We start from the raw sequence: 57,671 nt of genomic DNA on the forward strand, positions 1-57,671 counted from the left end.
GACCCATCAATAGAACATGATGGGTTGGGGGTTCTGGTACGTCAGCCCAGTCACCCCATAATTCTATTGCGGCCTACGTACGGCCTTTGCCGATGCCCAGCTTTGTAGCCTTTCTTTTTCTTGCAATAGACGCTTTAGGTTTGGTGGACTTTACATTGCCGAAGTCTACAAACACGTAGCGGCACATTAATTTAGAAGATTCAAAAACCTTTTGAGCTAAGCATTTTTTGATACTTTTATTACCATTAAAAGACGGGTATTTGCAATTGCACAATTCCGACCCAAAAGGGGATACACATATAAGTTCGTTAGCGGTCAGCTTTTAAAAAAAAAACACAAACAGCAGATAAATGAGAAAGTACAGATTAATAATAACGACATTAATTTTTTTCCTGCTAGTGAATACGAGCTACTATTGGGAAGGAAAACTTGGACTATTTGCATTTCCTTTTTTTATACTTTTGATTCTCATCTACCTTGGACTTGCGTTATCATTAATCAGACAACTTTACCTGACAATAAAAGAAAAGTTCGATAACAAATTAAGACTTCTCACTATCGGACTTTTGGTTTTTGTATTGACAATTACGCTTTTAAGACCAAACGGACTTATAAATTTTGACAAACTTGAAGGTTGTGACATTCTTGTTGCTGAAAGAGAAGGGGTAGCAAACTGTATGACAACTTTAAAATTAAAAGACGACTTCACTTTTAGAGAGAGAAATGTGTGCTTCGGTGTGACAGAAACCAAGGGAAAATATCATGTAACAAACGATACGATATATTTTGACAATGTAAATATTGGCAGACACTTAGACGAATATTATAGCTTTGGAGTTGTCAAATCTTCTAAGTACAATAAAGACGGAAAGCACTTTGATTTTGTGAGGTATAAAAGTTTAGCGGACACTCTTGGACATGAACTTTGGATAACAAAAAATGAATTGAATAAATTGAAAGATAAAAAGCCGAACCACTAATCGAGTAGCCCGACCCATAAATAGAACATGATGGGTTGGGGGTTCTGGTACGTCAGCCCAGTCACACCATAATTCTATTGCGGCCTACGTACGGCTTTTGCCGACGCCCGCTTTGTAGCCTTTTTTTCTTGTAATAGACGCTTTAGCTGTTCTTGAAATTCACTGCAGAAGTCTACACCCACGTAGCAGCACATAAATTTCAGAGATTCAAAAAAACTTTTGGGCTAGGTATTTTTACTACATTTATTATCAGTAAATGGCAGTATGTGTATTTCACACTTCCGACCAAAAAAGGGATGCAGATATAAGCTCGCTATGTGTAATTTTAAAAACGACATCGAACTATTAATTCAGTCAAAGTGAATATATTCTCTTATCATTTAGTAGAACTTCCTTTTTTTGATGCAATCAAGAGAATATTCTCGAATCCAATTTCCAATAACATTAAAGGATTGATTCACTCAGAATCCATGACAGCGATGACCTTAGGTTCTCCAATCTTTTCTCCCTCTAGAGTTCTAATAGGTCAAATAGCAATTTTTATACAATGGGAAAATGAAAATGCACTGGAAAATTATTTGGAACATGACAATTTTGGAAGAATTCTAGCAAAAGGATGGCACGTGCGTTTGTCTTTTATTAGAGAATGGGGAAAGTTTAGTGGTTTCAAAATACCCGATTATAAAGACAAATTGGAAAGTCCAAATTCTCCAGTAGTTGCTGTAACAATAGCAAGAATGAAACCTTTTGCAGTACCTAGATTTATACATTGGGGAAGACCTGTAGAAAAACTAGTAAGAGACCATCCAGGAACTACACTTTCATTGGCATCAGTAAAGTTTCCGAATACAGTCTCAACTTTTTCAATTTGGAAAACGGAAAAAGAAATGACAGATATGGTTCATGGTCATAGTGCGGTTGAAAAGCCTAAAAGGCATTCCGCTGCAATGAAAGAAAGAGAAAGAAAAGACTTTCATTTTGAGTTCACTACTTTAAGATTTAAACCTTTGGCCGAGTTTGGTCAGTGGAAAGGAGAATCAAATTTCATTCCCAACACTTAAGGGGTTTAGTAAAATGGGAATAGCACATAAAAAACAAAGCAAACAAGATTGGATTACTCAGCAATGGGTTATTGTTTTTGGGAAGAAAATTGATAGAACAAATCATAAATGGCTTTTAGGCCCTTTTGGAGGCACAAATGGTATTGGTCATAAATTCATCAAGCAATTAGCAGAAAAAGAACATTTAGTAATTGATAATAAAAAAAAAGACAAGGGATTAATTAAATCAATCGACCAGTTAAATCTGTCCACAGATGAACTAAATGCTTTATCTCAAGATGTGATTGACTTTTATGAGAATACCTCTAATTATGACCTTAGATTAAAAGCAAAATGGAATCCATTATTTAAAGGTTTCGGCATTTTGGTAAGAATAATTTTTAGTAAAAGAATAGAACAATTAAATGTTCCAATTCAAAACGTAGAGGACTCATCAGGATTGACAAGTGAAATAATTCAACTACACGATTCTAAAACAAATGAAGTTAAAAGAACGATTTGGCTTCGAGCATTTAAATCGACGGGGCAAGTAGTTTATTCAGGTGTTTATGAAACGTGTACCATACCATCAGGTAAGACATGTATCAAAGCAATTTTCCCATTACCAAATGGAAATGCAACAGTCATTTTAACTCCTAAAGTTGGAAAAAACGGGGAACTCATACTAGATTCCGCAGGACAAGAAATTGGAGATAGCGGGTTTTACTTTTTGCTAAAAGACTCCAAAGGACAGCTTTGGACTAAGTTCATTAAATCATTTAAAGACGAGTTAGTGGTAAGAAGTGTAAATGATAGAATTACTGCCACGCAAACTTTAACTTTATGGAATTTAAGAGTTCTGAAATTTGAATATGAAATAAAGAAAACTACGCATAAAAAGGTGTATGGTGCACTGCACCCTGCGGGACACGCACCATCTACAAATCGTTAAGCGTAATTTGAAACGTATCATTACCGTATATTTTCGTATCCCAACGTATCATTATCTTCAAATTCATATCGTATCATTATCGTATATTTATTGAAAGTATGCTAACGAACTTTGTTATAATATGAACCAAGTACACCCATGTAGCAGTGAATACTTTTTCGGTAATTTAAAATCTCCTAGATTAGATAAAATATTTGCGATATATCAGACATATGTCCTGATATATCGCTGTTGGCGGTAATTAAAATGAGACTCTCAAGACCAGACATATTATCAAGACCACTGTTCATTTTGGCTTTGGGGTTGTTGCTTTTAAATGACTTTTATCTGAAATATGAGTTCTCGAACTTTTTGACAGGTAAACTCTCTGACATAGCAGGGCTTTTCCTTTTTCCATATTTCTTATCCAGTCTTCGAATTAAATGGACTAAAACAATCTATATCGGAACAGCTGCTCTATTCGTGTTTTGGAAATCACCATTTTCACAAGAAGTAATCAATTTGGCTCAGAACATTGGAATTGGATTTAACCGAGTAGTTGACTACACTGACTTATTCGCTTTATTCATTCTTCCACTGTCATTTGGTTACTTTCAAAGGCAGATTTCAACAGAGCAAAAAATTAGCAAGTATTTGAAAATACCGATAGGAATTCTTACTCTGTTTGCAATTTGGGCAACAACATTACCGAGAGAAAAAGTCGATTTGAACTTAACTGTGAATGAGGAATACGAGCTGCAAATAAGCAAGGCAGACCTTTTCAATTTAATTCGGCCAGGACATGCGTACAGTGATACTTTAGAGAAAAATCTATCGGACAGCCTTTTTTACTTGCACTTTGACATTTCTAAGGGTAGAATTGATGTGACAGCCGTGGCGACCATTACTGCCATTGATTCGAAAACAACCAGAGTCAATCTAGATAAAATTGAGCATGGATATATTACAGGTAGCCTTTTCGGTGGAGTAGATAAAGATGATATTGAGGATTTCAAATCCATTTCGGTGGAAGAGTTCGAATCTCGATTCAAATACGGTTTTATAAAACCAATAGAAAACAGAACTCCTGAACATATTTACTATGACAACAAAGAAATTCATGACGCAAATCAAAACGAATAAATAAAAACTACCGCCAACAAGATATAAGAATGCATAGCTTCCTATCGTCAGCTACGGCATCTTATACTGAGCGTTGTGTGCCATTAAAAAAAGACTACATGAGTTTCTTAAAAAAACTATTCGGTGGCGGTCAGACAAAACAAAAACCGACACAGACGACTAAAGAGTCGAAACCAATAAAGGCAACTCCTGCCAAACCACAACCGACCCCAACGACCAAGACATATGGAGTACCTGAGATAGTCGCTCGCTACCGAGAGGCATACAAAGGACAATCATTGAGAAAACTGAACGACTTGTACTTTGACCTAATGGACAAATTAAAGGCAGCCGATAAAAAAGGAGACATTAGCGATCTTCTAATGCATTCCCAAGGAAGTTTAGGTTTACTTGAATCAATTATCAAGTACAACAAAGAAGAGTATGGTAGCTTTGACATCAAGACAATTCCTGCCCTTGACAAAGCACTTATTTACTTCGCAATCAACGGCAACACTGGACAACTCAAGAATATTCAAGACATCGTTGACTACTTTAAAGAGTTACACCCCTATAAAGACAAAGTAGACATTGCATTTACAAGGAGACATCTTGCAGCCAAAATATACCAATACGTAAAAGCAAATCCCAATTGTCCACAGATCGACTTAAAGAAGAACCTTGATTGTGACGATGGACGCCTCATCTCCACAACTGCACAATACATGGAGAAATCCGGTAAGTTGACAAGGACAAAACAAGGTAGCAAGACATTATTGACAATAAAATAAAAATAATAAAAAACGCACCAAAGTCGAGTAGATAAGGGGAGTTTCACCCCTTACCTCTCACAGAACTGTACCGGGACGCGTAGTCGTGAACCTCTCAATTCATACGACTCTTGTCGTACGGTCTTGGATTTAAGTTCTTACAAACTTGTATCCCAACTGCCAATGGTAGAATTGAAGCACTCCCCATTCTTTAGACATTGACCAAAAAAAACGACTACAGACAAATGTCCGTAGCCGTTCCTAAACCTATTCAACTATTGTATTCTTTTATAACCAACCAGGATTTCGAACCATTTAGTATCCTGAATTTTGTCTTAAACTAGGATTTAAACCCGTTTGAGAAGTAGGCAATGGAAATAAATAATCATCTTTACTAAAGTTACGAATTCCAGAAGGCTGTACGATAAGACACCTTCTTTGACCAACTCCAGTCATAGTAGTTTCTTCGCCGTAACCATATTTAGTTGGGTCATATAAAGCTGTATTTCCTTCATAAACCGTACCTTCAATAACAGCACCATATATAGTTTCGCCTAACTCTTGCTCCGCAATACCCCAACGTTTAAGGTCATTAAACCTTGTTCCACTTTCTGCGTAAAGCTCAATAGTACGCTCTCTTCTAATTTCAGTTTTTATATCCATGTTATTAGCAGATATAAAGGCGTTTGTTATTCCAGGTAAACCTGCTCTGGCTTTCACCAAATTAATAGACTCAGCCATTTGAGCATCCGTTAAACTACCGTTTAACTCATAAATAGCTTCGGCATACATCAAATATACTTCTGCCAAACGTATTAAAGGCATGTCATAAGCTTCCGTCGTTGTTGCTCTATAGGCCTCATCGGTTCCCCATTTCCAACTCATGAACTTCGAATTGAAGTAACCGAAATTATTTGTCCCACTTAAACGCACATCACCGTTTTCCGGAATCTCACCAAGGTTCTTATGATATGTAAAATAAGCCCTCATTCTATAGTCTCTGTTTTGGAACTCATCAGGTGTATTTGCATAACCTTGAAACTTTGGAGATTGAGCTATAGGCAAACCATCATCACATAAAAACATATCAATCATTTTTCTGCTTGGTTTCATACGCCCTTCATAAACGTGACTTACTAAAGTACCGGCCTGTCTGAAAGTAAAATCGTACTTATTATAAAGAATAAATTCCTTATTTGTCGCCTTATCTAATCCACCTGGGTTAGACCCACCATCTTCTAGATTAAATAAGAAGTTTGAACTTAAATTATCAAGTTCGGCATTATGATTCCAAAGTTCAAAACCACCGTTATCCATTACCGTCTTAGTTAAGGTAACTGCTTCCTGAAGGTAAGTGTTAATATTAGATTCAGAAAAACCTGCACTACCAGCTCCTGTTGAAGTGCCATCTCCATCAGTACTTTTGCCTACATATTTCATCCAAGTAGCCTCATGCAATAGCACGTTTGCTTTAAATGCCATGGCTGCCCATTTACTTATTTTCCCTTTATCTCCACCTGGAATATCCTGTTCTGTTGGTAAACCCGCTATAGCATCATCTAGGTCAGCTAAAATTTGAGCAACCACTTCGTATCTACTATTACGTGCTCCAAAAAGTGCTTCTGAATCAACATCTAAAGGTTCTGTCACTAAGGTAACACCTCCAAATCGCTGCACTAAAAAGAAATATTGCCAAGCTCTATGAAATTTAGTGGCTGCAACATACGCACCGATATCATTTCCTTCATAGGCCTCCGCTCTTGCCAGTAAAAGATTCATATCTCTAATAGCACTGTAAGGGCCTGAATAATAGGCATCTTCTGCAGGTGCTTGCGTATCTCCTCTACTATATTCTTGCATGCCACCGTCTTCGGTATAGCCAACTAAATCAGAACCATGACCTGAATATACGCCTTGGTCATTCCATCTTATGAGGTTTGTATAAAAGCGATTAGAACCTGTTAAGAAATGCTCCGCTTTGGTATAGTAAACATCGTCTGTTATAGAAGCAGGAGGTGTCAAGTCTATAAACCTATCTTCACAAGATGTAAAGAGCATCAATACGCACGGTATAATTATATGTATTATTTTTTTCATTATTCTATAATTTTTTTGTTGAAATTTAGCTTAAAGAGATATTTTCAAGCCCGCTGCCCAGGTACGCATAAATGGATAAACACTTTCATTTGTACTTGCTCTAAATTCTGGGTCATAACCGTCTTTTACACTGGTAAACTCGAACAAATCATTTCCTGACAAATAAATTCGTATGTTATCAATCGGTGTTTTACCTAATTTTACGCTTCTGATATTATAACCTACAATTAGAGATTTCAATCTCAAATATCTGTTGTTTTGTAATATATGATCTTTACTTCTGTAGTTCCAGGCAGACAATCCACGTTGAGTTGTTAATCTAGGAAACTCTGCGTCTTGGTTATTTTCTGTCCATGTTCTACCTAACCAAGTGTTAGATTGGTTCTGCCATTCTGCCTGAAAAGGTTGAGCAAAATAACCCGTTCTATAGATTTGCTGATTAAGAACTCCTTGGAAAAAACCACTTAAATCAAAGTTCTTATACTTTAAATCAAAATTTAAACCATATACATAATGGGTAGCATTATCGCCCATGTATGTTAAATCATCCGTGTTTAAGGTGCCGTCTCCATTAGAGTCTACAACTCGCATGTCTCCAGGACGTAAAGCATCATTAGAGGTTTGTGAAGGTAATATCCCTCCAGCATTAAGACTGGAATAATAGGCATTCACTTCTTCCTGAGAGCCAAAATATCCATCCGTTTCCCATAAATAAAATGAGTTAATTGGTTTTCCCAAAATGTTTCGACCGGCTGATGCAGCATTTAAGTTCTCTACAATAGATTGGGCTCCATCATATTTAGTGATTTCGTTTCTGCTATCACTCATATTGGCACTTATAGCCAAGTCTAAATCATTACCAATTTTATTTCTCCAGCCTAACATAGCTTCCCATCCTTTGGTCTCTAAAGTCCCTATGTTAGTGAATGGAGCCGATGTTCCTAGTGTTTGAGGCAAAATCCCTCTAACTAGCATTCCTATATTATTCTTTTTATATAGGTCAAATGAACCAAACATTTTATCCCTAAACAATCCGAAATCTACACCAAATTCTGTAGTGGCAATACGCTCCCAAGTTGTAGTACTACTAAATAAACTACTGGCCCTTGAAGTCGCCTGTTGTGAAGCATTGGTTTGACCAAAAACAGTAGTACCAAAACCAACTGTTGATAAATATCCGAAATCACCAATACCCGAGGTACTTCCTAATTCACCATAGCCACCTCTTATTTTTAAGAAGGATAACAGATCATTGTCTGCTAAGAAACCTTCTTTAGTTAAGACCCAACCAGCAGATATACTACCATAGTTAGACCATTTGCTTCCTTCTGCAAATCTTGAAGACCCATCACGTCTACCTTGTAATTCTAGTAAATACTTTCCTTTGTAATCATAGTTTAAACGTCCAATATAACCGAAAGCACCCCAAGTACTACCTCCACCTGAGGTTGAAACAAGTTGATCAGTCGCTCCAATATTTATGTCGTATACGCCATAATCAACAAAACCATTTCTTCTCAAATAATACTCATCAATTATATTTTTCTCCGCTTCTATACCTACTAATCCAGACACATTATGGTCTCCAAAACTATTAGTATAGTTTAAAACTGCTTTATAATTATTATAGCTTATGTTACCATCTTTCGAATCTGGTCCTGTTCCTTCTTCAATAAAAGTTGTATTATTTATATTATTAGAGAAACCTCCTTGCCAACTATATAGCGGCACTGAGACTGCATACCTTTGCCAAACGCTATTTTGCTTACTAAGAGCATAGGAGCCAGTAAGGTTTAAATGGTCCGTTAGTTTATAAGTAGCCTGTGCTGATATTTTAAACTGCTCTCTAGTGAAATTTTCACGACCAGCATCTTTAACTTGGGCTATGGCATTTCTATCACCAGTAATATTGACTCCCCCAAAATTGGCATAGTATTGCCCGTCTGCATTATAAGTCGGAAATAAAGGTGCATCCCAAGTAGCAGCTTCTCTAGCTAAACCCGCTGCAGGCCCAGAAAATTTATTATTAAAATAAGTAATGTTAGTGTTTAGACTTAATCTATCAGAAATGTCAATACCATAATTTGCTGAGAAATTATATTTATCAGCAGTATCATCAGCAACTTTTAAACCGCCAACATTTTTATCATAGCCAGCAGATATACGATAATTACTTTTAGCAGTACCACCAGATACACTAAGGTTAGTTTGATTAGAGGCAGAATTACCAAACATCTCATCAAATTTGGCTGAATTTCCTAACCATATGTTTCCATTAATCGGTAAATCATAATATCCTTCTTCACCAGAAGCAATTCTTTCTACCGTTGAACGATCATTCCAAAAGAAATAACGAGGAGGCTTATTAGATGCTAAATCTTCATCAACTGCCGCTAAATAAAGCTGTCCATATTCAGACATTGTTGGTGATGGTGGACGAATACCCACGGTACCCATACGAAAAACTGAACTTAGTTCAACTTTAACATCGCCTTTTCCTTTTTTAGTAGTCACCAAAATAACACCACCAGCAGCACGAGAACCATATACGGATGCAGACCCTCCTTTTAAAACGCTCACACTTTCAATGTCATTTGGGTTCATATCATTAAAAGAAGATGCATTTATTGAAGGTATGCCATCTATTACAATAAGAGGAGCTATTCCGTTAATAGAGGAGGCTCCTCTAATAAGGAAATTAACACCTTCATCACCCGGTCTAGAAGAACTACGGCTAACAACTAATCCAGGAGTTCTACCTTGAAGAGCTAGGGCAGGGCTTCCTACTGCTAAATCTTCAAATGCTTCTGATGTAATTTGTTCTACAGCTCCTGTTAAGGTTTCCTTTTTTGCCGTTCCATAACCTACCACGACAACCTCATCAAGTAATCGGTCATCTTCCTGTAAAGTAATATTAATTACGGTTTGACTGTTAACAGTCACCTCTTGACTTTTGAAACCAATAAAGCTAAAAACCAATATTGCATTGGCATCTACATTATCTATAGTATAGTTTCCTTCGCCATCAGTAAAAGTACCTTTTTGGGTTCCTTTTACTAAAACATTCACGCCGGGCATTCCTTGCTTGTCACTAGAAGCCACAACTTTCCCAGTTACCCTTGCATTAATCTCTGATATTTTCTCAGCAGCAAATACTGGTGCAATGGCTCCTGAGGTAAGAATGCCTATTATCCAAAATAGACTCAAAAAGTGATACAGGTTTCTTAGATTATGTTTAAATTTTGTCATAAAAATTTGCCGTTAGGGTTAAAAAATAAATTTTGATTTTGACTCAATAAATTGATAGAACAATATTAGAGACTATCGGCAAGAGAGCTTGTAAATTATAATCCAAAAGCTATAAAACATCGTCCATTTTAGCCTATTTTTTATCAATATTCACCTACCACAATGCACTATTCCACGTTTTACGACATATTCTTTACTTTTTTTGAGATTTTATTGGACTCCTTATCTTACGACAATCACACCCTTGAATTATAAAAATAATACCACAGAATATTAGGCAGATCATATCCATCAAACCATCCGAAAACCTAAACTCGTTTTGAGATATTGAAAATCCTTCTATAAATCTATCCGATTAAGAATTGGCTAAAGTGAACTAAAAGACCCTGCAGTAGGAATGGTATCAAATAGATTTCAAAATCCTTAATAAACTATAATGAAAACTATTACGAATTAAATTAGACCCTAAACTCACCGATATTCAATGACCATATTGAAGCGGCTAAATGATATCCAACTAAATTCTGTATCTCATGGTATTCATTATATCATCAAGCCCACCTTCCTTTAATTTCAATAAATCGACTTGCCGAGTAGTCTACTCCCCAAAAAGTGGATTCCATTTCTATAAGTAGCGGGTGATTAGAATACAAATCCTGCCCATACGCTCTATAAAGAGTAATATGTTATAGCTTTTGGTTCATAATTTATCCTGAGTGCATCCCATAATCTCTAAAATTGTATTTCAAGTAAATGCTACTTTTTTATAATTATTTATAACTTAATTTTAATTAAATGAATATTCTAAAAGCCATCTCCTGGCTAGCTATATTTTCACTTCTAGCATGTAATGCCACAATAGAAGAGGCACAATCGGACCACTCGGCTGTAGAAATAGAAAGAAATAAAGTATTGGATGACTTAGTACAAAAAACAAAAATCACTGCCAGTGCCTTAGTTAAAGTGGATAGCTTCCCTAGAAATATAAAAGCAGGAAAAACAAATTGGGATCTTGTAGACGTTAAAGACTGGTGCAGTGGCTTTTGGCCTGGTGTTCTGTGGTATGCATACGAAGCTTCTGGCGACGAAGAAATAAAAAAAGATGCCGAGCGGTTTACCCTACCTCTTAAAGAAATAGCTTATAACAAAGCAGAAAATCATGACGTAGGATTTATGGTAAACAGCAGTTACGGTAATGCATATAGGTTAACAGGCAACGAGGACTATAAAAAAGTTTTACTTGCCGCAGCTAATAATCTGGCAACCCTATACGACCCTAAAGTAGGTACAATTCTGTCTTGGCCGAGCCAAATGGACAAATTCCAATACAATACCATTGTTGACAATATGATGAACTTGGAATTGCTTTTTTGGGCGTCAAAAAACGGTGGCGGACAAAACCTATATGATATTGCTAAAAGTCACGCGGAAAAAACAATGGATCACCTGGTTCGTGCTGATAGTGCCCTTTACCATGTGGGTTCTTTTGACCAAAAAACAGGGAAATTTTTAAGAGGGTATACACATCAAGGTTATGCCACAGAGTCTATGTGGGCAAGAGGGCAAACTTGGGGTATTTATGGATTCTCTGTGGCTTACAGAGAAACGGGAGATGAAGCGTTTTTAAACACAGCCATAAAATTAACAGAACACTATATGAAGCGTCTTCCAGAAGATGGCATTCCTTTCTGGGATTTTGACGATCCTGCTATACCTAATGCCCCAAAAGATGCCTCAGCAGCAGCCGTGGCAGCATGCGGTATGTTGGAGCTATCTGGACTCGTGAAAGATCCATTACTTAAAGAAAAGTATTATAAGGCTGCGGTGAGCTACATAGACAAGTTATCCACTAAGGCTTATCTAAGTGGAGACACAAACCAAGCTTTACTGCTACACTCCACCGGTCATTATCCCCACAACTCTGAAATAGATATGCCGATCATTTATGCAGACTATTATTTTATGGAAGCTTTGTTAAGACTAAAGAAATTCAAGAAATCATAACAAAGAGCTTTTTCTACTCACCAAACTGTTTAAACGCAAGCCGTTTGGAATAAAAAGGCAAAAAAAACAACCCTATTATTTAGAATTTAATGAGCAGCCAGAAAAAAGTATTACAAATACATGAAAAAGATAATGTATTAGTGGCCTTAACTGATTTAAGCCAAGGAACGGAGCTTGTATTTGATACCAAAACGTATAAACTGCAAAGTAATATACCCGCAAAGCACAAGTTTGTTACAGCATCCTTAAAAATAGGTGATCCTGTATATATGTATGGGGTATTAGTGGGCAAGGCAAAAGAAGCCATCAAAAAAGGAGATTTGATTAGCACATCAAACCTTATACACGATACAGAGAAGTATGAGGTTCAGGATTTAGAGGAAAATAAAAAATGGATCGCTCCATATGCTTCTAAATTCACACATAAAACATTCCATGGCTATCATAGGGCGGACGGTAAAGTAGGTACAGAAAACAATTGGCTGATTATTCCGCTGGTGTTTTGTCAGAATAGAAACGTAGAAGTACTGAAGCAGGCCTTAATTGAGCAACTCGGTTACGGCAAAAAACAACACCTCGGTTTTGATGTTGCGGCTTTAATTAACGCTTACACGTCTGGAGCAACGGCCGAAAGCATTTTAAATACCGATATCATCATTGAAGCAAACGACCATGCCAAAAATCCAACATTCCCGAATGTGGATGGCATAAAGTTTTTAACGCATGACGGTGGCTGTGGAGGAGCTACCTCAGATGCTGTTACCCTTTGTCACCTTTTAGCGGGCTATATCAATAACCCCAACGTAGCCGGAGCCACCGTTTTAAGTTTAGGATGCCAGCATGCCCAATCTAGTATTTTACAAGAGGCTTTGACAAAGTTTGATTGTAAAAAACCTGTTTACGTTTTAGAGCAACAGCAAAGTACATCAGAAAAAGAGCTATTGGCGGAAGCCGTCAAAAAAACGTTTGTGGGTTTAATGCAAGCCAATACCTTCACCAGAAAACCTGCTCCCCTATCTAAATTAGTCATAGGCTTAGAATGTGGAGGCTCAGATGGTTTTTCTGGTATTTCTGCAAACCCTACTTTAGGTTATGTATCTGATTTAATTGTAGGCCTTGGTGGTGCCACAGTTTTATCCGAATTTCCAGAATTAAACGGCGTAGAACAAGAGCTAATAAACAGGTGCTCTAGCAAAGAAAAAGCGAAGAAGTTTTCCAGCATCATGACCACCTATAATACCAAAGCGGATGCCCTTGGTTCAGGATTCTATGCTAATCCCTCTCCTGGAAACATAAAAGATGGTTTAATAACAGATGCCATTAAGTCGGCAGGTGCTGCTAAAAAAGGTGGTTCCTCTCCCGTGCAAGATGTTTTGGATTATACCGAACAAGTTGTTACTTCTGGCCTTAACCTGTTATGTACGCCAGGCAATGACGTAGAATCTACCACAGGTTTGGCAGGCTCTGGATGTAATATCATCTTGTTTACGACGGGTTTAGGTACACCTACAGGAAACCCGATAACACCAGTAGTTAAGGTATCTTCAAATACCAAATTGTTCCAAAAGATGAATGATATCATTGATTTTAACACAGGGGCTATCATAGATGGAACGGCCAATATTGCTGAAACCGGCGAGGCATTACTAGATTATATGATAGCGGTAGCCAGCGGAAAACAAACCAAAGCAAGACAACTAAAACAAGATGACTTCATTCCGTGGAAACGTGGAATGTCTTTGTAAAAGATCGTGAAGTAAACCAGAAAAAGGTTAAAAATAAAATGACAAAATTTAGTTTAAAAAACAAAGTAGCCATAGTAACGGGCGGAGGAAGTGGCATAGGTAAAGCGATATCCTCCACTTTTGCCATGCAAGGTGCTGAAGTACATATATTGGATTTCAATTTAGATTCTGCTTTAGAAACCGTAAAAGAAATAGAAGGTTTTGGTGAAAAAGCAAAGGCACACCAATGTGATGTATCAGACCAAACAAACGTAGAAAGTATCATTCAGTCTATAGCCCAAAATAGCGGAATTGATATCTTGGTGAATAATGCTGGAATAGCTCATATAGGAAATATAGAGGCTGTGGAAACAGCGGATTTAGACAGACTTTATAATGTCAATATCAAGGGGGTTTATAATTGCGTGAAGGCATGTATACCCACATTCAAAACAAATCAAAGCGGGGTAATTTTAAACATCGCGTCCATTGCCTCATCGGTCGGTATTAACAACCGATTCGCCTATTCTATGACCAAGGGGGCGGTTTTGACCATGACGTATTCCATAGCTAAAGACTATATCGCTGATGGCATCCGTTGTAATTGCATTTCACCTGCCAGAGTGCATACCGCTTTTGTAGACGGATTTATAAGTAAAAACTATCCGGGAAAAGAGGCCGAAATGTTTGAGAAACTATCTAAAACCCAACCAATAGGAAGAATGGGAAAACCACAGGAGATAGCAGACTTAGCACTGTTTATATGCTCAGACGAGGCTCAGTTTATTACAGGCACCGACTATGCTATAGACGGTGGGTTCATAAAATTAAATGGCAATTAAAAAACAGAGAAGATGAAATTAATAAGATTTGGAGAAATAGGAAAAGAGCAACCTGGCGTACAATTAGAAAGCGGGAAAAGAATAGATGTATCTGCTTTTGGTTCCGATTATAACGAAGATTTTTTTGGAAATGAAGGTATAGAAAAGTTAACAACTTGGTTGGCCAAAAACCAGGACAGTTGTCCTGAAATCGAGGACAATGTAAGATTAGGTGTACCCTTAACAAGACCCTCCAAAATAGTATGTGTAGGTCTAAACTACGCTCAACATGCCGCAGAAGCAGGTATGGACATTCCAAAAGAGCCTGTGCTATTCTTTAAATCTACCACCGCTTTAGTGGGACCAAATGACACCGTGACTATTCCAAAAGGAAGCACAAAGACAGATTGGGAGGTTGAGTTAGCCATCGTTATTGGTAAAAAAGCTTCTTATGTAAAAGAAGCTGACGCATTCGATCACATTGCAGGTTATGTATTGCATAATGATGTAAGCGAGCGAGCTTTTCAAATAGAGCGTTCTGGCCAATGGTGCAAAGGTAAAGGCTGTGACACTTTCGCTCCTGTAGGTCCATTTATAGCTACTAAAGATGAAATTAAAGACCCTAATAATTTAAATCTATGGTTAAAATTAAATGGAGAGATGATGCAAAACAGCTCTACTTCTGATTTCATTTTTAATGTGCAACATGTGGTGAGTCACATCAGCCAATTCATGACTTTATTACCTGGAGACATCATCTCCACTGGAACACCCTTTGGCGTAGGTTTAGGCCTCAACCCACCACTATATTTAAAAGAAGGAGATGTGATGGAACTGGGCATAGATGGCCTAGGCGTTTCTAGTCAGGTGTGCAAAAACTACCAAGAATAAAACCCTTATTATCCCATTGCTCTCTTGAAAAAGAAAGCAATGGGAAATTCAAAAACCTCCATCATGGATTTAAAACTAAAGGATAAAGTAATCATAGTAACAGGTGGCTCCAAGGGCATCGGACTTGGCATTGTAGCATCATTGTTGAGAGAAAAAGCCATACCAGTTATAGTAACCAGAAATAAAGCAAGCGTTGAAAGCCTCTTAGAGGATTTCAAATCTCAAGGCCATGAAGTTTTCTACACCATAGCTGAACTATCCGACCCAAAACAATGTAAAAGTGCCGTGGATGCCGTTTTAGAAAAATATGACCGCATAGATGGCCTGGTAAATAACGCGGGAGTAAATGATGGCGTAGGACTAGAAAGTGGCACTTACGAGGGATTTATAAATTCGCTAAAAAGCAACTTGGTGCATTATTACCTTATGGCACAATATGCTCTGCCTGCCCTTAAAAAAAGTAAAGGTGCTATCCTTAACATAGGCTCAAAAACGGCAGATACAGGCCAAGGAGGCACCTCTGGCTATGCCGCATCAAACGGAGGACGCAATGCTTTGACCAGAGAATGGGCGGTAGAATTATTACCATTTGGCATAAGAGTGAACGCTTTAATTGTGGCGGAATGTTACACGCCCTTATATGAAAAATGGATTAATACTTTTCCAGATAAAGAGGAAAAACTAGCGGCCATAACTAAAAACATACCCTTTGAGAATAGAATGACCACCGCAGAAGAAATTGGGGACACCGTGGCATTTCTATTATCGAGCAAGTCTAGCCATACCACTGGCCAGTTGATTTATGTCGATGGCGGTTACGTGCATTTAGATAGATCCTTATAAACCCTATAAAAACCCTATGAACAAGCTAAAAAACATACCTGTAGTCCGTAAAGAATTATTGTTTTCATTTATAATTATTACGTCTTTATTCGCACTCTGGGGAATCGCCAATGATTTAACCAACCCCATGGTTTCAGCATTTAAAAAGGTAATGCCGGAGTTAAGCAACGTGCAGGCTTCGCTGGTACAGTTTGCCTTTTATTTTGGTTATTTTTTCATGGCACTTCCTGCCGCTATGTTCATCAGAAAGTACTCCTATAAATCTGGAATTATAGTCGGTCTAAGTTTATATGCTATTGGTGCATTTCTATTTTACCCTGCTGCTGCCAAAGAAGAATTTAGCTATTTCCTTATTTCTCTTTGGGTCATCACTTGTGGCTTAGCTTTCTTAGAAACGACTTCTAATCCTCTCATATTAGCCTTTGGTGATAAAGAAACCGCTACACAGCGACTTAATTTGGCCCAGGCTTTTAATCCCGTGGGTTCACTCACTGGGATGATTATTGCACAAGTTTTTGTCATCAACGCTCTTCGCTCCGACGATTACACCAAAGAAGCTTATAATGCTTTAAGCTCTGATGAATTGGCCGCAATTAGAGAAAACGACCTAGGAATAATCAGTATTCCATATATCGGTTTAGGAATTTTAGTATTAGTCATTATGGCCATTATTATCTTTACCAAAATGCCAAAAACCGACGAGGAGGATAAGATAAACCTGTCGGATTCCTTTAAAAAGCTATTCGCAAATAAAAACTATTTATTTGGAGTGCTTACCCAAGCATTTTATGTAGGGGCTCAAATCATGTGCTGGACCTACATCTTTCAATATGTAGATTTTTTAAACGAAAGTTTAGGCCTTCAACTCACCGCCACTTACTATAACATTACGGCCATGATCTTATTCCTATCTGGTAGATGGATTGGTACCGCATTGATGAAAAGTATAAATCCATCAAAACTGCTGATGTATTTCGGAATTGGAGGAGTGCTTTGTGCTGCTGGAGCTATCCTACTCCCTGGCATGATAGGTTTGATATCCTTGGTAGCCGTTTCTATTTTTATGTCGATTATGTTTCCAACCATCTACGGCATTGCCTTAAAAGATATGGGTGACGAAGCCAAAATTGGCTCGGCAGGTTTGGTCATGGCTATCGTGGGTGGAGCATTATTGCCGGTATTGCAAGGTAGCATCTTAGACTGGGGTGGCAGTGGTTTTTCCGATGTACAAGTACTGGGCTTTTTACCCGAAATAAAGTTTTCTTTTATACTTCCCTTAATATGCTTAGCAGTGGTAGGTTTTTATGGCTATAAAACACAAAGTGAATAAGATTTTTGCAAGCTTCTGTCATCAATGTATCAAAAAGGATTAAGCGTAAATTGAGTTCTCTTCGATAGGTAAACAAATATTCTCATTTGCAATATCATAATTGATGTATCAGCTTTCTCATTTTCAGAAATTTAACGATATTTATCATGTAGAAAGCTTGCGTATTATTTGATTCAAATACCAAGCGTTTCGAATGGTAATTATAGGTTTTATATAAGCCTTTAATGAGGATATTTTCACACTTTCACTTCGTTAAAAATAGACCATTTTAAAAGACCCTATTAAGAAATAAAGTAGAAATTCAAATCCAATAAATGAATGTCAGCTGAGGAATTTATTGAAACTTTAAATATCGTTAGCCAAGAATATGCTGGAGGTATTCCTAAAAGAGAGCTATTTTCTTTTGCTAAAGAATTTCAATTTATGCCCGTGCTAGAAGTGGTGAAATTACTTCAAAACAAAAATTACGATCACCGACTTGGTGCCGTTTCTATTTTAGATTGGAAAGCTCGAAATAAGAAGACGACTCAAGAAGAGAAAGAGGCTGTTTACCATGCATATATCGATAACCATAAGTGGATTGATGACTGGGGAATGGTAGATAGGGCTGCACCCTATGTGGTAGGAGGTTTTTTGGACGGCAAGGATAAAAAAGCCTTATATGACTTAGCTAAATCCGTCCATCCCATGGAAAGGAGAACGGCCATAGTAAGTACCTACTTTTTTATCAGAAAAAATGAAATTGAAGACACCTTCAAGATTGCTAGCCTATTAGTAAACGATACAGAACATTTCGTACAGACAGCCGTAGGCAGTTGGCTTAGAGAAGCAGGGAAAAGAGACGAAGAAAGATTAAAGAATTTTTTGGACGAATTTGCGGCTACTATGCCAAGAACCGTCTTGAGGTCTGCCGTGGAGAAGTTAGCCTCAGACCTCCGAAAACACTATCTCAGTTTAGACAAATAGCATTTATGACGCACTGCAAATTAACCTTCAGGATACCAAGTGGTCAGATAATATCCGTTTTTTGTTAATTTTTACACAAATTCACTCTTGAGATATGAAAACAGTTTCCTCTAAAAAGAAGCCTTCTTTTTTTCTCATAATGGCTCTGGTAGGACTTTTTGCTGCTCTAGCTGGGTTCGCTAAAACATTTTTTATACCCATTGCTCATGGAAGCTTTAACGCCCCTGTAAGTATTCACATTCATGGTGCCTTTGCTTTCGCTTGGATAATTCTATTTGTGGTCCAAACTGGTTTAATCCATTTCAAAAATTATCGCTTACACCAATACCTTGGAATTACCGGACTTTTTATTGCCGCAGGAGTTACCATTACCATGGTGCCTGCAGGTGTTTTCGTAGTTCATCGGGAGTTGTCTCAAGGCTTTGGTAACACGGCTTACTCTGGCTTGCTGGGTGTCGTTACTTCTGGGATATTATTTTTTGGTCTTGTCTTATTTGGACTCATCAACAGGAACAGACCTGAATATCATAAGCGATTTATGCTATTGGCAACAATCGTAGTTTTATGGCCAGCATGGTTTCGTTTCAGGCACTATTTCCCTTCCGTACCCAAACCTGAAATATGGTTTGCATTAGTGCTCGCCGATAGCCTCATACTTATTGCTTGGATATGGGATAAAATGAAAAATGGTTACATACACCCTACCCTAAAATATGTAGGGACTTTTGTCATCATAGAGCAATGTATTGAAGTGAGCATTTTTGACACTCCTATCTATCAAGTCATTGCCAGACAATTATATGATTTGGTTGTTTCCTGAAACATCATTCAGGTTAAACCCGGTTAATGTTTTGGAGAACCGTAATGAGTTTTAAAGAGCAATAAATCAGACATTTAAACCAGATTAAAATAGTGTGTTAAATGCAAAAACCAATTTCTAAATAGCATGAACAGATTACATTCGTGAAAAAATCCTTGGGGTTTTGGGTTTTATAGAACAGCATAATCGGAAGATTTATCTAACAGCACACTAAGTTAGACATTGACTTAAGGTAACTGTGAAATAACATTACCCTTAAAACCTCTTAAGTTCTGATCACTAAATCAGCTAGATATTGCTAACTTAGCTATGGATCAATAACCCATTTCCATCCTTGAACGAAATTCCAAAAATAGCCTTCCAAAGTGCCGAAAATGCAACAGATATTGAATTTCTGAACGTTAAGGATTTATTCTCAAGAATAGATGAGAATCCTACTCACAACCCTAAAAAGCCTCATCGCCTAGATTTTTTTGCCCTCATGGTAATTACAGAAGGTGCAGGAAGTCATCAAATTGACCTGAAAAAATATCAGATTACAAAAGGCAACGTTTTGAAGATTGCCAAAGGCCAAGTGCATGCTTTTCAAGAAAACTTAAGCTATGAAGGATACCTTATCGCTTTTACAGAAGAGTTTGTTTTAAAGTACTTTTCAAAATCTTCCATCGACTTCATATCGCAGCTTTATAACTATCACATTTCCGCCCCCATTGTAGAGCAAAGTTCATTTAACGCATCTTTTATTGAGGAACTTCGAAAAGAACTTTCTGGCGAAAACTCTTACGCTCAAAAGAATATATCGGCTAAATTACTTGAGCTGTATTTATTAAGGTTAGAACGAATCGCACATCAGTCAAAACCTGAAACACCTAACCAGAAATACCATACCCTGTTTTCTCAATTTAAAACCTTAGTTGAAAAGAAGATCACAGAAACTAGAAATGTGAAAGACTATGCCAACTTTTTGTCCATTTCCACCAAACATTTGAATACCATTATTCAAAGTGTCACCTTAAATACGGCCAAAAATTTCATTGACCAATATGTAATTTTGGAAATAAAGAGGGCTATGCTTAGCTCCAACAGCAGCCTAAAAGAGATAGCTTACCAATTAGGTTTTGACGAAGTAACCAACTTCACTAAGTTCTTTAAAAAACACACCGGACTAACTCCTAAAGACTATAAATCGAGCATTTAAGTTTACTGGTTCCACATTTACCATTTTTAAGACGGTATTTACCTTTGCCAGGGTATGGGCTCTTCATAACTTTGTAAAATAATCAGGAGATTTTCTAAAGAATAAAACGGGTTATGAGTCAATTAGTAAATCACCCAACATGCGAAAGCAAGTTAAAAAAATGTAAAACTATTTATGTCGCTGTTCAATATGATGAAGCATTCTAAGAAAACAATTTAATATGAAAGTAGCAGTAACATCAGCCAGCGGGCAGTTGGGCTCGGCAATCGTAAAACAACTGATAGCCGAAATAGGAAAAGACAAAGTCATAGGAATAGCCCGTACACCAGAAAGAGCAAAACATCTGGGTATAGAAGTCAGAGCGGGCGACTATAACAACCGTGAACAATTTAACAAAGCTTTAGCCGGTATAGACGCCGTTCTATTGGTATCTGGCATGGATGACCCTCAAAAAAGAATCCAACAACACAGGAATGTGATTGAAGCCGCCAAACAAAACGGTGTTAAGAAAATTGTTTATACCAGCATCATTGGAGCGGAAGAAAACAATGCTTTCAGCCCAATTGTTCAAACCAACAGACAAACCGAAAGCGACGTTAAAGACTCGGGTTTAGCATGGGTTATTGGCAGAAATGGTATCTACATAGAGCCTGATTTAGAATACATTGACACGTACCAAAAAGAGGGCGAAATCAGAAACTGTGCAGCGGATGGAAAATGTACTTACACCAGCCGAGGAGAACTAGGCTATGCTTATGCCAAAATCCTTTTAGAAGAAAAACACAATGGAAGTACCTATAATTTAGTAGGTGAAGGAATTACCCAAAGTGAACTTACTGCATACATCAATCAAGTTTACGCCACCAATCTTGTTTTTAATTCTATTTCTGTAGCATCCTACCTAGCAGAAAGAAAAGCAGCATTAGGAGACTTTATCGGAACTGTGATTGCCGGAATTTATGAAGGCATAAAAGGTGGAGCTAATGATGTTCCTTCCGACTATGAAAAAGCAACTGGAAGACCACATAAAGCTCCTTTAGAAATTATTAAAGAATTTAAAAACGCTTACGAAAATGAAAGCAATCATATAAAAGTCAAAGATTAGCCTTCAAACAGCATGGGAATTATAGAAAATATATTAAAAAAAGTGGTTCTAGATGAAGCCACCATTACAGAGAAAACAAAACTGTCTGAAACCGTTTATAAAATTCGATTAAGTAGTGAAAGTATCTCCAAAGCCGAGTTTACACCCGGATATTTTTTACGCTTGGGCGTTGGAATTGGTCAAGAAAATGTTCCGTTAAAAGATAAAGTAAGAAGTTACTCCGTCTGGGATATTAACCGGAAAGAACAGTACATGGATCTTGCCATAGCTACACATAGTCATGGCCTAGGCTCTAAATGGGTATCAGACTGTAAAAAAGGCGACAAAGTACACTTCAAGTGGAAGAAAGGTAATTTCTTAGTCGATGAAACGGCAGACAGTTATCTGATGATTGGAGATTTATCTGCACTCTCCCACCTATATATGATTCATAGGAATCTTCCAGATGAAAAGAATGTGCAAGGCATTTTATATAGCCAGAGCAAAGCCGATTATTTCCCTGATGTAGATGGAAAGTCGCCATTTGACTTTTATGAAATACCTCAAAATCCCTACGAGGATATCATTGCTAAAGTAAAAGAAAGTATTCCTAGAATGACCGGAGAAAAAATGGTTTACCTCGCTGGAGACAGCAGGTTATGTGTAGCATTAAACACTTATTTCAAAAATGAACTTTACTGGGAAATCAAACAAATAAAAAACAAGCCTTTTTGGAATCCTGAAAAGAAGGGACTGGAATAAGAACAGCCTTACAGACATCTTATTTAAAGCTTATTTTTCCCTTCCTTTAATAAGGGCCTATCGCGTTTTGACTTTGAATTTACCATCGGTTATTTCCAGAATATCTGTGAGATCATCTCTATTAACAAGTATGGCTTCAAAAGTACCTTCCGCGTCCGTGGCAGTCAAAATATGGAAGTCTACATAACCATCTCCACCAGTTTCAAGAGCCGCATAATCCTTATCGCCAAGAAAATAGTTGATATCCGTAAGATATGAATTAACGTTGGTTCCTACGGGCACTTTGCTAGCCCCTAGACTGGCAAAGGAGTTGAAATTGAAGATTTTATCTTCTGAATTAATGGTTCCACTAACCGACAGTTCTCCTTTTAATGGGGAACTGTACCAGCTTAACCATGCATTATTATTCGTTTGAGCCCTAAAAGTTTGTCCTTCAATTTTACATTCAATAAAGTAGGTAGGATTAAGGTCGGTGTCTTCAAAAAGCTCCTCGCATGATGTTGACACCAATAATACCAGAAAAAGTACCAAGTGACGCCACAGTGAAAATATTTTTCCTTTAATGTATCCATTCATAGTCATTAAGTTTTATAGTTTAAAGTTAAAAACCTTAAAAAGGCTATCCAAAACGACCCAAAGAATTCGATTTTACGGTTTAGGGTCGAAAGACACAAAACCTTCTAGTTTTTTAAGACTTCGCAAATCTGATTTTCAGTCCTTAACCCAATGGGAAATGATTTCTCGAAATTATCTAGTATTAAGTCTAAAAACATCGTAATTAACACTAGGAGATCAAATTGATCTCGGTTAATGGTTTTGAGATAGACTTCCGTGGAGTCCATAAACATTACAAACATTAAGAAACACCATGATAGAATTTCGACCTCTCAACAATTTAACCGTCCATTTAGAACGTCTTATACATGGCCGTTTATGGCTTAAAGTAATTATTGGACTTGTTTTGGGAGCAGGACTTGGGTTACTACTAAACCCTTCAACTGGTCTCATTTCGGAAGGCATTAGTTTACCGCTCGCCGATTGGCTTGACCTACCGGGTCAAATTTTCATGCGATTGGTTCAAATGATCATGATTCCATTGATATTCACATCCATCCTTACGGGAATTGTGAGTAACACCTCCGAAAATCTTAAGTCCTTTGGTCTTCGACTTTTGCTTTATTTCGTTTTTACTACAGCCATCGCCATCTCCATAGGCGTAGCGGTAACGCTTATTTTGAAACCTGGTCAGTATATTTTTAACCTGGGTGGATTTCCAAATAGTAGCGAAAATCAAATCGTCCCCAATAAGGAAACCAACCTTATTGAGAACATCCCAAGTGCTATATCAAACCTCATCCCTAATAATCCGCTGGAGTCCATTTTAATGGGAGAAATGCTGGGTGTTGTCATTTTCACCATTATCATCGGAGTGGCCATTACCCAACTTCACACAGAAACAGCCAGACCTCTTATTCGTTTTTCAGAAGCCATTCAGAAAATATGTATGATTGTGGTATCATGGGCCATGATGTTGGTGCCTTATGCTGTTTTTGGCTTAATAGCAGCTTTGTTGTCCAGAACAGGTGTTGAAATATTCCTCGGCTTAGGCTACTATATGCTTGTAGTTATTCTAGGTCTCCTCCTATTAATCATGTTTTACTTGATGTTGGTTTCGGCAGTGGCCAAAACAAATCCATTCAAGTTTTTAAGAGCGGTGAAAGAACCACAACTATTGGCATTTTCTACTGCCAGTTCAGCGGCCGTTATGCCACTATCTATGAAAACAGCAGATGAAAAATTAGGCGTCTCTTCTAATATCAGTGATTTCGTTATCCCGATCGGAGCCACCATTAATATGGATGGAACGGCCTTGTTTCAATGTGTGACCACATTATTTATGGCACAGGCTTATGGCATTGAATTGTCGGTACCGAGCTTACTGTTAATCACTTTCACTGTTGTAGCCGCATCTATCGGAACCCCAGCTATCCCAGGAGGTGGCGTTATTATTCTTGCTTCCGTCTTACAAACTGCAGGAATCCCTGTTGATGGCCTAATTGTTATTATCGGTATTGACCGCATTTTAGGCATGTTTAGAACGGCAGTCAATGTAACGGGAGACCTTACGGCTTGCTTGATATTCAATAAGTTTTATGGAGAAAACAATGAATCAGAGCCTGAATAATATACTTCTGCTAGCCAAAACTTCCTGATATCCTTAAAAAGGCTGAAGAGTATTCATCTGAAATTGAAAAGCTGTTGAAAATAGGAATTTACCATAAAGCGAGCATGTTTTGGATATTTCTATCTATTCAATAAAATATCTACCTAGAACCGAAAGCCAACTGAAAGCGACTTCTGAGGTATTAAAGTTGGTAGTCACGGTCTTCAATTTGTCTGTATTTATGGAATGAAGTTTCTTTACAAAAGCAACCATAAAATAGTTGAAACCAATAACATTGGTATTAAATTCTATCTCTTCAGACTTCCCTTCATATTGCAGTCTTAACAAAAACTTATCAGGTGTAAAATACCATCTATGATTCAGATAATCTGAAGCACTGGGGAAAGTACCCACCAATTCGCCATCTACATAACGATCTAGCATAACATGATTTTCTATCTTATATAAACTAAAATCTCTATTTCTTCTCCTTCGAAACAGATACCTCACCTTAAGCACACCTTCTTCAACCTTCAAAAACGCCATATTAGGTTCTCTGAAATAGGCAAATAAACCAAGAAAAACTAAAAGTACCAGAGCATAAAATAGAAGACCCATAATGTTTTCAGAAACATCAATGGCCCAGATAGTAGTAGAGAAAAAAATCAAGGAAAAGAGTATAATATTATTCGAAGGAATTGTTCTAATCATCAGTAATTAAGTTATGTGAAAAAGTGTTTACAATTTAAGTTTCAAAATCTAATATAACTAATCAAGTAGCTGAAAAACACGATTAGACCGCTCTCCTAAGCTTGTAGCTTAGGAGATGCCTTATAAAGCCTCTATCTTGACATCAAAAGACATTTCCTGAGGCCTACCCACAAAACACTTGACATCCATTAAAAATGGCCTAGATTAGTATGGATTTAAGAATAGTGTCTGTACCTTTTGTTCGGATACACAATCGTTGTAAACCAATTTTAAGACGATAGACATAAGAAATGAATGGAATCAGAAAACATAGAGGACTAAAACGATATTATAAAAATCTTGCGACAGAAAACGACCTTGACAAAGCAACTTGGCTTGACTTTGACAATCCCGAAAATTGGTTTGACAATTGGCATCTACACTTTGACTGGAAAGGCTATGGTAACGGCAGTTTTAAAAGACGAAAACCACACTTAGACAAGTTGTTTAGACACTTTGATTTACTCGTGGACAAGACGAAAGAATTGAAAACCGACTTTCAACTCTATTCAATTCTACTCGACTTTGACAGTTATAGTGATGCTTTATTCTTGCATACACCTAATCCAAACAACAGTCAATTTCCGTTTAAAATTTCAGACTTGCAGTTGATAACAACATTGACAAATCAACAACTAAATGAATACATCGACAACTTGGACGGATACGAAAAACTATATGGAAAAGCAGACGAAGCGTTCTGTTTAATATTCAAGAAAAACCTGGGACAACCTTTTTGACATAAGACAAACTGGCCATAACACGGGTATTGCGTCAGGCGGGCTGACGTGCAAACTTGGAACTTTGTGTTTCTAATGAACTTTAGTAATAAATTGAAACTTTGTGCTCCGAAACACGCCCGAACGCAAACCCCGTAAACCTTAGTGGTAATAAGACATAAGTTCAGGTCAATAAATTATTTAAACAAATCACTTAGAGCAAAATGAAACAAACAACCCTAATATTTTTCGCACTGATTAATGTATTTTCTAATCAGTTATTGGCACAAGAAAGCAATTACAGCGAAGTGATAGTAAAAAGTGCAGACAAAATTGAGCAAAAAGTAATTGCTTGGCGGCATGATATTCATCAACATCCTGAATTGGGAAACAGAGAGTTTCGTACTGCCGAACTCATCGCGAATCATTTGCAATCATTGGGTATTGAAGTAAAAACCAAAGTAGGCATTACTGGTGTAGTGGGCATTTTAAAAGGAGACAAACCAGGACCTGTTATAGCCTTAAGAGCGGATATGGATGCTTTGCCAGTAGAAGAAATAAATGATTTGCCCTTTGCCTCTAAAGTAAAAACCAATTATAATGGTAAAGAAACCAGTGTGATGCATGCATGTGGGCACGACGCACATGTGGCTATATTGATGGGCGTTGCTGAAATATTAGCAGGTATGAGAAAAGACATAAAAGGCACCGTTAAATTTATTTTTCAACCCGCAGAAGAAGGAGCACCGATTGGTGAAGAAGGCGGGGCATATTTAATGGTGAAAGAGGGTGTACTTGAAAATCCTAAAGTAGATGTGATTTTTGGATTGCATATGGATTCAAAATTAGAGGCTGGCAATATATCCTATCGCCCAGGTGGATATTTTGCGGGTGCAGGTGATTTTAAAATTACTGTAAAAGGCAAGCCAGGTCATGGGTCTAAACCATGGTTTTCAGTTGATCCAATTCTTGTTGCGTCTCAAATCGTTGTTAGTCTTCAACAAATTGTAAGCAGAAATGTGAATATTACCGAAAATGCAGCTGTTTTAACAATTGGAGCTATTAATGGAGGCAACCGTTCCAATATTATTCCTGCCCAAGTAGAGATTCTTGGTGATGTGAGGGCATTCACTAATGAAGATGAAACCTTGATTTACAGTCGTATTAAACAAATCGCAGAAAAAACGGCCGAAGCTGCAGGAGCAACTGCATTAGTCGAGTTGCCTTACAAAGTCCATTATCCGGTTACGTTTAATAATATTGCACTTACAAATAGCATGTTACTTTCTTTGCAAAAATCAGCAGGAATGGAAAACGTGTTGCTTGTACCCGCTAATACTGGTGCCGAAGATTTTTCATTTTATACGCAAAAAGTACCTGGATTATACTTTCGCCTAGGAGGAATGACCAAAGGCAAAGACCCCAATATGGCGGGACCACATCATACCCCTGAATTTATCCTTGATGATTCTGCATTTAAATTAGGTGTTCTTACCTTTTGCAATTTGGTGTTTGATTATGTAGTGGAAAGTAAAGAATAAGCTTGGCAAAATTCTTAAATATCTCATTAGTTAAATAAAAAACTATTAAAATGACACCAGAAATACTACCACACATACGGTGTATATGCCTTACCCTTCGGGATACAGCACATACACAAACCGTAGTCCGAACCATTGAACAATGGTATTTTTTAGCTTCGATACAGCAAAACAATGACAAAATCATATGACTGAATAGGACCCAAGGTTCATAAACTTGTTCTCAAATTCCTTGTTCGTTCCACATCAGGCTTTAAATTGTTTGTTATCCCTTAGACTAAGAAATACGAAAACAGAACAAATTTTATTAATCACATTCTAATTTACTGGCCTTTAATTATTCCAATTTAGCTTTTACTTTAGTCTAGATTTTTATTTTAACCAACTTGTTGACACCTATATGAAAAAGACATTAGACAAGTTTGGAAATAACAAGTTTCGAACTTACATACGAAAATATAAAAAATATGCACCTCTCATATTTTTTATCGGCGGCTTCATTTTCGACACATTAACTCTTGGACGTATAGACAGATTGTACGACCTCATCGTTTTGTGCTTGCATATGACCTCGTTAACCGTGACACTTTATCTTTATAATTTGGCTTTTGATGGCAAGTGGAAAAACACCATTCTTCAGCGATATGAAGAATATTTTCCTTTAGCAATTCAGTTTTTCTTTGGTGGACTTTCTAGTGCATATGTAATTTATTTCTCAAGAAGTGTTTCTTTATCTAAAACAATCTCATTCTTCATTATTCTAATTGTTCTACTTTTCGCCAATGAATTTCTAAAAAAAAGAATATCAAACAAGTATTTACAATTTAGCGTCTATTTCTTTTTAAACTTCACTTTTTTCACTTTTATGATTCCTGTTTTCATCAAAGAAATGAACACAGATATTTTCATTTTTTCTGGACTAGTTAGTTTGCTTTTGACACTAACATTAATAGCTATAATTTATTCTAAAAGTCCTAACACACGTTCAGAAATTCATAAAGTGAAAATTATTGGAATGATATTATCAATATACACTATCATAAATATCTTTTATTTTTTTAACCTAATTCCCCCTGTACCCCTTGCTTTAGATAAAGGCATTGTTGCATACAATATTAAACAAGAAAATAATGACTATATCGTCACTTATGAAAGAGGGGATTTTGAAATATTTTGGAGGGAATATAAATTGAAATTTGCTTACACTCCTGGTGAAAAAGTTTATGTTTTTACATCAATATTTGCTCCAACGGATATAAAAAAATCGATTCTTCATCGTTGGAAATGGTATAACGATAATACTTCTGAATGGGAGATTACTGATGACATAGGTTATAATATCACTGGAGGAAGAGACTCTGGTTATCGTGGTTTTACTTTTAAAAAAAATGTAAAACAAGGGTTGTGGAAAGTTGAAGTTGTTACAGAAGAAGGGTTGGTTATTGGTGTCATTCCTTTCGAAATTGTAATTAACTCTTCATCGAAACCTAAAAGGCTGGTCAACAAAAAACTCTAATCTAGCGTTCATATTGAAAAATGGATGAAGGACAGTGCCTCTTTGAAAATTAGAGATAAATACATCTTGAAAAAATGACCGAAAAAGCAGCAAGATATTATGACAGATTTTGGACTATTTACGATTAGGTTTATTCCAAATCTTATTATTGATAACCTAGCGACTTAGCTATTAAAGAAATGAATCTGGACAGATATCAAAATATATTTAATATGCCCTATAGAGCTAGACAAAATTTCAAGTACTACTAAAATTATCTTTCCAATACAGGAACAATTATTGGAATCGACTTATCGAAAGGTATGTTTGAAAAAACACAAGAGAAAAGACCGCTCTCTTAAGCTTGTAGCTTAGGATAGGCCTTATAAAGCCTCTGGCTTGACATCAAATGGCATTTCCTGAGGCCTACCCACAAAACATTTGACATCCATTAAAAATGACCTAGATTAGTATGGATTTAAGAATAGTATCTGCACCTTTTGTTCGGATTCACAATCCTTGTAAATAATGCTGTTGAAGCATCTGAACTACAAACAAAGTTCATTAATTTGACAAATGTTCGTTTTCCAATTTCTCTCGGATTTGGGAAATAAGGTAATCCCGATTTTTAGTTGCTTGAGCCAAAAATACTTTTCCCGCTTCCGTTTTGTCGTCATAAAATCCACCCCAAATAATCATTTCGACTAAAACAGGGAGCATTTTAATTCCTTTTTCCGTAAGACTGTATTTAAAACGTGACCTTTTTACATCATCCTCGCCTTTCGTAATGATTTCGTTTTCTTCCAACATTTTCAGCCTATCGCCAAGGACGCTTGTGGAAACTTTTTCATCGGATTCCAAGAACTCGTTATAGTGCCTTTTTTCCTTGAACATTAAATCTCTTAATATCAACAAAGACCACTTATCGCCAAAGTGTTCCAACGTAAAATTTATAGGACAATGTGAGCGTACTTTCATAAGGTAAAGATAAAAAATATTTTCATTTAACTTGGTTTTTCAAAGTTAATTTATAACTTCACTTCGGATTTACAAGTTAAATTTGCAGTCTTTAACAATGGAAAAATCACCAATGCAAGTATTTCAAGCCTTCGGACAAGGCTTGATGTCAGGAACAGATTCTTGGAAAGATGCAGTATCTAAAAACGTAACATTTACAGGACCTGTTGACGCAGTAAAAGGTTTAGATGCGTTCGCAAAACTCAACGAAGGCTTTATGCCATTGATTAGAGGCAACGAATTGAAACAAGTCTTAGAATCGGGAAACTTCGTAATTACACAAGTATTAATGGATGTGGCAATGCCATCAGGCAAAACAATCCAATTGGATATGAACGAATGGTACGAAATAAAAGACGGAAAAATCCAAAATATCAAGGTCTATTATGATGCAGAGGAATTTAGAAAAGAAATGAAATAAACATTTACAATGGCAATAATACATAACAAAATAGTCATCAACGCAAGTCCAGAGCAAGTTTGGAATGCGTTGGCTGACCCAGCGAAACTTGACCAATTCGACCCAATCGTGAAAAAGTCGAAATTAATTTCATCTTTAACAAGCGGTTTAGGTGCTGAACGACATTGTGAAACAACCACAGGTTGGTTTAAGGACAAAATTACGGTTTGGCAACCTTATGAGAAATTATCTTTTCAATTAACCGATTGTAACCAACCAATGAAAAGACTTCAACACAGTTACACTTTGGTCAAAAACGGAAATACGACCGAAGTAAGTCAAGTAATGGACTACACAATGAAATTTGGAGTTATTGGTATACTTTTAGATGCTTTAGTCGGCAAACGAACTTCCGACAAACAGATAAAAATGTTTTTTGTAGGACTAAAAGAATATGTTGAAAAGCACAAAAACTAAATTATGGCTTATGACCAACATTTTCCAATTGCAGAGTTCTTTAAGTCCAAAGGTCTTCGTTAGGGACTCTGCAATCCCACGACATAGCAAACATATTTAAATAGTGGATAGAATCATTTAATTCAAATACATTCTGTAATATTAAATTTTACATATGACTGTTAAAAGCGGAGAAAAAGAGGCATTACTACTTAGCAGAGTCCCTAACGGAGACACCGCTGGAGGGAAAATAAATGCTGGCGGTACCAGATAGTTACATATTCGGCGGTAAACCTACCATAAAGGACTTCCAAACTATGTATTAGAATAGTCTCTAAACTTTTCTATTCGGATACACAATCGTTATATTCCACTCCAAAATTAAATATCACTCCATGAGAGAAACTTACCTTCAGCAATCTATTAGATTGCTAGAACAAAAAGCTCTTGACAGAGCAAAAAAATCAACGAAATCCGCGACGAAAATTCATGATGAAATAAATAAAATATATCCTACAAATCATAGCTTTCGTACAGCCGCAACAATGTTGACAGACACCTATTTCAGCCGTGCTGCCGAGCTCGCAATTGTTGGACAATTACCTTCGTCATATATCGAAATGCATAGTTTGGTAGAAGTCGCAGCAATTCGCTTTTTTTGCAAAAACATGAAGATAAAGAATCATAAAGAAATCGTTGGGCAGTTGTTAGATCGGAAAACACTCAAAGATTTGTCTCCCTATTATGTTCAAATGGGAATTTGGACAGAAGGGGATGGAAGTTTTGCTAAGCGACTGGCTAACATCAGGAACGGTATTGCACATCGGAACTTGGAACACCTGACAAAGCACTTAGGAACTAACACCTCGCATTCCTTAGATCAGTACGAAAAACTTAATTTTCGGGAATCCGAGTGCTTCGAATCGTTGGCAAAAGCAATTGTTCTGTGCGTCAAATTATTTAAGCAATCAAAGAGAAAAAGACGGACATAACCTCCCCGATCCGCGAGGTCTTTTTGACCTCGTGGAATTCAGTCATCGGTCTTCAGACCGCTACACGTCCTAACTCTCATGCTAAACTTTAGAATAAACAATAGATTCTATTTGGGAACAAGATTTACTACAATCAGTCTGAAGACCGAGGAACATTAATCGAGGTCAAAAGACCTCAAAGAGCGGGTGTGAAAATAGTTTTGGAGAAATAATCCGTTAAGAAAAGTTATTCTATATTTTTGATTGACATTACTGATTCATAGCAGCTTTAAGCCTCCCAGACAATGACGAAATTGACGCTGAACTTTCGGCTTTACCAATATTGGTGGCAAGTGTAACAGTCGATAATAAAATAATGCAAGACATACTATTTGATTTTATATCAAAATACATTTCTCTAACAGAAGAAGAGAAGAACGCAATTCTTTCTTTTGACATTTTCCGAAGTGTTAAGAAGGGGACTATTTTACTCAAAGAAGGGCAGAAATCTAAGGTTGAATATTTCATTATAAAAGGATGTTTACGGAAATATTACATCATAAATGGTGAAGAAAAAACTACAGCCTTTTTTACAGAAATGGAATCTGTTACACCCCATTGTGTAAAAAATGGTGCTCCGTCTGAATATTTTATAAGTTGTGTAGAAGACACTATTCTAACGGTTGCAAACCCTGATTTGGGAGTTGATATCAATACTAAATTTCCAAAATTTGAAATAATGTGTAGAATGTTTTCGGAAGAAATGTTAGCCAAAGAACAAATCAATTTTGACGAGTTCAAGATCTCCTCTCCTGAACAACGATACCAGAACTTAATGCAGAAAAGACCGGACCTTATTCAGCGTGTGCCACAACAACAGCTAGCGAGTTATTTAGGCATAATACCACAGTCGCTAAGTAGATTAAGAACAAGAATCATGAAAAAAAACAAAGCGTAAATCGTTTCTTATCTTAAGAGAACTTTTTGCGTCTATAGCCCATCTAATTTTGCAATATCATTTAACAATTAAAAAGGTATGCAAAAGAAAATTTTATGGATTGGAATTGTTACAGTGTTGGCCAGCTGTTTAAAAGTGAATGCACAATATGCCAAACAAGACAGTACCTACAAAAGGTGGTTTCTTGGTAGCACCATGTTTATATTAGGTAATTTAGATAAGGTAGACCCGCCCAACTTCGCTCAACTCAATTTAGGCTATCGTATCACAGGAAAAGATGTAATTTCCCTTGAACTAATAACTTGGCAACATTCTTGGCCACTTGGCATTAACCCTTTTTATAATGAGGCATACGGAACACCCGAAGAGAAATATCCCGGTAACATAAGAGAATATGGTTTTGGTATAGCTTACCAAAGATACTATTGGAAAGGTCTTTACGCAGCAGCACACGTAGCACCTATGTGGCAAACATTTAAGAATGAAAACGGTAATAAAGTAGGTGATGGTTTTATTATATTCAACACATATCGAGTAGGTTATCATGTTAAACTCTTTAAGGATAGTTTTTTTATAGAACCATCTCTTGGTATTGCTGGCCGTCCTTATTTCACTAAAATGCCTGATGGTTTTAAAGAAAAAGATGACAAGTGGCCAAAATGGACGCCTGAACCAGGACTGCATTTCGGATTTAATTTTTAGTATTTCCCATTGCAGACTCTGCTTGAGGAAAAGCGATAACCCTGACCGACCAAAAGTGCTAACACGAAACAGACAATTTTAATGACTGACAAACAGACGACATTAGATAAATTAAATGCTTTTAGAAAGCGGGAAAAGTTTTCGACTTCTGCTTGGGAGAAACGCGGACTAAATCCTTCTGACAGTGAAATCTGTAATAGACTTCAAAATTTATTTAATGACTGTGTAGACAATTTAATAGAAGCCACAAATTCGGATTTTAAGTCAAGACAACTTAAAAGCATTTTAAAAAGCTGGCTGGACCGCGTTAATAGATCGGACTACGACACCGAAGAAAGAGAATTTATTTGCGACTATTTTGACCAACTTTCAAAAATTGTTTCGGTTGACTTCAAGGACAATTTGAATAGTTGGCTTTATGGAAAAGTGCTTAACACTTTATTTAAGGTGACTTCATTTTTTAAGGGACAAGACAAAATTGTTGAAACCTTAACTCAAGACTGCATTCAATGCAGTTCAAAACTTGAGACATTCATTACAAGAAAAGAAGAAGGTATTCCCGACTACAGTTGGACAATAATTCAGTGCAATAACTGCAATGAATTTAATTTACTTTCGACTGGACCAAATATTAAAGAATTACGTTTTGGAAACTATAAATCAATAGAACAACTACCAAAGACGGAATACACAGAAGAACAAGCCAACGCAAGACTTGAACAAATAAAATATTTTAGAAAAAAATGACTCCACTCCACGAGGTCTTCCTGTCTGCCGATTTATCCGCCGAAAGGAGGATAGGCAGCTTCGACCTCTTGGAATTCAGTTTTCGGTCTTCAGACCGGTTCTCCCCTTTCATTAACTAGCGAAAAACGCTACAGCCAAGTTTAGATTTTAGTTGGAAGGGAATCTCCCCAAAACCCACAAAAAAACCTCTCCCATTTCTGGAAGAGGTTCTTTATATAATCTTAAGAGATAATCCTTAAACCAACATCTTGGTTGGGTTCTCAAGCAATTCTTTTACGGTAACCAAGAAAGCCGCTCCACCTGCTCCATCCACCACACGGTGGTCGCAAGTCAGTGTTACTTTCATGATGTTCGTGGCATAAAACTCACCGTTTTTCACAGCTACCGTTTCTTTGATACCACCTACAGCTAGTATACAGCTTTCGTTGTTTCTGTTATTGATAATAGACGTAAAACTATCTATACCAAACATACCCAAGTTACTTACCGTGAAAGTGTTTCCTTCCCAGTCTTTAGGTTGTAATTCTTTGTTTTTTGCTTTAGCTCCAAGCTCTTTTGTGCTCGCCGCTAAGACAGAAAGTGGTAATGTATTTGCAAATCTAATCACCGGCATCAAAAGACCATCTGGTACAGCCACAGCCATGGCTACATGTACGTGATTGTTCTTTCTGATATGGTCACCTCTCCAAGAAGAGTTTACATTAGGGTGTTTAGTAAGTGCCAATGCACAAGCTTTAATCACCAAGTCGTTAAATGAAATCTTCACAGGAGAATACTCATTCATCTCTGTTCTGGCAGCCATTAGCTTATCCATACAGATTTCCATGGTTACATAAAACTCTGGAGAAGGAATCACATCAGAGAATCCTCTGGCGATAGCCTTACGCATTGGAGACAGTGCTATTTCTTCAAAGCTCTCTACACCAGAAGCAGCCACAGAACCGGCAGCGGCAGCTACAGGAGCAGCAGGAGCTACATAGTTATCGATATCTACTTTGACAATTCTTCCACCCTCACCAGAACCATTGACGGTTCCTATATCTATACCTTTTTCTTCTGCTAACCTTTTAGCCAGTGGAGAAGCCAATATTCTTCCGTTATTATTTGCTTTTGGGGCTGACGCTGCAGGAGCAGCAGCCTTAGATGCTTCTGCCTTAGCCGCAGGAGCGGCAGCGGGCGTAGCAGCAGGTGCTGGAGCTGCTTTGGCCTTAGGAGCTGGGGCCGCATTTGCTTTAAGTAAGGTTTCAAAATCTGCACCTTTCTCACCGATTACCGCAATAACCGAGTTTACTGGAACAGCTTCGCCTTCTTTTACACCAATATAAAGTAAAGTACCTTCATCATAAGCTTCTAATTCCATAGTCGCTTTGTCGGTCTCTATCTCCGCCAGCATATCACCAGCTTTAACAGTGTCTCCTACTTTCATTAACCAAGTATGGATAACACCCTCTGTCATGGTATCGCTCAATAATGGCATTTTAACCAATTCCGCATTTATGCCAGAAGTATCAATCGTTTCAGCAGGTGCTTCGGCTGCAGGAGCTTCCTCTACAGGTGCCGCTGTTTCCTCTGCCGCTGGAGCAGGTGCACTAGTACCTTCAGCATCTAACAAAGCTTGGTAATCTTCGCCTGGGTCTCCAATAACAGCCATAATAGCGTTAATAGGAACAGCTTCACCTTTCTGTACACCGATGTACAAAATGGTTCCGTCTTCATAAGACTCCATATCCATGGTAGCCTTATCTGTTTCCACCTCTGCTAAAATGTCTCCCGAGCTTACCTTGTCTCCTACCTTAACGTTCCAAGCCGCGATTACCCCTTCTTCCATGGTATCGCTCATTTTGGGCATTCTGATTACCTCCGCCATAATTCTATTGTAGTTTCTTTATATTCTTCAACAAAGTCCAAAATTAAGACATCAGCCTATAAACTGGCAATTTGCCTTTGAAAAAAGACTAATTTATTTTCAACACCGCCATAAATGCTTCCTGCGGAACCTCCACATTCCCTATCTGACGCATACGTTTCTTTCCTTTTTTCTGCTTTTCTAGCAACTTACGTTTACGAGAGATATCCCCACCATAACACTTGGCAGTCACATCTTTACGCATAGCTCTGACAGATTCTCTCGCTATAATTTTTGCTCCAATAGCCGCCTGAATTGCAATTTCAAACTGCTGACGTGGCAATAATTCCTTTAATTTCTCACAAAGCTTCTTTCCCCAGTCATAAGCCTTATCTCTATGAACAATGGCAGAAAGTGCATCCACTGGATCGCCATTTAACAGGATATCTAGTTTTACCAAATGCGATTCTTTATAACCAGATAAGCTATAATCTAAAGAAGCATAGCCTCTAGAAATAGATTTCAATTTGTCAAAGAAATCAAAAACCACTTCAGCCAGCGGCATTTCAAAAGTCAATTCAACCCTGTTGGATGTCAAATAAACTTGATTTTTTATAATTCCACGCTTATCCATACAAAGCCCAATAATAGGCCCGACATAATCGGAAGCGGTAATGATTTGTGCATTAATAAAAGGCTCTTCTAGCTTTCTTATCAAGTTAGGGTCTGGCATTTCTGATGGTGCCGAAACGGTAACCTTCTCCCCTTTACTATTGGTGACATGAAATTTCACAGATGGCACCGTTGTAATTACGGTCATGTCAAACTCACGTTCTAAACGCTCTTGAACAATCTCCATGTGGAGCATTCCCAAGAAACCACATCTAAAACCAAAGCCCAATGCAGCAGATGTTTCTGGCTCCCACACTAATGAAGCATCGTTTAATTGCAGTTTATCCATGCAATCTCTCAATTCCTCAAAATCTGTGGTATCTACAGGATAAATACCCGCAAAAACCATTGGCTTTACCTCTTCAAAACCTTGAATAGCCGTTTTGGAAGGATTAGAAACCAAGGTAATGGTATCCCCTACTTTTACTTCTTTGGCTACTTTTATACCAGAAATAAGGTAACCTACGTCACCGCAATTTATTTCGCCTTTAGGCTGCTGTTTTAATCTTAAACTGCCTATCTCCTGAGCTTCATACTCCTTACCAGAAGCCATAAATCTTACTCTATCGCCTTTTTTTATAGAGCCGTTTTTCACACGGAAAATAACTTCAATCCCTCTATAAGAGTTAAAAACAGAGTCAAATATCAAGCCTTGAAGCGGAGCGTCTGGGTCTCCCACAGGATGCGGCACTCTATGCACAATGGCCTCTAAAATATCTGTAATGCCTATGCCTTCTTTGGCGGAAGCCAAAATAATTTTATCTCTATCTATTCCAATCAAATCTACAACCTGATCTTTCACCTCTTCAATCATTGCCCCTGGTAAATCAATCTTATTAATCACCGGAATAATCTCCAAATCATGCTCTAAAGCCAAGAAAAGGTTAGAAATGGTTTGTGCTTCAATACCCTGAGCCGCATCTACAATCAATAAAGCACCCTCACAGGCGGCAATAGACCTTGACACCTCATAACTAAAATCTACGTGACCAGGAGTGTCTATCAAGTTTAAAACGTATTGCTCACCGTTTAGCTCATAGTCCATCTGTATGGCATGACTTTTAATCGTAATACCACGCTCTCTTTCTAGATCCATGTTGTCTAGTACTTGAGCCTGCATGTCTCTATTGGTTACCGTTCCGGTAAATTCCAAAAGCCTATCCGCCAAAGTGCTTTTCCCATGGTCTATATGGGCTATAATACAGAAGTTTCTTATTTGCTTCACAAAGAAAAATTATGAGTTTAATACAAACGGCAAAAATACCACAAATGCAGTGAAAAAATGAGGAGTTACCAAATTCTTTGGTAAGCAAAGTTAATACCGTAGTTATCTTTAATAAGTTCACCATGATCAATACCGATATCTACTTTAAAAAAGGCTCCTTTAGATTTTAAGGGCACCTTGAATTCAAAACTGGTATTTAATTGATTTAAAGGGGCTACTGGATACCAAATAGAACCAAAGTTTTGACTGTAAGACCCTTTGGCCACTATCCCAATAGCATTAAGTTGCATTTGCGTAGCCAAATAAAATACCTTCAGCCGGTTAGAATTACTGAACGTAAAGTTACCTTTTGAGCTTTCTAGTTTCAATTCCTTATCGGGCACAAAAAACGGCGAACCGATGGTTTCCGATTGATAAGACCATCCGTCTAAATACTGTTGATGGTTAAAATAAAAGCCATTATTACCATAGTCTTTTATGGGTTTATTCAATAAGCGGGCTATCAAGGCATTATAACTTCCTTGATTCATAGAAAACAAATATTCAAACACCACCTTCTTAAAAACCGCCTTCTCCTTAGCATTATGGAAACTAAAGCCGTAAAGCCCATCATCTAAATTCGAAAAACTACCTAAGGTTCTGCCTGTTTCTATAATGTTGTTTTTATAGAGCATCACCGTGCCTCCTTTAAAGGAGAAGTCCATGCCCAAATCTATTTGGCTTACATGATTTCCAAACCTATTTTCGGTTTCAAAACCTCCGTATCCTAAGGTCGTGTCTACTATGGCTTCATAAGGAACAACCACCTGTCCATAGGTAAACCAATCGGATGGAAACTTGCCATCTGTCAGCTTTCCAAATTCACCTTCTGCATCATATTTTGGCGTCCCGCCCCACTGCACACTGTGTAATACGCCCCCATAAAGATGAATCTTAGATTTTTCGGAGCCTATTCTGCCATAAAGAGATTTTTGATGTAAAAAAGACGCTTTAACAAAGTTTTGTTCGCCAAACCATCCATGCGAATAATGTCCTTTAAACGCCAGCCAATTAAAAAACACCTTTCTAAATTCTGGAACGGACAATCTGATTTCAGGAATGGGCAATGCATTTCCAGACCAGGTAATGGAACCACTACTCAATGTACTGTCTACTAAGCCGTGGATACTTTTTATTCTTCCACCTGAAAGTCTAAATGCTCCTAAGTTTAAACCGACAAAAGCCTCTGGTAAAATAATTAAGGGCTTCTCCCCCACTATGGTGACCAAATCGAAACAATAATCTGCGGAAAAGAAACGCTTGGTGGTATCTTTTTTTGACTTTAAAACCTGCCGAAAATATAGAGAATTACCATTTTGTGGCACGGCACCAAACTTGTTGTTTTTTTGCCAAAAAGGGATTTTGTCATTCAGGCTGAAGTAGCCACCCAATTCAAAACCGTAGTTAAATTTGTTTTTCAAACGGACACTATCTGTCTGAGCCTGAGCCATCAAGGAACAAGTCATCAGTATACCAAATAGCACACGAAGCGTAAGCCGCATTTAATTTTTAATCAGTTTTTCACTTAAAGCTAAGCAAAAACTACGCCACTATTGACCTGACGCTAAGCGAATTAATTGTGTGGTAATATAGCCCGCATAAGTTCCTAAGGCATAGCCCAAAACGGATAAAATGACGCCAACAGAAATTAAAGAAGGATGAAAAGCCGCTGCCACCACAGAGGCCGATGCCGCCCCACCTACATTGGCCTGTGAACCCACCGCCACAAAGAAAAATGGCACCTTTAGGAGTTTTCCTGCGGCTATGATAAAAATGGCATGAATCACTATCCAAATAAAACCTACCAAAAACAACATGGGATTTTCTGTAATGGCCACTAAGTTCATTTGCATGCCTATGGCTGCTATCAAAACATAAAGAAAAACCGTAGCTATTTTGGTGGCTCCCACATGCTCTATCTCCCTCACCTTAGTCTGCGAAAGGAAAATGCCAATTAAAGTAACAATAACCACCACCCAGAAAAAGCTAGATGTTAAACTAAACTGAGCCAAAGAAGGATAGTTGTTAGAAATAAAAGGCGTGATTAGATCGGATAAAAAATAAGCGACCGCCGTACCTCCAAAACCCACAGCCAAAATTTTGATATAATCTTCAAAAGCGGGCACCTTGGTTTTCTTTAAAGATTCCGCTTCCAGTTTATCCTTGATTTCATCAATCAAGTCTGAATTTGAACCAAAGAATTTATTCATCTTAGCTTTATTGGCTACGCCCAAAAGTAATACAGCCAACCATGTTTCTGCTACCAAAATATCTACTGCTACCGACTGGGAAAATAAAACAGCACTAGGCTCAAAGACTTCTTTTAGAGCGGTTTGATTTGCTCCCCCTCCTATCCAGCTTCCTGCTACCGTTGATAATCCTCTCCATGTTTCTGAGTTCACACCTGAGAAAGTCTCAGGGCTTATGGCTTTTACTATCAAAACCGCTATAGGGCCTCCTATTACCACACCTACCGTTCCTGCCAAAAAGACTAAAACAGCTTTGATGCCCAATTTCTTAAGCATTTGAATATCTAAACTCAAAGTAAAGAGCAACAAACATGGCGGTAAAAGGTACCTACTCACCACAGGATAGACTTGAGATTCTTCGCCAGAGATAACTCCTAAAGAATTTAATGCCCCTGGCAAAAAATAACAAAGGAGAATAGGCGGAAAGAATTTAAAGAAGGATTGCCAAGGTTTACCGCCGTTTTTGTTTCGGTCAAAAACAAAGTAAAGAAGACAAATTAATAAGCCTAAAACGATGGCGTCGTTTGTGATGAGGGTTTCTTTGAACATGCTCAAAACTAAGGAAATTTATGCTACTCTTTCCCCAATGAAACTGTTAAATTAACATCATCAGACCATATAGTGAACTTCCTAAAGTCTAGTTCTCATGTAAAATATAATGATGGATAGTTCTAAAAGTCCATAGAACACAGCCTAGAAATAGACTGCTCCTTTTTCTTTGGTTCACCTTCCGCCTGCCTGTCGGCAGACAGGGTGAGGAATTCATTTTGCGAGACGTCGCACCGTTTGTAAAAAACGAACCGGGGAGGCGTTCCTCCAAAAAAGCATTACCGGCAGCGGCCGACCGTCTGTAAACTCATACGTTCAAAATTCTAAATATTAGTCGTGCATAATTCTATTTATAGAAAATGAATTTTGACCGTATTCAAACAGTACAGGGCGATATAAGGAATTCATTCTGTTTACAATTTTTCTCTCATCACAGTATTAAATTATTAGTAGCAAACCAGTGCTTTCAATCATTTTTTGCAATTTTGAGAACAATAATAAACCTTCAACAAACCCTACTATAATAATGAAAAAAACTTTCTTAAGTTTATTCGCAGTCCTTATTGCGTTTTCTATTCAAGCCCAAAACGAATTTATTTATGGCGATGCCCTGCCAGATGCTCCCGAACTAGCTAAAAGAGGCCCGCATAAAGTGGGTGTCAAATCCTTAGAATTTGTTCACAAAAACCAAGTGGACATCATCAACTCTAAAGACGGCGTAGACGCCTTTTATGACAGAGACTTAAAAGTGGAAGTGTGGTACCCTGCCGACGTGGCAGATGAAAACCCAGTGATACTATACGACGAAGTGATGGGAACAGCCAACGACGAAAAACGCCCATTAATTCCTTTTCAGTTTAAAGGCAGAGCTAGCAGAGATGCCAAGCTTAAAAGCACTGTAGAAAAATACCCACTGATAGTGGTTTCTCATGGTTATGTGGGTTCTCGTTTCTTAATGACTTATTTGACAGAAAACTTGGCTTCTAAAGGTTACATAGTAGCCACTATAGACCATAAAGAGTCCACTTTTACAGATGCCAATGCATTTCATAGCACCTTATTAAACAGAGCTCAAGACATTCATTTTGTGGTCAATGAAATGGCAAAACTACCTTTTACCAGTAAAGTAATGGACTCCGAAAACATAGGAATTATAGGCTACTCGATGGGTGGTTATGGCTCTTTAAATGTAGCTGGTGCTGGATATTCTCAAGGTTTGGCGAAGTTTTTTGGTAGCATGACTGGTGGCAGCAAAGCCATTGATGTTTTAACTACTGGAAACGAAAAATACGAAGCAGCTTTTGACAGCAGAATTAAGGCGGTAGTGGCTTTTGCCCCTTGGGGAATGACCAGAGGTATTTGGGATGCAGAAGGGCTTAAAGGTTTAAAAATACCAACCTTCTTTGTGGCAGGAAGCCAAGACGATGTATCTGGTTATGAAAAAGGTATTAAGGCCATTTATGAAGGTGCCACCAATGTGGAACGCTACATGCTGACTTACGATAACGCCAGACATAATGTAGCTCCAAATCCACCACCTGCAGAGTCTTTAGCAGAAGGATTACCTTTTGATGAGTATTATAGATATGCAGAACCATCATGGGACGAAAGACGCATCAATAACATTAACCAGCATTTTGTAACTGCTTTTATAGATACCAAACTAAAGCAAAAAGACCATGCAAAATACCTAGACTTAAAACCAAACTCAAACGAAAGCACATGGGAAGGTTTTAAAGCGAGGTCTTCTACTGGTTTGGAATTATTGCATGCTGGGGCTGGGGAGTAGTAGAAATTTCGAAGTCGTGTCCTTTTCAAGAGACACGGCTTCGAAAAAAAACAATATCTGATTGATAAAAGAACTCTCCATGTGTCGGTCAAAAAGACCATCGCACAGCAGAATTTATAGACTTACATCGTTAATTTCAGGTAAATGAATTAGGCTATTTAGTTCCACTATTGTATCCGGAACTGTTATTGATTGGAAATTAACCACTCTTTTGCCCCCGTCGGATGAAAGTTTTGTTATTTTTAATTCTTCATCTGTTAGTTTATTTATTATTCCATAGTTCCCTTTACCTACTCTAATCAAATATGGCAAAACTAAAAAAGTACTTAAATTTTCTGGATGATTATCAACCTTTACAAACGTAACTTTCGTATTTAAAGAATCGCTATTCATAGCCCATTGTAGACTTTGATGGGTTAAATTCCATTTAAATCTTGTCAATTGGACTATTTGCCCATTTTGATTTCTATTCGCCCAGTATTTAATGTCAGCCTCAGTAAGCAAGTACCAATTACTGCCGGTAATACAGAGTAAAACGAAACACATAAAACAAATTATAAACCTTTTGCTTATCACCAAAGCTTTTAATTTCCGTATCATATTTGATTGATATTATTTGGCTGTGCGAAGTCTTCCTTACATCAGTCACATCATTTAACGCTATCTATTCTGCTATGCTGGGTCTTTTTGACCCAGTATTTGTATTAACAGGTCTTCAGACCTATACAAGGAATACTTTTTCACCACTCATCTATTTCAATATGATAACCTTTTTTTAGTGGATTTATAATAGGCGAAGATGGCATTTCAACTGTAACTAATCCTTTGTTGTGAACATAATTTGAAGCACTCGAATATAAATATTCAGAGGCCCTTTGAACAATTCCCGCTCTTACTGGATTCATATGAATGTAATTAATTTTAGACCACATAAAAGGTTCGCTAAAAACCTCTTCAGGATGATTATTCTTCTGCCAAAACTGAAAATTCTTATTACTCGAATGACATCTTGCTGCAAACTCAAACCGTTTCAGCATCCATTCTGAACGTGATTCTGGCCCATCCATTATTCTTTTTAGAATCATCTGAGCTGTGTACTGGAACGCCAGCCCGGTTTTAAAATCTCTTATAAGATTTGATAACTCTCTTTTAGACGAATGCATCATTATATGTATATGATTACTCATTATCACATAAGCATAAATATTCATACCCTTTTCATTTTGACAGAAACTCAGACTATCAATTACTATATCTCTGTAGTCCTTCCTAGAAAAGACATCTATCCAGTCCACTACAGTAAAAGTAAAAAAAATACACTGCACCTTGTTCTCTTATTAAATAGCCGCCCTTCGTTTGTCTATGATCCATTTATGTAATTTACAAATAGTTCGTAATTGCGTTTTTTTCTAGCCCATATTTTATCAATGTCTTAAATGCTAATTTTAACTAAAAACACTATCTATATGGTAAAAAAAATCTCCACGGGCCGGTCAAAAGACCGACTAAACACAAGTACAAGGTCTAAAAGACCTTGCACAGCGGTTATTACAAACTCATTCCTTCCTCTTGGTATTTATAAGCTTTTGGACATTCGCAACTAATTAAATATCTGATTTGCCATATTACGGAAGTAGTATCTTTATGAGAGATTATATTATTGCCATGAAAAATGGTATTTCCATACGGAACCCCTAAATAGCTAAGAACTATTGTGTCCTTTGAAATATCAATAAGTTCGTATTCCATCTCACTTATAATCACTTTTTTAGGCTTATGAATTAAGTATTCAAAATTGGTTCTACTCATGATAGCTGTATCTCCTCCAAAATCTCTGGAAAAGTCATATTTAAGATTCCATTTAAAATTATAATAATCTAAATTATTTGTAAACCTAGCATCCACAAAATCATAGGTAGTAAAACTCCAGCATTTATTTCCATTGAAAACTAGGGTATACCACAGTCTAATTTGAGCTAAATAAAATAACATCACAATTACAAAAACTAAAATCAAAAGAAACCTTTTTTTTATCACCATAATTTGCAAGTCTTTCAAACGAAACGATAAATTTAATATATTACTAACCCCTTTCCCTCAGCAGAGTCTCGCCAGAGCGGACTCTGCGGCACTACTATTCTGCTATGCTGGGTCTTCCTGTCTGCCGATTTATCCACCGAAAGGAGGACAGGCAGGTTCGACCCAGTATGTGTATTAACAGGTCTTCAGACCTATACAGGGAATACTCTATCGCCTGAGAAATCGGCAGCTAGAAAGATCTACCAGAGTTTGCAGAGTCAAATGAGTTGAGACCCTCCAAGGGTAGAATCATCAAAACTAGTGAACGTCTAGTTTTGAAAAAGCTTGAATCATCTCTTCTAGATTATCGGTCAAGATAAAATCGACTCCAGCATCAAAAAGTGTGTTTAATTGAGTTACTTTTTCTGAATGAAAATAATTAATCATAACACCATTATCCTTTAATCTTTTAATATCGGATAGCATTTTATCATCATCTCTACTACTTTTTATTTGCAAAAATGGGTAAGCTTCTCTAATAGTGTCTTCAATATATGCTGCACGTGAATTTAATCTGTTCATGTTGCATATTTTCAGACCAGAATCTACACTTCTAACACCGCGTGCAGCCTCTTTTTCACAAGCAATTACGGCTTGATTCATTCTATTTTCAGCAATAATCACTTTAGACGTTTCTATACCCACTTTTTCAGTGCCCTTAAGATGAATATTTAACCAAATATATTCAGGCATCATCTGAAGAACCTCTTGAAGCGTTGGTACTTTTTCACCAGCAAATTTGTCAGATTTCCAAGTACCCGCATCTAGCTTTCTTATCTCTTTAGAAGTCAATTGAGAGACTTTCCCAGAGCCATTTGTTGTTCTGTCTACCGTCTCATCATGCATTATAATCAGCTTGTGGTCTTTTGTAAGCTGTACATCGAACTCAATCATGTGTGCACCTAATCGAATAGCCTCTTTAAAGGCAGCCAAGGTATTTTCTGGATGGGTTTTATTTGCACCACGATGTGCACAGATTCCTTTTGAAGCTAAACTTTCAGATTGTGCTACACACAGCACATTGCTAGAAAGAAATGGCAGCAAGAATAAACACTTCTTTAAGAAAACGAATTTATCAGAATTCACAGACTATTGATTTAGGATGATATACTTAAATAAAGGTAGGCTTATTTAAAACTAAATTTCAACAGCGGAAATCAAAAAACTTACAACATGGCCTCTACCCTAGGTAAAAGAACCTCGTCTTCAATAATGGCGTGTCGTTTTAAATCTAACTCAAACAAGTCAATTTGGTTCATAAACACACTATAAGCAAAAGGCACTTTCATGTCCTTAACAGCCTTTTTCCCTCCTTCGGACTCTCCGCCATGGACTCCACAGCTTTACAAATAACCCATTTATTTTTCAAATCTTTTTTGCTAAAACCTATTACCAATCCTAATTATTCAAACCAGCTTTTCCTACTATTGTCGGATGGAAAGACCGGTCCTAGCAGTGCAGCGTCCAATAAATTGAGACTCAGCTAGGGGGAGATCAATAGCAATTAGAACTAAAGCAAAACCTCCTTGTTACTGACATGTTTACGCTCTGTTTTTTCCCATGCAGATGATGAAAGAAAAGCACTAACCTTATCTTGATAATAAACCCTAGGCCATAACTCCTTTTCAAAACTGCATAAATTTTTATAAGTGGCCTCAGAATGAAGCATCAGTCTATAAATAAAAGTATCCTTTGGTTGACGATGGTTATTTATAACATGACTTAAAGTAGTAGGCTCAATATCAATATCTAACGAAAAGTTTTTCCTCTTTGTATAAAGAATATCAACGTAAGTTTCTAAAAACTTAGAAAAAGCGGGCTTGCTCTGCGACAAAGGATCTTCTAAGTATTCTTCCATTTGATATTTCAACTGTAAAAGTTTTGCAGAAACTCCTTCTCTCTTTTTAAACCTCAAAGCTCTAGCAGTTAAAATCGCTTCGCTTTCCGATGCCCTTTCGGAATCCGATAAATTACGAGAATCAACTAAATATTTAAACTCCTCTAAATCCTTATTTACCGTTTCTTTATTCATAATCGTATTTTTTTTATTAAGTGAATAAGCTCATTTCCATCTAAAAACAAGCTCTTTCCAGCTTCCAGCATAGCATACTTTTCCTTATAATACTCTTTCAATACTGTTTTCGGAATAAGTGAGATGCACGCCCATTCTCCAAAAATTTTAATAGACTGTTTCCCTGCAAAGGCAATTAAACAACCCACTATATTCCTATACTTCTTATCCTTCCCTCTATTTTCTTTTGAAGCAGCTAAAAGTCTGATAGCTATTCTAGATTCACTCTCTATAAGCTCCAAGGATACTAGACCTAATATATCCTTTGAGCCCTTTATTTGTAATTTATAAACCTTGAATTTCCTTTCTTCTCTCCAATCAAACCAATAGCGTTCTTGCGTAATAGCATTAAAATCCTCCTCAACTACCGTAACAATTTCAACCTTATGGCTATTTCCAGAGTCGCTCTCGATTACCTTCATGTATTAAAGTTAACAAAAAGTATGCATAAAACGTAAACAAATTTAATACATATTGCGAATTTTGAATAACTTTTAACATTGGCTCTGCTAAATATGAATAATATTCAATCTTAGAATATTCTGCCATACAAATTCTTCATTTCTGCCGCTTTATTCACCCGTAGGAATACAGAGTCCAGTAAATTGAGACTCTGTAATGGAGAAGTAATTTTCAATCTTAGAATATTCTGGAAGTGGGAATGTATAAGCACTAGGAGCGTCTCAGAATCCTCCAAACCAACAAACCCTGAAAAAAACCTGCAAGAAAACGTCCTAAGAAGAAAAAACACCGAAGGTTATGAGTTCTAGTCCCATAAACATGGACCATAAATAAACTGACTAGAAGTAATAACAATCCGTAAAAGGTAGGAAAACCTATTACTAATCCTAATTATTCAAACCAGCCTTTCCTCCAATCGGAGATAATTCGGCAGACAAGAATACCTTGCACAGCATAAGCACGGACGCCTCAGAAATCAAAAAGTCTTAAATTCATTAAGCCCCTTCCAATTGCTTTTCCCCTTCCAAATGTGTACATTTCGTACACTTCAACAACCAAACCGATTAAACTTTATGAAACGCATTTTAGTCCTAGGAATGGGCAAAGTGGGTAGTCTGGTAGGCGTACTTCTTAGCAAAAAATTTGAAGTCACCGGGCTGGATAAAAAGAAACCCCATTACAATTATCAATTACCTTTTAATGTCATTGAAGGTGACGTTAGTTCAGAAGAATTCTTGCAGAAAACGCTGCCAGACTTTGACGCCGTAGTCTCGGCTTTACCTTTTTTTCTAAACAAACCTATCGCCAGATTGGCGGCAGCCTTAGGTCTTCATTATTTTGACCTCACAGAAGATGTTTCTACCACGAACTACATTAGGGATCTATCTAAAAAGGCCACCACGGTAATGGCTCCACAATGTGGCTTGGCTCCTGGGCTTATTGGCATAGTGGGAGCTAATCTGGCCTCAGAATTCGACAAAGTAAGAGACATTGAACTAAGAGTAGGAGCTTTGCCCAAATACCCCAACGGTTTGCTGGCTTATTCTTTCACCTGGTCGCCAGATGGTGTTATTAATGAATACATCAATGATGCAGAAGCTATTCATAATGGCGTTCGCAAAATGGTGACCTCTCTGGATGGTCTTGAGTACATAAATATAGAAGGAAAAGAATTTGAAGCTTTTACCACCTCTGGTGGTTTGGGCACTATGTGTGAGACTTTTGAGGGTAAAGTAGATACTTTAAATTACAAGACCATACGCTATCCCGGGCATTGTAAATTGATGAAATTCCTTATCCAGGAATTAATCTTAAAAAAAGATAAGCCCTTACTTACCAGCATTCTGGAAAACGCTAAACCTCCGGTAAAAGAAGATGTAGTGTATGTGTATGCCATCGTAGAAGGCTGGCAAGATGGAAAATTACTCAGAAGTGAGTTTTACAGAGCTTATATGCCTTTAAGTATTGAAGGAAAAGTATGGCGAGCCATCTCCTGGACCACCGCTGCATCTATTGCCGCAGTGGTAGAAATGGTGGCCAACGGCAGTTTACCACAACAAGGCTTTATAAAGCAAGAGGAGATATCATTTGACGCTTTTCTGGCGACAGAAAACGGTCAGTATTTCGTTTAATTCTAAAGACCAAAGCAATGAGATTCGAAGAAAAACAAACCTTAGATACTGTGATGAATCGCCTGTTTACGCCTTATGAAGAAAGGGTACCAGTGGTTCAGAAAATCATGGAGGCTATGCTGGCAGAGGGTATCATTAAAGACCCTCAAGAGATAGTGAATGACCATATCGCGTTCAGAACCATGGGGGTGCCCCAGCTGGGCGTGGCCTCGTTCGAAAAGATATTCCTGCATCATGGATATCAGAAAAAAGACTACTTCCATTTTGAAGGAAAAAAACTAGACGCATGGTGGTACGCACCACCTGAAGAAAAATACCCTCGCATTTTTATCTCAGAACTTCGGGTAAAAGATTTGAGTACTAAGGCACAAGAAATTATCAAAAAATACACGGATGAAGTGCATGCCGATCCTGTAGATGAATTAGACTTAGATAATGCGGATGAAGTGGGTCTTTTTTTTGAAAAACCATTATGGCCGCTCCCTACTTTGGCAGATTACCAGAAACTCAGTGAAGAAAGTGAGTACGCTGCTTGGGTAATTTATAATCGCTACTACCTGAATCATTATACCATAAGCGTACATGCCTTAAAACAAGGCTATAATACGCTGGAGGAGTTTAATGCTTTTTTAGAAAGCCATGACGTTAGACTTAATACCGCTGGTGGAAAAATAAAAACAAGCCCTGATGGACTATTGGCTCAGAGCAGCACCGTGGCAGATATGGTCATGGCTACTTTCAAAGGAGGAGAGAAAGTGGAGATTCCGGGCAGCTATTTAGAATTTGCGGAACGCCGATTACTTCCAGAATTTCAACATTTAAAAGGGCCCGCCATCAAAAGAGAACATCTTAGGGATGGCTTTGAAACTGGCAATGCCGATAAGATTTTTGAAAGCACATTTTCATCACAGACCTCAAAAAAAGCATGAAAGAATTAATTCAAAGAATAAAAACAGAATTGAATAATGCCGGCGTAAGCACGGGTACCATAAACACCATAGGAACTGGAAATAAATTCACCATTGACTCACCAGTGGATGGCTCAGTGATAGGTGAAGTGTATGCTGCGAGCCTGTCTGACTATGAGAGCGTCATCAAAACTGCTCAAGAGGCAGCCGTCTTATGGCGAAATAAAACAGCCCCAGCAAGAGGGGAAGTGGTGAGGCAGTTTGGCCAGAAATTACGAGAGCATAAGCAGTCCCTGGGAGAACTTGTTAGTTTTGAGATGGGTAAAAGCTTGCAGGAAGGTCTGGGCGAAGTACAAGAAATGATAGATATCTGCGATTTCGCAGTGGGTTTATCTAGACAGCTTTACGGCTTACAGATGCACTCAGAAAGACCGCAGCACCGCATGATGGAGCAGTGGCATCCATTGGGCATTGTAGGGATTATCTCCGCCTTCAATTTTCCGGTGGCTGTTTGGGCTTGGAACACGGCTTTAGCCTGGGTTTGTGGTAATGTATGTATCTGGAAACCGTCGGAGAAGACGCCATTTACAGCCATGGCTTGTCAAATGATTTTTGCGGAAGTGCTAAAGGAAAATGATTTACCCGAAGGCATTTCTAATTTGGTCGTGGGGGATCGGATTATTGGAGAAGCAATGGCAAAGGATCCTCATATAGATTTGCTTTCTGCTACGGGTTCTGTCCCAATGGGGAAATCTGTTGCCGTGAATGTGGCGGCCCGCTTGGGTAAGTCTTTGTTAGAACTTGGCGGCAATAATGCCATCATTCTTACAGAAAGTGCAGACCTAAAACAAGCCATTCCTGCTATTGTTTTTGGTGCAGTAGGTACTTGTGGTCAGCGTTGTACGTCTACCAGGAGGTTGATAGTTCATAGCTCCCAATATGACGCATTAAAGGAAAAGCTGGTTAAAGCCTATGGCCAATTAAAAATTGGCGACCCCTTGAATTCTGAAAACCATGTGGGTCCACTAATTGACACAGAGGCGGTAGAGAAATATTTCGCCACTATTAAAGAAGCAAGCGTTCAAGGAGGAAAGGTTTTAGTGGGAAACGGCCAAGTGGAAGGCGATGTCTATAATTCAGGATGTTATGTGCTGCCTACTATAATAGAAGCGAATGCTCAAATGCCTATACTTAAAACGGAGACTTTTGCCCCTATCCTATATTTGGTGAAATATGAAACACTGGAGGAGGCCATTGCTATTCAAAATAACGTACCTCAGGGATTATCCTCCGCTATTTTCTCCTTAAATCTTAGACAAGCCGAGCAGTTTCTTTCTGCAAATGGCTCAGACTGTGGCATTGCCAATGTGAATATAGGTACTTCTGGTGCTGAGATAGGCGGAGCCTTTGGTGGTGAGAAAGAAACAGGTGGCGGCAGAGAAAGTGGCTCAGATGCCTGGAAAGCCTATATGCGTAGACAAACCTGCACCATTAATTATGGCACAGAACTACCACTGGCTCAGGGGATAAAATTTTCTCTTTAGGAGATGTTAGCATTCGCTGCAAGGAAAACACCCCAACATTACTAAGATCTAAAGGCATTGCAGGCATTCATAAAAGTAAGAAACGGTGTAATCTGATTTAGGTTATAGTTCTAGATACAAATGCTTATATTAAGATAGATAAAGTGGTTAGCTGCACTTGTTCAAATTATATTCATATATTGCCATTTTTATCCTTCCTGCATGACCATTGCCACTAGCTCCGTAAGACAAATGCATGAAAATAGTTTTAACCTTTAAGCTAAATTTTAAACCAAATGAAAAACATCTTTCTTGCGGATGATGATGCCGATGACCGAGAATTTTTCAAAGATGCACTGGAGCAAGTAACGATTCCAACTGAACTAACAACTTCAAGTAATGGCTTGGAGTTGATGAGCAATCTTGACATATTAATCCAACATCCACCGCCCCATATTATTTTCTTAGACCTAAACATGCCTTTAAAAGATGGTTTTCAATGTTTGGAAGAAATAAGAAATACGCCCAAGTTAAAGCGTATACCCGTTGTCATATTTTCAACTTCGGACAATCACGTTTTTGTAGATAAAACATACGAACAAGGGGCAAATTATTATATCCGAAAGCCAACTTCGTTTTCTCTTTTGGTAAAGGCTATTGAAAAAGTTTTAACACTAGAAATGTTTCCAGTTCCGCAACCATCGAAAGAGAATTATTTCTTATCAATTGTCTGACATCATGGAAGAGAAATCATCCAATACTATCACTGAACGAGCTTTGCAAAAGGAAAAGCTGGCGGCAGAATTAGTCATGGCAAAAAAGGAACTTGTTTTTCAGAATAAAGAGATAAAAAAAAGAACCACCGAATTAATAGAGGCCGACAAAGAACTGGTTTTTCAAAATGACGAAAAAGGAAAACGTGCTGAGGAATTAGTGATAGCCAATAAGGAACTCGCTTTTCAAAACGATGAAAAAGAAAAACGTGCTGAGGAATTAGTCACAGCTAACCACGAACTGGCTTTACAAAATGACGAAAAAGAAAAAAGAGCTGAGGAACTTAGCCTTGTCAATAAACAACTTAATCAATCGCAAAAACGCTTACAGGACAGCTTAAAGGAGGCATCAGAGTATAAAGATGCCTTAGACGAAACCACTATAATAGCCATTACAGACCAAAAAGGAATTATTAAAAAAGTAAATAGTAATTTTTGCAAAATATCTAAATACACAGAAGAAGAGTTAATCGGACAAGACCACGATATTCTCAATTCAGGATATCACCCCAAGGCATATATCCATGATTTATGGAAAACTATTGCCAAGGGAAAAACATGGAAAGGCGAATTTAAAAACAAAGCCAAAGACGGCACTTTCTATTGGGTGGATACCACTATTGTTCCTTTTCTCAATGAAGACAACAAACCCTATCAATATCTGGCCATCAGAGTTGACATTACCCAACGTAAGGCCTCTGAAGAAGAATTAAAAAGTGCAAACATAGATCTTGTTTTTCAGAACGAAGAGAAAGAAAAGCGGGCCGCAGAACTCGGTATCGCCAACAAAAAGCTTGCTTTTGAAAACGAAGAGAAAGAAAAGCGGGCTGCAGAGTTGGGTGTTGCCAATAAAAAGCTTGCCTTTGAAAACGAAGAAAAGGAAAAACGTGCCGCAGAGTTAATTGTGGCCAATAAGGAACTTGTTTTTCAAAACGAAGAAAAGGAAAAACGTGCCGCAGAATTAATCAGTGCTTATAAAGAGTTAGAATCGTTTACCTACATCTCTAGCCATGATTTGCAGGAGCCATTAAGAAAAATACAAATATTCGCTTCAAGGCTGATTTCTGACGAATCTCAGAAGTTGTCTGATAAAGGCAAACGGCATATTATAGGAATGCACGACTCCGCCAATCGTATGCAAACCTTGATAACTGATTTGCTTGCATACTCTCAAACAACAACGCTAGAAAGAAAATTTGAAACCACTGCTCTTAACATTATAGTAGCAACTGTACTAAATGATCTCACAGAAATTATTGCCGAAAAAAATGCAGTTGTACGTGTTGGTGAAATGTGCCATGCCCTTATAATTCCCTTTCAGTTTCGCCAACTCATGCACAACATCATTGGCAACGCACTTAAATTTTCTCAACCCGATATACCACCGTTTATAGTCATAGAAAGCACCATTTTAAAAGGCAGCAAAGCAGAAAATCCTAAACTTTTGCCCGATAAGGACTATTGCCACATCACCATTACCGATAATGGTATTGGCTTTGAACCTCGTTACAAAGACCACATCTTTGAATTATTTAAACGCCTTCACGGTAAAGAAAAGATATCGGGCACAGGAATAGGACTGACCATCGTAAAAAAAATTGTAGAGAACCATCATGGTATCATTACAGCTACAAGCGAACTAAACAAAGGAGCAACCTTTGATATTTACATTCCTGCGAGTTGATAGCTTTATTGAGAAACCCTTCTAGTACAAAAGTTGAGCGTAGAGACCGTTTACGACCTACTAATAAAAGGGTTCATTTATAAGTCTGTAAACAGCCTTAAATAAACCATACCTCTAATTAATAAATAGCACTAAACTGTAATCTTCCGTCAAAGTTTCGACAAAATCCTCCCACGTCTACTCCTACCCTATTTAATTCCAAACTTAGCGTTTGAATATAAAATTTGATTCTATCTTTCATTATGAAATTGAATACCCTAGTTAACCTATTCTTGGTGGCAGTTTTGTTTGGCTGCGAGCGTGAAAACACTACCACTGAACTTTCTGGAAATCCTATTGCCGAAGGTTGGTATGCCGACCCTGAGGGCGTTATTTTCGGTGATGAATATTGGATATACCCTACCTTCTCAGCCAAATATGAAGACCAATTATTCCTTGACGCTTTCTCTTCTAAAGATTTAGTAAACTGGACTAAACACGAAAAAATCATTGATACCACCATTATCAAATGGGCGAGACAAGCAGTTTGGGCTCCTTCTATCATAGAAAAAGACAAGAAGTATTATCTATTCTTCTCTGCCAACGATGTACAAAGACCCAGCAGAGGAGCGGCTTTTGACCCAAATAACGACATCAATCATTCAGGAGGAATTGGCATAGCCGTGTCAGATTCTCCCAAAGGCCCTTTTAAAGATTATATCGGTAAGCCATTGATATCAGACTTTTATAATGATGCTCAGCCTATTGACCAATTTGTCTATAAAGATGAGGACGGTACCTATTACCTTTTCTATGGTGGATGGGGACATTGTAATGTGGGAAAACTAAACGAAGATTTTACAGGATTTATCCCCTGGGAGGATGGCTCCCTTTTCAAAGAGATTACGCCAGAGGGCTACGTAGAAGGCCCATTTATGTTTAAAAGAAATGGGAAATATTACTTCATGTGGTCTGAAGGCGGCTGGGGAAACAGTACCTATCATGTTTCTTATGCCATGGCAGATAAGGCGACCGGACCTTTCAATAAAATAGGCACCATATTAGAATCAGATACCACCATAGCTACGGGAGCAGGGCATCACTCTGTGATGCATCCTGAAAACACGGAGAAATACTACATGGTTTACCATAGAAGACCCATCCCAAATGAAGGACGCGACCACCGTGTGATATGCATTGACGAGATGTATTTCAATGAAGATGGCACCATAAAGCCAGTCAAAATAACGAATGAGGGGGTTGAGTCTCATTTGTTACCTTGATAAAATGAATCAGTGGTGGAGCTTAGATAAGTTTATTGATTTTGATACAATACAGCGACCCTATCAAAATCAATAGCATCATTAATTTCAAAGAAATAATCTAACTGCCACTTTTGGGTTCTTTCTGCTTGCTTATTATTTGCAGTATCCCAGATAGGATAAACTCTAAATGCTCTTTTTCCTTCTTTCTTTTCTGTTGAAATTATTCCTTTTTGAATCAAAATAGATTTCGGAAAAACAAACTGTCCAAAAGCATTCTCTGTCTTAACATTGACCACATAAAAATCAATTTCATCTGATTCATTAAAAGGCTCTATGAGTCGGTTGCCATTTCTTTTCCAAAATGTCACAAATTGACCTGCCTTCTTTGGAGTAATTTTTGAGTTTCTGCATAGTACGTTTTTCCCGTTCAACAGAAATCGACAGGCATCATATTCTCTGCTTTCTAATTCTGCTTTAAAGCATGACAGTTCCAATCCACATTTATCATAAACCGCTGGGGTCAAATTAATATCCACTATCTTCTGCTATTCGTTTATTTGCTAAGCTAGTTCGTTTTAAATTTTTTATAATCCATACGAGCCTAAATTTCGAATATTAGAAAAAATCGAGATAAAAATGGCTTTTAAATTTTTCAACGAATTCAAAGAGTTTGCCGTCAAAGGCAATATGATAGACATCGCCATTGGTGTCATTATTGGTGCGGCATTTAATAAAGTAATAGATAGCCTAGTAAAGGAAGTCTTTATGCCACCGCTCAGCCTGATGACAGATGGGGCACGCTTTGAAAACAAAAAGATAGTGCTGCGTGAAGCTATGATGCAAGGGGAAGAACTTTTACACGCAGAAGTGGCTATAGGATACGGTAAACTACTAGAATCCACCCTTGATTTTGCCATCATTGCCTTAACTGTTTTTCTGGTCGTAAAAGTGATGCACTCTATCAAAAAGAAAGCAGACGACCCAAAAGACGCTACCGTAGCAACACCCAAAAACATAGAACTTCTTTCTAAAATCTGCGACTTGATGGAAAAACAGGTGAACCTACTTGAGAACAAGAAATAGCCTCATTGGCCAGGGCCAATGGTCTAAATACATTTAAACTAAAACATAGACGCATGAAAAAACTATTATTCTTTTGGAACAAGCTTAAGTCTACGTTTTGGTTTATACCTGTGGCCATTATCGTTATTGCCATACTTGCCGCCTTACAACTACTTTATCTGGATAGCCATTTAGCATTTACACCAAAAGGTGTTTTACAATACATTTTCCCTGGCAGTGCAGGAGCCGCTAGAAGTGTGCTATCCGCCATCTCTGGAGCCATGATTACCGTGGCGGGTACCGTTTTTTCTATCACTTTGGTGGCTTTGACTTTGGCTTCGTCGCAGTTTGGACCTCGGCTGCTCCGCAACTTTATGCACGAGCGGCTTAATCAAGTGGTGCTCGGTACCTATGTATCTACATACCTTTATTGCCTAATTATTCTCAATGCCGTCAGAGATAACGACAGCATCTCTTTTATTCCTACGCTATCCGTTTTTGCAGCCTTTTTGGCTACCATCGCCAATATTATTCTGCTTATCATTTTCATACATCATATCGCCATCAAAATACAGGCCGATGCTGTGATAGCTGACATCTCCGAACTACTCTCAAAAAACTTTGAGTCTCTTTTTCCACAGGAAATTACATTAGGAGAACCTACTCGTAAAGAACCTGATATGACTCAGATTTTAGACCATTATGAATATAATATGCCAGTTCTAGCCCCGAAAAATGGATATTTACAATTCATAGATGCGGATAGCTTAATTCGTACCATGAAGGATAAAAACCAGCTACTCATTATGGATGCTAGACCTGGCAGTTATTTAGTCAAAGGATTTACGGTCGGTATGCTTTACGCATCAAAACCCATTCAGCCAGATGAGCTTAGTTCGCTCCAAAACATGTTGGTTTTAGGAAATCAAAGGTCACCCGACCAAGATGCTGAGTTCTCCATATTACAAATGGTGGAGATAGCCGCCAGAGCCTTATCGCCTGGTATCAATGACCCATTTACGGCCATAGCCTGCATAGATAACTTGACGGCCACCATGTGCCGATTAACGCAAATTCAGTTTCCGTCGAAATACAGATATGATGATGAAGATCAACTCAGGGTTATTGCTAAAAACCTAGATTTTAAAGGCCTCATGGACGCTTCTTTTAACCAGATTAGGCAATACGCAGCAGGAAATCCGTCGGTGTTGATTAAACTCATGGAGGGTCTTAAAACCCTAAAGAATTTTGCGACCATAGAGGAACACCATAAAGCCATAAAAACACACGCCGATATGGTCAAAAGACTAGCA

At 37.7% G+C, this 57,671-nt stretch carries 53 protein-coding genes (1 of these 53 running past the window's edge); 35 read left to right on the plus strand and 18 right to left on the minus strand.

Annotation, left to right across the window (positions count from 1 at the left end):
- The first annotated feature begins 350 nt into the window (after nt 1-350).
- The 5 genes from ACTBZY_RS24785 (at nt 351) to ACTBZY_RS24805 (ending at nt 4,864) form a co-directional block, all read left to right on the plus strand.
- A complete protein-coding gene (locus tag ACTBZY_RS24785; RefSeq protein WP_463049075.1) occupies nt 351-980 on the plus strand; it encodes a hypothetical protein in 630 nt (209 codons plus the stop codon).
- A gap of 359 nt (nt 981-1,339) precedes the next feature.
- A complete protein-coding gene (locus tag ACTBZY_RS24790) occupies nt 1,340-2,041 on the plus strand; it encodes a hypothetical protein (protein WP_463049076.1) in 702 nt (233 codons plus the stop codon).
- A 13-nt stretch (nt 2,042-2,054) separates the two neighbouring features.
- Nucleotides 2,055-2,972 carry a hypothetical protein gene (locus ACTBZY_RS24795; protein WP_463049077.1) on the plus strand — a complete coding sequence of 306 codons (918 nt, stop codon included), beginning with the start codon at nt 2,055-2,057 and terminating at the stop codon, nt 2,970-2,972.
- Nucleotides 2,973-3,218: 246 nt separating this feature from the next.
- Entirely contained in the window at nt 3,219-4,094 is an 876-nt protein-coding gene (locus ACTBZY_RS24800) for a hypothetical protein (RefSeq protein ID WP_463049078.1), read from the plus strand.
- Between the two features lie 29 nt (nt 4,095-4,123).
- Nucleotides 4,124-4,864: a hypothetical protein gene (locus ACTBZY_RS24805; RefSeq protein ID WP_463049079.1), complete on the plus strand. Its 741-nt coding sequence runs from the start codon at nt 4,124-4,126 to the stop codon at nt 4,862-4,864.
- Between the two features lie 294 nt (nt 4,865-5,158).
- Here ACTBZY_RS24805 and ACTBZY_RS24810 read toward each other — a convergent pair whose 3' ends face one another.
- On the minus strand, nt 5,159-6,940 hold the full coding sequence (locus ACTBZY_RS24810) for a RagB/SusD family nutrient uptake outer membrane protein (RefSeq protein WP_463049080.1): 1,782 nt from the start codon (nt 6,938-6,940) through the stop codon (nt 5,159-5,161).
- Nucleotides 6,941-6,970: 30 nt separating this feature from the next.
- Complete coding sequence (locus ACTBZY_RS24815; RefSeq protein ID WP_463049081.1) at nt 6,971-10,189, minus strand: SusC/RagA family TonB-linked outer membrane protein; 3,219 nt, start codon at nt 10,187-10,189, stop codon at nt 6,971-6,973.
- A 795-nt stretch (nt 10,190-10,984) separates the two neighbouring features.
- Here ACTBZY_RS24815 and ACTBZY_RS24820 point away from each other — a divergent pair.
- From ACTBZY_RS24820 to ACTBZY_RS24870, 11 genes are all read left to right on the plus strand, one after another.
- The gene (locus ACTBZY_RS24820; protein ID WP_463049082.1) at nt 10,985-12,193 is read left to right on the plus strand and encodes a glycoside hydrolase family 88 protein; all 1,209 of its coding nucleotides are present in this window, start codon (nt 10,985-10,987) and stop codon (nt 12,191-12,193) included.
- Between the two features lie 89 nt (nt 12,194-12,282).
- Entirely contained in the window at nt 12,283-13,938 is a 1,656-nt protein-coding gene (locus tag ACTBZY_RS24825; protein WP_463049083.1) for a UxaA family hydrolase, read from the plus strand.
- Between the two features lie 38 nt (nt 13,939-13,976).
- Complete coding sequence (locus ACTBZY_RS24830) at nt 13,977-14,759, plus strand: SDR family NAD(P)-dependent oxidoreductase (protein ID WP_463049084.1); 783 nt, start codon at nt 13,977-13,979, stop codon at nt 14,757-14,759.
- Between the two features lie 12 nt (nt 14,760-14,771).
- Nucleotides 14,772-15,629, plus strand: coding sequence for a fumarylacetoacetate hydrolase family protein (locus ACTBZY_RS24835; protein ID WP_463049085.1), 858 nt, complete (start codon nt 14,772-14,774; stop codon nt 15,627-15,629).
- 63 nt (nt 15,630-15,692) lie between these two features.
- Nucleotides 15,693-16,472, plus strand: coding sequence for an L-fucose dehydrogenase (locus ACTBZY_RS24840; protein ID WP_463049134.1), 780 nt, complete (start codon nt 15,693-15,695; stop codon nt 16,470-16,472).
- A gap of 16 nt (nt 16,473-16,488) precedes the next feature.
- Nucleotides 16,489-17,802 (plus strand): L-fucose:H+ symporter permease, encoded by a 1,314-nt coding sequence (gene fucP, locus ACTBZY_RS24845; RefSeq protein ID WP_463049086.1) that lies wholly within the window; start codon nt 16,489-16,491, stop codon nt 17,800-17,802.
- Between the two features lie 318 nt (nt 17,803-18,120).
- Nucleotides 18,121-18,768 (plus strand): DNA alkylation repair protein, encoded by a 648-nt coding sequence (locus ACTBZY_RS24850; protein WP_463049087.1) that lies wholly within the window; start codon nt 18,121-18,123, stop codon nt 18,766-18,768.
- Nucleotides 18,769-18,862: 94 nt separating this feature from the next.
- The gene (locus ACTBZY_RS24855) at nt 18,863-19,588 is read left to right on the plus strand and encodes a hypothetical protein (protein ID WP_463049088.1); all 726 of its coding nucleotides are present in this window, start codon (nt 18,863-18,865) and stop codon (nt 19,586-19,588) included.
- Between the two features lie 334 nt (nt 19,589-19,922).
- Nucleotides 19,923-20,786: an AraC family transcriptional regulator gene (locus tag ACTBZY_RS24860; protein WP_463049089.1), complete on the plus strand. Its 864-nt coding sequence runs from the start codon at nt 19,923-19,925 to the stop codon at nt 20,784-20,786.
- 220 nt (nt 20,787-21,006) lie between these two features.
- Entirely contained in the window at nt 21,007-21,891 is an 885-nt protein-coding gene (locus ACTBZY_RS24865) for an SDR family oxidoreductase (RefSeq protein WP_463049090.1), read from the plus strand.
- A gap of 12 nt (nt 21,892-21,903) precedes the next feature.
- Entirely contained in the window at nt 21,904-22,632 is a 729-nt protein-coding gene (locus ACTBZY_RS24870) for an FAD-binding oxidoreductase (RefSeq protein WP_463049091.1), read from the plus strand.
- Nucleotides 22,633-22,689: 57 nt separating this feature from the next.
- On the opposite strand, the gene ACTBZY_RS24875 is transcribed toward ACTBZY_RS24870, so the two are convergent.
- Complete coding sequence (locus ACTBZY_RS24875) at nt 22,690-23,208, minus strand: hypothetical protein (RefSeq protein WP_463049092.1); 519 nt, start codon at nt 23,206-23,208, stop codon at nt 22,690-22,692.
- A gap of 292 nt (nt 23,209-23,500) precedes the next feature.
- Between ACTBZY_RS24875 and ACTBZY_RS24880 the strand changes: the two genes are divergently transcribed.
- Nucleotides 23,501-24,817, plus strand: a complete 1,317-nt coding sequence (locus tag ACTBZY_RS24880; protein WP_463049093.1) for a dicarboxylate/amino acid:cation symporter — start codon at nt 23,501-23,503, stop codon at nt 24,815-24,817.
- 123 nt (nt 24,818-24,940) lie between these two features.
- On the opposite strand, the gene ACTBZY_RS24885 is transcribed toward ACTBZY_RS24880, so the two are convergent.
- On the minus strand, nt 24,941-25,507 hold the full coding sequence (locus tag ACTBZY_RS24885; RefSeq protein ID WP_463049094.1) for a hypothetical protein: 567 nt from the start codon (nt 25,505-25,507) through the stop codon (nt 24,941-24,943).
- A 290-nt stretch (nt 25,508-25,797) separates the two neighbouring features.
- On the opposite strand from ACTBZY_RS24885, the gene ACTBZY_RS24890 reads away from it, so the two are divergent.
- The 3 genes from ACTBZY_RS24890 to ACTBZY_RS24900 all read left to right on the plus strand — a co-directional run bounded on the left by ACTBZY_RS24890 (nt 25,798) and on the right by ACTBZY_RS24900 (nt 29,322).
- Nucleotides 25,798-26,286, plus strand: coding sequence for a hypothetical protein (locus ACTBZY_RS24890; RefSeq protein WP_463049095.1), 489 nt, complete (start codon nt 25,798-25,800; stop codon nt 26,284-26,286).
- 203 nt (nt 26,287-26,489) lie between these two features.
- Nucleotides 26,490-27,806, plus strand: a complete 1,317-nt coding sequence (locus ACTBZY_RS24895) for an amidohydrolase (protein WP_463049096.1) — start codon at nt 26,490-26,492, stop codon at nt 27,804-27,806.
- A gap of 580 nt (nt 27,807-28,386) precedes the next feature.
- Nucleotides 28,387-29,322 carry a DUF2914 domain-containing protein gene (locus ACTBZY_RS24900; RefSeq protein WP_463049097.1) on the plus strand — a complete coding sequence of 312 codons (936 nt, stop codon included), beginning with the start codon at nt 28,387-28,389 and terminating at the stop codon, nt 29,320-29,322.
- A 543-nt stretch (nt 29,323-29,865) separates the two neighbouring features.
- Here ACTBZY_RS24900 and ACTBZY_RS24905 read toward each other — a convergent pair.
- Nucleotides 29,866-30,279, minus strand: coding sequence for a winged helix-turn-helix transcriptional regulator (locus ACTBZY_RS24905; RefSeq protein ID WP_463049098.1), 414 nt, complete (start codon nt 30,277-30,279; stop codon nt 29,866-29,868).
- 97 nt (nt 30,280-30,376) lie between these two features.
- Here ACTBZY_RS24905 and ACTBZY_RS24910 point away from each other — a divergent pair, with 97 nt between their 5' ends.
- The 6 genes from ACTBZY_RS24910 (at nt 30,377) to ACTBZY_RS24935 (ending at nt 34,552) form a co-directional block, all read left to right on the plus strand.
- Nucleotides 30,377-30,739: a nuclear transport factor 2 family protein gene (locus ACTBZY_RS24910; RefSeq protein ID WP_463049099.1), complete on the plus strand. Its 363-nt coding sequence runs from the start codon at nt 30,377-30,379 to the stop codon at nt 30,737-30,739.
- A 9-nt stretch (nt 30,740-30,748) separates the two neighbouring features.
- The gene (locus ACTBZY_RS24915) at nt 30,749-31,195 is read left to right on the plus strand and encodes an SRPBCC family protein (RefSeq protein ID WP_463049100.1); all 447 of its coding nucleotides are present in this window, start codon (nt 30,749-30,751) and stop codon (nt 31,193-31,195) included.
- 374 nt (nt 31,196-31,569) lie between these two features.
- The gene (locus tag ACTBZY_RS24920; protein WP_463049101.1) at nt 31,570-32,166 is read left to right on the plus strand and encodes a hypothetical protein; all 597 of its coding nucleotides are present in this window, start codon (nt 31,570-31,572) and stop codon (nt 32,164-32,166) included.
- Nucleotides 32,167-32,521: 355 nt separating this feature from the next.
- Entirely contained in the window at nt 32,522-33,103 is a 582-nt protein-coding gene (locus ACTBZY_RS24925) for a Crp/Fnr family transcriptional regulator (RefSeq protein ID WP_463049102.1), read from the plus strand.
- 78 nt (nt 33,104-33,181) lie between these two features.
- The gene (locus ACTBZY_RS24930; protein ID WP_463049103.1) at nt 33,182-33,805 is read left to right on the plus strand and encodes a hypothetical protein; all 624 of its coding nucleotides are present in this window, start codon (nt 33,182-33,184) and stop codon (nt 33,803-33,805) included.
- A gap of 81 nt (nt 33,806-33,886) precedes the next feature.
- On the plus strand, nt 33,887-34,552 hold the full coding sequence (locus ACTBZY_RS24935) for a DUF4844 domain-containing protein (protein ID WP_463049104.1): 666 nt from the start codon (nt 33,887-33,889) through the stop codon (nt 34,550-34,552).
- A gap of 235 nt (nt 34,553-34,787) precedes the next feature.
- Here ACTBZY_RS24935 and ACTBZY_RS24940 read toward each other — a convergent pair whose 3' ends face one another.
- From ACTBZY_RS24940 to ACTBZY_RS24955, 4 genes are all read right to left on the minus strand, one after another.
- Nucleotides 34,788-36,419, minus strand: a complete 1,632-nt coding sequence (locus ACTBZY_RS24940; protein ID WP_463049105.1) for a 2-oxo acid dehydrogenase subunit E2 — start codon at nt 36,417-36,419, stop codon at nt 34,788-34,790.
- An 88-nt stretch (nt 36,420-36,507) separates the two neighbouring features.
- Nucleotides 36,508-38,295: a translation elongation factor 4 gene (lepA, locus tag ACTBZY_RS24945; RefSeq protein ID WP_463049106.1), complete on the minus strand. Its 1,788-nt coding sequence runs from the start codon at nt 38,293-38,295 to the stop codon at nt 36,508-36,510.
- 65 nt (nt 38,296-38,360) lie between these two features.
- Nucleotides 38,361-39,836, minus strand: a complete 1,476-nt coding sequence (locus ACTBZY_RS24950; RefSeq protein ID WP_463049107.1) for a capsule assembly Wzi family protein — start codon at nt 39,834-39,836, stop codon at nt 38,361-38,363.
- Between the two features lie 48 nt (nt 39,837-39,884).
- On the minus strand, nt 39,885-41,132 hold the full coding sequence (locus ACTBZY_RS24955) for a DUF819 family protein (RefSeq protein WP_463049108.1): 1,248 nt from the start codon (nt 41,130-41,132) through the stop codon (nt 39,885-39,887).
- A gap of 526 nt (nt 41,133-41,658) precedes the next feature.
- Here ACTBZY_RS24955 and ACTBZY_RS24960 point away from each other — a divergent pair.
- Nucleotides 41,659-42,921 (plus strand): alpha/beta hydrolase family protein, encoded by a 1,263-nt coding sequence (locus tag ACTBZY_RS24960; RefSeq protein WP_463049109.1) that lies wholly within the window; start codon nt 41,659-41,661, stop codon nt 42,919-42,921.
- 114 nt (nt 42,922-43,035) lie between these two features.
- Here the strand turns inward: ACTBZY_RS24960 and ACTBZY_RS24965 are convergent, their stop codons facing one another.
- From ACTBZY_RS24965 to ACTBZY_RS24995, 7 genes are all read right to left on the minus strand, one after another.
- Entirely contained in the window at nt 43,036-43,521 is a 486-nt protein-coding gene (locus ACTBZY_RS24965; protein ID WP_463049110.1) for a hypothetical protein, read from the minus strand.
- A gap of 140 nt (nt 43,522-43,661) precedes the next feature.
- Nucleotides 43,662-44,246, minus strand: a complete 585-nt coding sequence (locus tag ACTBZY_RS24970) for an REP-associated tyrosine transposase (protein ID WP_463049111.1) — start codon at nt 44,244-44,246, stop codon at nt 43,662-43,664.
- Nucleotides 44,247-44,469: 223 nt separating this feature from the next.
- A complete protein-coding gene (locus ACTBZY_RS24975) occupies nt 44,470-44,961 on the minus strand; it encodes a hypothetical protein (RefSeq protein ID WP_463049112.1) in 492 nt (163 codons plus the stop codon).
- A gap of 297 nt (nt 44,962-45,258) precedes the next feature.
- Entirely contained in the window at nt 45,259-46,086 is an 828-nt protein-coding gene (locus ACTBZY_RS24980) for a glycerophosphodiester phosphodiesterase (protein WP_463049113.1), read from the minus strand.
- 80 nt (nt 46,087-46,166) lie between these two features.
- On the minus strand, nt 46,167-46,289 hold the full coding sequence (locus ACTBZY_RS24985; RefSeq protein WP_463049114.1) for a hypothetical protein: 123 nt from the start codon (nt 46,287-46,289) through the stop codon (nt 46,167-46,169).
- Nucleotides 46,290-46,510: 221 nt separating this feature from the next.
- A complete protein-coding gene (locus ACTBZY_RS24990; RefSeq protein WP_463049116.1) occupies nt 46,511-47,032 on the minus strand; it encodes a hypothetical protein in 522 nt (173 codons plus the stop codon).
- Nucleotides 47,029-47,493 (minus strand): N-acetyltransferase, encoded by a 465-nt coding sequence (locus ACTBZY_RS24995; RefSeq protein WP_463049117.1) that lies wholly within the window; start codon nt 47,491-47,493, stop codon nt 47,029-47,031. Before ACTBZY_RS24995 ends, ACTBZY_RS24990 begins: the two co-directional genes overlap by 4 nt.
- A 612-nt stretch (nt 47,494-48,105) precedes the next feature.
- Here ACTBZY_RS24995 and ACTBZY_RS25000 point away from each other — a divergent pair.
- The 5 genes from ACTBZY_RS25000 (at nt 48,106) to ACTBZY_RS25020 (ending at nt 54,052) form a co-directional block, all read left to right on the plus strand.
- Nucleotides 48,106-49,164, plus strand: coding sequence for a saccharopine dehydrogenase C-terminal domain-containing protein (locus ACTBZY_RS25000; protein ID WP_463049118.1), 1,059 nt, complete (start codon nt 48,106-48,108; stop codon nt 49,162-49,164).
- 17 nt (nt 49,165-49,181) lie between these two features.
- Nucleotides 49,182-50,093 carry a 2-oxoadipate dioxygenase/decarboxylase family protein gene (locus ACTBZY_RS25005; RefSeq protein ID WP_463049119.1) on the plus strand — a complete coding sequence of 304 codons (912 nt, stop codon included), beginning with the start codon at nt 49,182-49,184 and terminating at the stop codon, nt 50,091-50,093.
- Nucleotides 50,090-51,616: an L-piperidine-6-carboxylate dehydrogenase gene (gene amaB, locus ACTBZY_RS25010; RefSeq protein WP_463049120.1), complete on the plus strand. Its 1,527-nt coding sequence runs from the start codon at nt 50,090-50,092 to the stop codon at nt 51,614-51,616. Before ACTBZY_RS25005 ends, amaB begins: the two co-directional genes overlap by 4 nt.
- Before the next feature lie 275 nt (nt 51,617-51,891).
- The gene (locus ACTBZY_RS25015; RefSeq protein ID WP_463049121.1) at nt 51,892-52,329 is read left to right on the plus strand and encodes a response regulator; all 438 of its coding nucleotides are present in this window, start codon (nt 51,892-51,894) and stop codon (nt 52,327-52,329) included.
- A 4-nt stretch (nt 52,330-52,333) separates the two neighbouring features.
- Nucleotides 52,334-54,052 (plus strand): PAS domain-containing sensor histidine kinase, encoded by a 1,719-nt coding sequence (locus ACTBZY_RS25020; RefSeq protein WP_463049122.1) that lies wholly within the window; start codon nt 52,334-52,336, stop codon nt 54,050-54,052.
- A 118-nt stretch (nt 54,053-54,170) separates the two neighbouring features.
- Here ACTBZY_RS25020 and ACTBZY_RS25025 read toward each other — a convergent pair whose 3' ends face one another.
- Nucleotides 54,171-54,293: a hypothetical protein gene (locus ACTBZY_RS25025; RefSeq protein ID WP_463049123.1), complete on the minus strand. Its 123-nt coding sequence runs from the start codon at nt 54,291-54,293 to the stop codon at nt 54,171-54,173.
- 1 nt (nt 54,294) lies between these two features.
- Here ACTBZY_RS25025 and ACTBZY_RS25030 point away from each other — a divergent pair, with 1 nt between their 5' ends.
- Nucleotides 54,295-55,314 carry a glycoside hydrolase family 43 protein gene (locus ACTBZY_RS25030; protein WP_463049124.1) on the plus strand — a complete coding sequence of 340 codons (1,020 nt, stop codon included), beginning with the start codon at nt 54,295-54,297 and terminating at the stop codon, nt 55,312-55,314.
- Between the two features lie 32 nt (nt 55,315-55,346).
- On the opposite strand, the gene ACTBZY_RS25035 is transcribed toward ACTBZY_RS25030, so the two are convergent.
- The gene (locus ACTBZY_RS25035; protein WP_463049125.1) at nt 55,347-55,832 is read right to left on the minus strand and encodes a MepB family protein; all 486 of its coding nucleotides are present in this window, start codon (nt 55,830-55,832) and stop codon (nt 55,347-55,349) included.
- Between the two features lie 100 nt (nt 55,833-55,932).
- Between ACTBZY_RS25035 and mscL the strand changes: the two genes are divergently transcribed.
- Nucleotides 55,933-56,379 carry a large conductance mechanosensitive channel protein MscL gene (gene mscL, locus ACTBZY_RS25040; RefSeq protein WP_463049126.1) on the plus strand — a complete coding sequence of 149 codons (447 nt, stop codon included), beginning with the start codon at nt 55,933-55,935 and terminating at the stop codon, nt 56,377-56,379.
- A gap of 53 nt (nt 56,380-56,432) precedes the next feature.
- On the plus strand, nt 56,433-57,671 hold the 5' portion of the coding sequence (locus ACTBZY_RS25045) for a DUF2254 domain-containing protein (protein ID WP_463049127.1). Its footprint extends 69 nt past the window's final position; 1,239 of the gene's 1,308 nt are visible here — the first part of the coding sequence; it begins with the start codon at nt 56,433-56,435; its stop codon lies off the right edge, out of view.

The organism is Arcticibacterium sp., from assembly GCF_055134445.1.

Excerpts from the sequence above, each read along its gene's own strand:
- ACTBZY_RS24785 (WP_463049075.1), top strand. The coding sequence starts at position 351 with ATGAGAAAGTACAGATTAATAATAACGACATTAATTTTTTTCCTGCTA.
- ACTBZY_RS24795 (WP_463049077.1), top strand. The coding sequence starts at position 2,055 with ATGGGAATAGCACATAAAAAACAAAGCAAACAAGATTGGATTACTCAG.
- ACTBZY_RS24800 (WP_463049078.1), top strand. The coding sequence starts at position 3,219 with ATGAGACTCTCAAGACCAGACATATTATCAAGACCACTGTTCATTTTG.
- ACTBZY_RS24805 (WP_463049079.1), top strand. The coding sequence starts at position 4,124 with ATGCATAGCTTCCTATCGTCAGCTACGGCATCTTATACTGAGCGTTGT.
- ACTBZY_RS24810 (WP_463049080.1), bottom strand. The coding sequence starts at position 6,940 with ATGAAAAAAATAATACATATAATTATACCGTGCGTATTGATGCTCTTT.
- ACTBZY_RS24815 (WP_463049081.1), bottom strand. The coding sequence starts at position 10,189 with ATGACAAAATTTAAACATAATCTAAGAAACCTGTATCACTTTTTGAGT.
- ACTBZY_RS24820 (WP_463049082.1), top strand. The coding sequence starts at position 10,985 with ATGAATATTCTAAAAGCCATCTCCTGGCTAGCTATATTTTCACTTCTA.
- ACTBZY_RS24825 (WP_463049083.1), top strand. The coding sequence starts at position 12,283 with ATGAGCAGCCAGAAAAAAGTATTACAAATACATGAAAAAGATAATGTA.
- ACTBZY_RS24830 (WP_463049084.1), top strand. The coding sequence starts at position 13,977 with ATGACAAAATTTAGTTTAAAAAACAAAGTAGCCATAGTAACGGGCGGA.
- ACTBZY_RS24835 (WP_463049085.1), top strand. The coding sequence starts at position 14,772 with ATGAAATTAATAAGATTTGGAGAAATAGGAAAAGAGCAACCTGGCGTA.
- ACTBZY_RS24840 (WP_463049134.1), top strand. The coding sequence starts at position 15,693 with ATGGATTTAAAACTAAAGGATAAAGTAATCATAGTAACAGGTGGCTCC.
- fucP (WP_463049086.1), top strand. The coding sequence starts at position 16,489 with ATGAACAAGCTAAAAAACATACCTGTAGTCCGTAAAGAATTATTGTTT.
- ACTBZY_RS24850 (WP_463049087.1), top strand. The coding sequence starts at position 18,121 with ATGTCAGCTGAGGAATTTATTGAAACTTTAAATATCGTTAGCCAAGAA.
- ACTBZY_RS24855 (WP_463049088.1), top strand. The coding sequence starts at position 18,863 with ATGAAAACAGTTTCCTCTAAAAAGAAGCCTTCTTTTTTTCTCATAATG.
- ACTBZY_RS24865 (WP_463049090.1), top strand. The coding sequence starts at position 21,007 with ATGAAAGTAGCAGTAACATCAGCCAGCGGGCAGTTGGGCTCGGCAATC.
- ACTBZY_RS24870 (WP_463049091.1), top strand. The coding sequence starts at position 21,904 with ATGGGAATTATAGAAAATATATTAAAAAAAGTGGTTCTAGATGAAGCC.
- ACTBZY_RS24875 (WP_463049092.1), bottom strand. The coding sequence starts at position 23,208 with ATGAATGGATACATTAAAGGAAAAATATTTTCACTGTGGCGTCACTTG.
- ACTBZY_RS24880 (WP_463049093.1), top strand. The coding sequence starts at position 23,501 with ATGATAGAATTTCGACCTCTCAACAATTTAACCGTCCATTTAGAACGT.
- ACTBZY_RS24885 (WP_463049094.1), bottom strand. The coding sequence starts at position 25,507 with ATGATTAGAACAATTCCTTCGAATAATATTATACTCTTTTCCTTGATT.
- ACTBZY_RS24890 (WP_463049095.1), top strand. The coding sequence starts at position 25,798 with ATGAATGGAATCAGAAAACATAGAGGACTAAAACGATATTATAAAAAT.
- ACTBZY_RS24895 (WP_463049096.1), top strand. The coding sequence starts at position 26,490 with ATGAAACAAACAACCCTAATATTTTTCGCACTGATTAATGTATTTTCT.
- ACTBZY_RS24905 (WP_463049098.1), bottom strand. The coding sequence starts at position 30,279 with ATGAAAGTACGCTCACATTGTCCTATAAATTTTACGTTGGAACACTTT.
- ACTBZY_RS24910 (WP_463049099.1), top strand. The coding sequence starts at position 30,377 with ATGGAAAAATCACCAATGCAAGTATTTCAAGCCTTCGGACAAGGCTTG.
- ACTBZY_RS24915 (WP_463049100.1), top strand. The coding sequence starts at position 30,749 with ATGGCAATAATACATAACAAAATAGTCATCAACGCAAGTCCAGAGCAA.
- ACTBZY_RS24920 (WP_463049101.1), top strand. The coding sequence starts at position 31,570 with ATGAGAGAAACTTACCTTCAGCAATCTATTAGATTGCTAGAACAAAAA.
- ACTBZY_RS24925 (WP_463049102.1), top strand. The coding sequence starts at position 32,522 with ATGCAAGACATACTATTTGATTTTATATCAAAATACATTTCTCTAACA.
- ACTBZY_RS24930 (WP_463049103.1), top strand. The coding sequence starts at position 33,182 with ATGCAAAAGAAAATTTTATGGATTGGAATTGTTACAGTGTTGGCCAGC.
- ACTBZY_RS24935 (WP_463049104.1), top strand. The coding sequence starts at position 33,887 with ATGACTGACAAACAGACGACATTAGATAAATTAAATGCTTTTAGAAAG.
- ACTBZY_RS24940 (WP_463049105.1), bottom strand. The coding sequence starts at position 36,419 with ATGGCGGAGGTAATCAGAATGCCCAAAATGAGCGATACCATGGAAGAA.
- ACTBZY_RS24950 (WP_463049107.1), bottom strand. The coding sequence starts at position 39,836 with ATGCGGCTTACGCTTCGTGTGCTATTTGGTATACTGATGACTTGTTCC.
- ACTBZY_RS24955 (WP_463049108.1), bottom strand. The coding sequence starts at position 41,132 with ATGTTCAAAGAAACCCTCATCACAAACGACGCCATCGTTTTAGGCTTA.
- ACTBZY_RS24960 (WP_463049109.1), top strand. The coding sequence starts at position 41,659 with ATGAAAAAAACTTTCTTAAGTTTATTCGCAGTCCTTATTGCGTTTTCT.
- ACTBZY_RS24965 (WP_463049110.1), bottom strand. The coding sequence starts at position 43,521 with ATGATACGGAAATTAAAAGCTTTGGTGATAAGCAAAAGGTTTATAATT.
- ACTBZY_RS24975 (WP_463049112.1), bottom strand. The coding sequence starts at position 44,961 with ATGGTGATAAAAAAAAGGTTTCTTTTGATTTTAGTTTTTGTAATTGTG.
- ACTBZY_RS24985 (WP_463049114.1), bottom strand. The coding sequence starts at position 46,289 with ATGAAAGTGCCTTTTGCTTATAGTGTGTTTATGAACCAAATTGACTTG.
- ACTBZY_RS24990 (WP_463049116.1), bottom strand. The coding sequence starts at position 47,032 with ATGAATAAAGAAACGGTAAATAAGGATTTAGAGGAGTTTAAATATTTA.
- ACTBZY_RS24995 (WP_463049117.1), bottom strand. The coding sequence starts at position 47,493 with ATGAAGGTAATCGAGAGCGACTCTGGAAATAGCCATAAGGTTGAAATT.
- ACTBZY_RS25000 (WP_463049118.1), top strand. The coding sequence starts at position 48,106 with ATGAAACGCATTTTAGTCCTAGGAATGGGCAAAGTGGGTAGTCTGGTA.
- ACTBZY_RS25005 (WP_463049119.1), top strand. The coding sequence starts at position 49,182 with ATGAGATTCGAAGAAAAACAAACCTTAGATACTGTGATGAATCGCCTG.
- amaB (WP_463049120.1), top strand. The coding sequence starts at position 50,090 with ATGAAAGAATTAATTCAAAGAATAAAAACAGAATTGAATAATGCCGGC.
- ACTBZY_RS25015 (WP_463049121.1), top strand. The coding sequence starts at position 51,892 with ATGAAAAACATCTTTCTTGCGGATGATGATGCCGATGACCGAGAATTT.
- ACTBZY_RS25020 (WP_463049122.1), top strand. The coding sequence starts at position 52,334 with ATGGAAGAGAAATCATCCAATACTATCACTGAACGAGCTTTGCAAAAG.
- ACTBZY_RS25025 (WP_463049123.1), bottom strand. The coding sequence starts at position 54,293 with ATGAAAGATAGAATCAAATTTTATATTCAAACGCTAAGTTTGGAATTA.
- ACTBZY_RS25030 (WP_463049124.1), top strand. The coding sequence starts at position 54,295 with ATGAAATTGAATACCCTAGTTAACCTATTCTTGGTGGCAGTTTTGTTT.
- mscL (WP_463049126.1), top strand. The coding sequence starts at position 55,933 with ATGGCTTTTAAATTTTTCAACGAATTCAAAGAGTTTGCCGTCAAAGGC.